Origin of the sequence: Shewanella sp. 5_MG-2023, from assembly GCF_030547465.1 — a bacterium.
Classification (GTDB): Bacteria; Pseudomonadota; Gammaproteobacteria; order Enterobacterales; family Shewanellaceae; genus Shewanella.
On sequence record NZ_JAUORC010000030.1, the window covers coordinates 1 to 57,671 of the forward strand.

A 57,671-nucleotide genomic window follows, 5' to 3' on the forward strand; every position below is an offset into this window, starting at 1 on the left:
GTTACTTGAATTAGTTACTTGAATTAGTTACTTGAATTAGTTACTTGAATTAGTTACTTGAATTAGTTACTTGAATTAGTTACTTGAATTGGCTAAATGAATTGCTTGAATAAAAGCAGCAGTTGGTTACTTTGTATTAGTAAGCTGAGCCTGTCACGCCGGGGGCGCAGGTTCGAGTCCCGTCCGCTGCGCCAAACAGATTAGCCCTTGTCATAAGACAAGGGCTTTTTTGTGCCTGTAATTTATGCTGTTGGGCTTATTTTAATGAATTAGTTAATTGGATTAATTACTTGAATTAGTTACTTGAATTAGTTACTTCAATTGGCTAAATGAATTGCTTGAATAAAAGCAGCAGTTGGTTACTTTGTATTAGTAAGCTGAGCCTGTCACGCCGGGGGCGCAGGTTCGAGTCTCGTCCGCTGCGCCGAACAGATTAGCCCTTGTCATAAGACAAGGGCTTTTTTGTGCCTGTAATTTATGACATTGAATGTATTTATCTTAAGCTGAGTCTATTGTTCTGCGGCTTTAACGTGAAAATTATTAAGCTTTAGATACTTCCAATCAGCAGGTTAAAAGGTTGATGTTAAGTTAAAAAATTACGGTAGATGTTTTAATTAAGCCTTGCTCTGATGTGTAATTTAGTATTTTATTAAAGATACAAACTCGCGAGCTATATCGCAGAAAATATAAAAAAGGAATTGTCCATGGTAGAACACATAACTGGCATGCTCGCGCTGATTGGCGTGCTGTCTTTATTGTGTCAATGGTTAGGTTGGAAGTTTCGTCTTCCTGCAATATTACCGTTATTGTTATGCGGTTTGTTACTTGGTCCGGGGCTTGGCATTTTAGACCCTGATGCTATCTTTGGCGATTTGCTGTTTCCCATTATTTCATTGGGGGTCGCGGTTATTCTTTTTGAAGGCGCGTTAACCCTCAATTTTAAAGAAATCAAAGATCACGGCCGCATGGTGACAAACTTAGTGACCTTTGGTGCCTTTATAACTTGGGCTTGTATCGCCCCAGCCGCTCATTGGCTATTAGGCTTTGAATGGCCCATGGCGCTACTTTTTGGTGCATTAGTGGTAGTGACAGGTCCAACAGTAATAGTGCCTATGCTGCGCACAGTAAGGCCAAAATCAAACCTTGCCAGCATCTTACGCTGGGAAGGAATAGTCATAGACCCTATCGGGGCAATTTTGGCAGTATTAGTTTATGAATATATTGCTGTGGCGACCGCTGCAGATCCCACCACCCATATATTATTCGCTTTAGGCATGACATTACTGTTAGGTTTTGGACTTGGGGCGCTTGCTGGCTATCTCATTGGCATTGCACTTCGTAGTAATGTGTTTCCTCATTATCTTAAAAATACTGCGGTATTAACTATTATGCTGGGCGTCTTTGTTGGTTCTAATTTGATCCAAGAAGAGTCTGGGCTGTTAACCGTGACTGTGATGGGCATTTGGTTAGCGAATATGCGTGGGGTTGATATTGCGGATATTTTAGAGTTTAAAGAGACTCTTACCGTATTACTGATCTCCGCCTTGTTTATTTTATTAGCGGCAAGACTTAACTCGACCGCGATGCTTGATTTAGGTTGGGGCGGTGTCGGTGTCTTACTGGTCGTGTTGTTGGTTGCAAGGCCTCTGAGTATCTGGATTTCTGGTATTGGTACTAGTTTATCTAGAGCTGATAAATGGTTTTTAAGTTGGGTCGCACCAAGAGGGATAGTTGCAGCGGCAATTTCTTCGTTATTTGCCATTAAGCTTGAAGCTATTGGGGTTAATGGTGCCAGCTCGATAGTGCCATTAGTGTTTTTAATTATTATTGGCACTGTTGTAATACAAAGCTTAACGGCAGGCCCATGGGCTAAGTTTTTAGGTGTAAAGGCCGATTCATCACAAGGCTTACTGTTATTTGGTGCCTCTAAGTTTTCACGTGAGTTAGCTAAGGTGTTAACGGCTAAGCAAGTGAAAGTGGTATTAGCCGATAATAACTGGGACAACATTCGTCAAGCGAGAATGGCGAATATCCCGGTTTATTTTGGTAATCCGGCCTCTGAACACGCCGAAAACTTTATGGATTTAAGTGGTATAGGTCGAGTGCTAGTGTTATCTCCCTATCGTCAATTAAACCCTTTAGTGAGTTTTCATTTTCAAGACTTATTCGGTACCAATAAAGTGTATGGCTTAAATAATGCCGAAGGGGGAAGTGCCAGACATCAATTGTCAGAGTCTTATTTAAAGCGTTTGTGTTTATTTGGTGAGTCAATTTCTTATGCCAAAATAGCCAGTTACATGGCGAAAGGTGCTGTTATTAAAGTTACTAATATTACGGATAATTTTACATTTGAACACTTTAAACAGCGTTATGGTGAAACGGCGATGCCGTTAATTTACCTGACTAAAGATCAGAAAGTAAAAATTATTTCAGGTACTGAAATTAATGAATTACCAGTCGGTATCGAGTTAATTAGCCTATTGCCGAAAGAGGCGCAAGAGCAAGATATAATCCAACGTAATTTAGCTGAAGTAACAGAAAATGAAGACGCTAATGAGCAAGATGACTCTGGTGAAACTTTCGGCAATACATCAGCTTGAATTTGAATTTGACTAAAAATCAGCAATAAAAAAGCTTCGTATTAACGAAGCTTTTTTTATGGAATTTTTACTTAAAGCTTAAGTTAAAGCGTTTCTAACACCGATAACACCACTTCATGGTGGTTTTTGGTTTTAAATTTATCGAACACATGTACTATTTTGCCATCTTGACCAATGAGGAAGCTCAATCTATGGATACCGTCAGAGATTTTGCCCATGAATTGCTTCTCGCCCCACACGCCAAAGGCATCAGCAACGGCATGATCTTCATCACTGAGTAAGGCAAAGTTTAACTCTTGCTTGTCATTGAACTTAAGCAGTTTAGCAACTGGGTCAGGGCTTAAACCCAATACTGTGACATTATGATTTGCTAACTGGTCTTTGCTATCACGCAAGCCTTGAGCTTGCACTGTGCAACCAGGTGTTGATGCTTTAGGGTAAAAATAAACTAACACAGGGCCGGTTTTTAAAGCTTCAGTGAGAGAGACTGATTGGTCAAATTGATTTTGTAGGGTAAATTGTGGTGCTAAATCACCAAGGGTTAAGGTATTCATTTTATGTCCTTATTTTATATTCTATTTGTCACTGTTTTGCATATGATTGATAGAGCACTCAAGTGATAGTTCTTTTGCCAGTTCATGGATACTTTTTTCAAGCTTTATAAGATCAATTTTTTCCGGCACATTGATAGTAAATAAAATATGCTGCGTTAAATTATCGTCGTCAGCGTGAGAGCGCACCGCAGCAAGATCAAGGGAACGATCCGCTAAGAATTCGGTTATTCGCTTCATGGTGCCACGTTGATCTTGACCGTTAACATTGACCTCGATACGCGACACGTAATTTTGTGGTGTATGCTTGGAAGTACGTTTCATTACCATGAGTAATTCAAGCTGTACACTTAAGCTGGGTAACTGGGTTTCTATCTTTGTTATTGCTGCCCAAGAGCCTGAAATCATCATAATTAAGGTAAATTCATTACCAAAAAGTGCCATACGGCTATCGACGATGTCACAGTCACATTCACTTGCTAAACGGGCTAGACGACTTACTAAACCAGGGCGATCAGCACCCATAGCAGTAACGACCAGATAGTTGGTCATGGATTTTCCTCACTTTTTCGATATCATGGAGCGTAAACTAGCGAGCTAACGCAAAGTTTTTTTGCGGGCACTAATGCTACCATAACTAATGTAAAACCACATAAGTATGTCACTATGAAAGTTAATTCATATTAAAAATTTACTTCTTGGCATAACAACTTAGGTGTAAGATTGATTTCAATGAAATAAAGTACCTAACGTCATGATATAAAAAATATGCTTAGCCATTAAACAATCATCTGACGATGTAAATTTGTGCTTTAGTAAAAATGCATTTGAGAGCCCCCGTTAATGCTTGTCATTAGTTGTAGGCATCAGTAACATAGCGAATCCTGAAACCTTGGGGAATTTAGATGATAAACGGAAGCATCGTTGCCTTAATCACTCCTATGAATAGTGATGGCACAGTAGATTATAAAAGTCTTGAAAGACTGGTAGAGTTTCATATAGAGCAGGGGACTGATGCGATCGTTGCAGTCGGTACAACAGGTGAGTCTGCTACTTTACCCATTAAAGAACATGCACAAGTTGTGTCGCAAACTGTTAAATTTGCCGCAGGTCGTATACCCGTCATTGGTGGTAATGGCGCTAACGCCACTGCCGAAGCGATAGAACTTACCCAATCAATGGCTGATTCTGGCATTGTTGCCATGCTTGGGGTCACGCCTTATTACAATAAGCCTTCACCTAAGGGCTTAATTGCACATTATAAAGCTGTTGCAGCAAGTACTGATATCCCTCAAATTCTTTATAACGTCCCTGGACGTACTTCAGTGGATATGTTGCCTGAAACCGTGGCTGAATTAGTAGCGGTGGAAAATATTATCGGTGTTAAAGAAGCCACTGGCGATTTAACCCGTGTTGCTCGATTACGCGAGCTTTGCGGTCAGGATTTCAAACTTTATAGCGGCGATGATGCCACTGCGAGAGACTTTTTATTACTTGGCGGTGATGGTGTTATTTCGGTTGCTAATAATATTGTTCCAAAAGCATTTAAACAACTGTGTGATGCAGCATTAGCAGGTGACCATGCTTTATCCGAAAAACTGAACCTACCACTGAAAGGTTTATATGAGCATTTATTCTGCGAAGCTAACCCAATCCCTGTTAAATGGGCTGCGCATCAAATAGGTTTAATTAGCCAAGGACATATTCGTTTACCTTTAACTGAACTTTCTGAGCAGTTTCATGGTCAGTTGTTAGAAGCGATGAAACAAGCCCAGATAGAGGTAACACAATAAATGTTGAAGCAAGTCACTCCAATTTTACTTATAGCAGCAGTTTCTGCTTGTAGTTCACCGACAGATCGTCGCGTTGCCAATGGCAATGATGAATATGTTAACGCCAAAGAAGTCCCACTATTAGTTATTCCAGAAGGCTTGACTGAGCCAACTTATGGCCGTGAATACGACATTCCTAAAGTGGGTAACAAAGTTGATAAAGACTTAGTTGGAAAACGTCTGGATATTCGTCCTCCTTTACTGGTCTTGCCTATGTCTGAAGGTACGCGTATTGAAGAAGGCAGTGACAATATTAAAATTATTGTCGAATCAATTACGACCACAAAAGATCTAAAACAAGAAGTTTTTGATAATTTACATGGTTTCTTAGCAAAACATGAAGTACCTATCGAAAACGAAAATTATGACGAAGGTTTTATCGAAACAGGTTGGATAGACACGCAAGACGTCATAGAAACAAGCTGGTTCGGTGAGGACAAAGTGTATTTACTGCGTCAACGTTACCGTTATGAGGTCGATGTGAGTCCTCATGGTCGCTCAGGCAGCATGGGTATTGATCTCATTGAGCATGAAGAAAGCTACAATGGTGATGATCAGCAAGTGCTATTAACGGCAGAAGATAAACGCCGTTACACCGTTGATATGCTCAATAACACTATTGCTTACATCAGCTTAAAACGTGACAAGCAAATTAAAGCTGACCGTATTCAACAAAGTAAAGGTATTAACGTTGATCTAGTGGCTGAAACAGAAACCACTGGCGCTTATTACATTTCAGAAGTTGATTTCAATAAAACCTGGGATCGATTACGTATTGTATTGCCTGAGCTAGGTTTCGATATTGTTGATATGAACAGCGCCAAAGGTTTGTATTATATTGTCTTGGAAGAAACTGGCGGGTTCTGGAGTTCATTATGGGGCGAAGATAAGTTATCACTTGAAAAAGGTAACTATCGAATTGAGCTTGTTGAAACTGATGATAAAGATCAAACTGAAATCTTTATTAAAGATGCCGCAGGTGAGCCATTAGAAAATGAAACGATTACTGAAATCTATCGCGTAGTCAGCGAAGCAATGAAAGAAGATCGTAAAGTACGATAATGCGTTAAATTAACATTACCTAATTGTTCGTATTTTAGGCTATCAAAAAAAAGAGACAGTATTTACTGTCTCTTTTTTTATGCTTTAAAAACAGTAAAAATAGTCATTTAACCTTCTATATCGATTGTTTACCAATTAAAAAGCTAAGATTGATCTTAGTTAACCCCGATCCCGTATATTCCGCAAATGTTTCCTAAGTATGTTAATTGTAAGAAAAGGTAAAACACCTTGATACCAGTATGATGCTGAGTACACTAGCGGTTGGCTAAATCCCATAACATATCGTTTTTGAGTTTGATGAATGGAATCCCGATGAAAAAAATAATAATTCTCCTCGTTGCGTTACTGATAGGCTGGTTTACATACCAATCTATGAAGCCTACTGAAGAGGCCAAGGTGCGTGCTAAACCTATCCCAAACGTTGTTGTTGCTAAAGTGGCGATGTTGCCAGTAAGGGATGAGGTTGAGGCAATAGGAACCAACAAAGCGTTTGAGTCTATTACTATTACACCAAAAATCACTGAGAAAATCGCAGACATTAAATTTAACGATGGAGATGTGGTTAAAAAAGGCGATTTGCTGGTTCAATTACGTAACCGCGAGCAGCTAGCCAAAGTTAAAGCCGCTGAGTTTAAAGTCAGCGATAATTTACGTGAACTCGACAGAATTCGTAGTTTGGTTACCAGTAAAACGGTAGCAGAACTTGAGCGAGATAGATTACAAACCTTAATCGATACGACCCGCGCTGAGCTTGAGCAAGCTAAAGCTGCTTTGGGTGATCGCGCCATTCATGCACCATTTAGTGGTCGCTTGGGACTAAAGCTTGTCAGTGTCGGCAGTTTAGTGTCTCCAGGTACCCAAATATCGACCTTAGATGATGTCAGTAAAATTAAACTTGATTTCTCAGTGCCAGAGCGTTTTATCCAACAACTCAAATTAGGTAAAACCGTTGAAGCGAAAGCGATTGCTTATCCAGATCGTATATTTAAAGGTGTGGTCACATCTATTGATACAAGGGTAAACCCAACAACACGTGCTGTGGTAGTTCGCGCTATTATTGCCAATGACGATGCAGCGTTATTACCCGGCATGTTGATGAAAGTTAAACTGATTAAACAAAATCGTGAAACCTTATTATTACCAGAATCTGCCATCATTCCTATTCAATCAAAACACTATGTATACACAGTTAACGAAGAGAATATTGTCGAGCGAAAAGAAGTCACAATAGGCATTCGTAATCGAGGTTGGGTTGAAATTCTTGATGGTGTCGGAATTGGACAATCGGTCATTATCCGCGGGTTATTAAAAGTAAGACCGGGAGATGAAGTCACCACTCAGGCTGCAGAAGCGTTTAACTTTGCCAATGTCGCTGATGTGGAGAATGCGGCATGATCCTCACTGACATTTCCGTAAAGAGGCCGGTATTTGCTTCTGTTATTAGTATTTTAATTATTATTCTTGGCATGGTGTCATTTGATAAGTTACCTCTTAGAGAATACCCCAACATTGATCCACCGGTAGTATCGATTGATACCAATTATCGCGGCGCGAGTGCTTCAGTGGTTGAAAGTCGCATTACCCAATTAATTGAAGACAGAATTAGCGGCGTTGAAGGGATCAAACAAATTACCTCAAGTAGCCGTGATGGACGCTCTTCTATTACCTTAGAGTTTAATATCAACCGTGATATTGAAGCGGCGACCAATGATGTTCGAGACAGAATTTCAGGGTTACTGGATAACTTACCTGAAGAGGCAGATCCACCAGAAGTAGAGAAGTCTAATGGTGGTGATGAAGTGATCATGTGGCTCAATTTAGTGTCTGATCAAATGAACACCTTACAGTTAACTGATTATGCTAGACGCTATTTGGTTGATCGTTTTTCAGTCGTCGATGGCGTTGCCAATATTCGTTTAGGTGGCGGTAAAGTTTACGCCATGCGAGTGTGGATTGACCGCCAAGCTTTAGCTGCACGTAAACTTACCGTAGCGGATGTAGAATCTGCGCTGCGCTCAGAAAACGTCGAGCTTCCAGCGGGTTCTATTGAGTCAAAAGAGCGCCATTTTACTGTCAGGGTTGATAGAAGCTTTAGAACCGCTGAAGACTTTGCCAGCCTGGTTATTACCCAAGGTGATGATGGCTATTTAGTGAAGCTTGGTGATGTGGCTAAAGTGCAAATTGGCTCAGAAGAAGAGCGGATAATGTTCCGCGGTAATACTGAATCAATGATTGGCTTAGGGGTATCTAAACAATCAACCTCAAACACCTTAGAAGTCGCCCGTGCTGCCAATGCGTTAGTCGATGTTATTAATCCGACATTACCAGCAGGAATGGAGATTAAGCGCTCATACGACAGCTCAGTATTCATTGAAGCGTCAATTAAAGAGGTGTACCAAACCTTATTTATTGCGATGTTATTAGTGGTCGTGGTGATTTATCTGTTCCTAGGCAGTGTACGCGCTATGTTAATCCCCGCCTTAACGGTTCCAGTATCGTTAATGGGCACTTTTATTGTCTTATATTCATTAGGTTATACCATCAACTTATTGACCCTACTGGCGATGATCCTTGCCATTGGTATGGTGGTTGATGATGCCATTGTGATGCTAGAAAATATTCACCGCCGGATTGAGCAAGGTGACTCGCCATTAAAAGCGGCCTACTTAGGTGGTCGTGAAGTTGCTTTTGCTGTCGTCGCTACCACATTGGTGCTAATAGCCGTGTTTATGCCTATTACGTTCTTAGAAGGGGATTTAGGTAAGCTATTTAAAGAGTTTGCGGTCACCATGAGCGCCGCAGTTATATTCTCAAGCTTAGTAGCCTTAACGCTAAGTCCAATGATGTGCTCTAAGTTGCTTAAACCCGCCGGTGAAAGCACTTGGTTAGTACGTAAAGTCGATGACGTGATGGATAAGTTATCTGCTATTTATCAATCGCATTTGGTGAGTGCGATTAAAAAGCCCTATCTTATCGGCGTAATTGTCGTGGTGGCTTTTGCGTTAAGTGGCTACTTGCTTAAACAAGTACCTCAGGAATTTGCCCCTCGCGAAGATAGAGGCTCAATGTTTTTGGTGGTTAATGGCCCTGAAGGAGCAAGCTTTGAGTACATTGAAAAGTACATGGATGAAATTGAAGGCCGTTTAATGCCATTAGTTGAATCGGGTGATGTGAAACGCTTATTGATCCGCGCTCCTCGTGGTTTTGGTCGCTCAGCAAACTTTTCAAACGGCATGGCGATTATCGTTTTAGAAGATTGGGCCGAGCGACGTCCTGCCAGTGAAATTATTACTGATATTCGCGCTCGAATTTCGGACTTAGCAGGGGTCAGGGCATTTCCCATTATGCGTCAAGCCTTTGGCCGTGGTGTCGGTAAGCCTGTGCAGTTTGTATTAGGTGGTCCAAGTTATGAAGAGTTAGCTTTATGGCGAGACATCATCATGGAAAAAGCTAAAGAAAATCCGATGTTAACCGGGCTTGATCATGATTATAAAGAAACCAAACCTCAACTTAGAGTGTCAATTGATAAAGACAGGGCTGCTGATTTAGGGGTGTCAATATCACATGTGGGCAGAACCTTAGAATCGATGCTGGGCTCACGTTTAGTGACGACCTTCATGCGAGAAGGGGAAGAATATGATGTGATCATTGAAGGTAATCGTGAAAATCAAAATACTGCTACGGATTTAGAAAATATCTACGTGAGATCTGATCGAACCGGCGAGTTAGTGCCACTATCGAATATTGTCACTGTAGAAGAGTATGCTGATGCCAGCTCTTTAAATCGCTATAACCGCATGCGGGCGATCACTATCGAAGCAAACTTGGCTGATGGCTATAGTCTAGGTGAAGCGTTAGATTATCTTAATGATTTATCCTATACCTATTTGCCTGCTGAAGCGGTGATTAGTTATAAAGGGCAATCGCTGGATTATCAAAGTTCAGGCAACTCCATGTACTTTGTGTTTATCCTAGCGTTAGGTATTGTGTTCTTAGTATTGGCGGCGCAATTTGAAAGTTATGTGCATCCTATGGTGATTATGCTTACAGTACCTCTGGCTACGCTAGGCGCATTAATTGGCCTATGGTTTACCGGACAAAGTATCAATATTTACAGTCAAATTGGTATTATTATGCTGGTGGGGCTAGCGGCTAAAAATGGTATTTTGATTGTTGAATTTGCCAACCAATTGCGTGACAAAGGCATTGAGTTTGAACAAGCAGTCATTCAAGCCTCATCCCAACGTTTAAGACCGATCCTCATGACCGGTATTACCACTGCAGCTGGTGCTATTCCATTGGTGCTATCAAGTGGTGCGGGCTCTGAAACACGTTTTGTGATTGGCGTGGTAGTGTTATCAGGTATTTTGTTAGCAACCTTCTTCACCTTGTTAGTGATCCCGGTGGCTTACAGTATCTTTGCCCGAAACAGTAGCTCGCCTGAAGCGATTGCCAAGCAACTAAAACAAGAGTTAACGACTTAGTGACAATCTGCTTAAGTGAATTAGCTGTTATAAACGCTATGTTGACTTAAGCACTTCAAAAAGCCAGTTGTGAATAGTCACAACTGGCTTTTTTATGTCTGTATAGTGACAACTCAGTGACAACCCTATAATTCACAGCTAATCGAAGGTTAACGATGAAAAAATCCGACAAGAAACGTGATAACCAAATTCGTCAGCAGTTAACACTGGTGTGTGATTTATTAATGTCAGAGTGTGAGGGCTTTCAATGGCTCACGCATTCGGTAAACTACACCGCTTTTCCTAAATCGTTAAAAGTGATTTGTGTATTTAGTAATGAGGCGCAAATAACCAAGGTCAAATTAGCCAAGCAAGATGCGTTTATTGTGCAGATGATAAGCCATTATTTACAGGCTGTTTCTGTGGAGATAACTGCTGGGCAGATTGTATTAGACAGTGAAGCGGCATGTGATAGTCAACATGAGGGTAATTGGGCAAAGCGTTTAACTTAAGTCATTATTATTTTGCTTAACACTAGGGTAATTAGCGCAGCTTAACTTGGGTTTACAGCAAATAAAAAAGGGAAAGCAATGCTTTCCCTTTTGGTATTTTTAGTTAGCTTTAAAAAGTGAGTTAAGCCGCTTTAACTTGCTTGGCTTCACTAACAACCTTTGCTTCAAGCTCTTCAGGGTCAAAGTCATCAACATTGATTGACTTCATACGACCAATTTCAGCTCTTTCAAGTAAGGCCACTTCAGTATCACTTAACACACCTAAGGCTTTACCTTGTGCAGCGACTTTATCTAACCACATAAATGGTAGGCGTTTACCGGCAGCTTTACAGACTTTGTCGTATAAAGGCTCTGAAGCTAAAATATCTAATAAAGTTTGCTCTTGAATACCTACCGCATTGTGCTCTGAAGCTGTCCAGAATTGGCCTTGGCCTAAACGGTCACGACTGGCACATGGCGTTTGCATAATTTTAGACACTTTATGGTCTAATACATCGCTAGGACGTTTTAGTGGGCGACCAAATGGGAAGATAACAGCGCGAAGTGCAATGCCAAGACCCATAGGGAAGTTATCCAGTAAGTCATCTAAAGATGTTTGTAGTTTATGTAGTGAATCTTCTACAGCCCATTGAACTAACGGTAAATCTTCAGTTAAACGACCATCATCTTCATAACGCTTAAGCGTTGCAGACGCTAAATATAGCTGACTTAATAAATCACCTAAGCGTGCTGAAATACGTTCTTTACGCTTAAGGTTACCGCCAAGTGTTGCCATCGCTAAATCCGAAAGCAGGGCTAAGTTAGCACTGAAACGATTCATCTGCTGATAATAACGTTTCGTTTTATCATTATAAGGTGATTTGGTGAAGCGGCTAGAAGTAACGCCCATCCAGAAACTTCTTACAAAATTAGACATCGCAAAGCCAATATGACCGAAGATGGCAGCATCGAAGTTACTTAAGCCTTGACCCGATGTGGTATCAAAAGCAGATTCCATTTCAGCTAATACATATGGATGACAGCGAATAGCGCCTTGTCCATAAATAATCATAGAACGGGTTAAAATGTTGGCACCTTCAACGGTAATTGCAATCGGCGCTGCTTGATAACCACGACCCAAATAGTTATTTGGACCTAGACATACACCTTTACCGCCGTGAATATCCATGGCGTCGATAACACACTTTTGCATTCTATCGGTTAAATGGAATTTAACGATGGCAGAGATAACTGATGGCTTTTCACCTAGACCAATCCCCACAGTAGTTAATGAACTTACAGCATCCATCAAGTAAGCATTACCGCCAATACGTGCCATTGGCTCTTCAATACCTTCTAATTTACCGATAGGTAGTTTGAACTGACGACGAATTCGAGCGTAAGCACCTGTAGCTAATGCAGCTGTTTTAACGCCACCAGCAGAGTTTGACGGCAGGGTAATACCACGGCCTACAGAGAGACATTCAACTAGCATGCGCCAGCCTTGACCGGCCATTTCAGGGCCACCAATGATAAAGCTCAGTGGCACGAATACTTCGTTGCCACGAGTTGGACCATTTTGGAACATACAGTTCAATGGGAAGTGACGACGACCGGTTTCAACCCCTTGAATATCAGTAGGGATAAGGGCACAAGTAATACCTAAATCTTCGGTATCACCTAATAAGCTGTCAGGGTCGCGTAATTTAAATGCCAAACCTAATACTGTCGCCACTGGTGCTAAGGTAATGTAGCGTTTGTTCCATGTTAGTTTCATACCTAACACTTCTTCGCCTTCCCATTCACCTTTACAGACGATACCAAAATCAGGGATCGCGCCAGCATCACTACCAGCTTCTGGGCTAGTAAGTGCAAAACAAGGCACTTCAAGACCTTTAGCTAAACGCGGTAAATAATGATCTTGTTGTTCAGTCGTACCATAGTGTTGCAGTAACTCACCAGGGCCTAGAGAGTTTGGTACCCCAACCGTTGATGCAAGTTCACTACTCACGCCAGCTAATTTTTGCAATACACGTGACTGAGCATAAGCTGAGTATTCAAGACCACCGTATTTCTTTTTGATGATCATGGCGAAGAAGCCTTCGTCTTTTAAGTATTGCCAAACTTCTTGTGGAAGGTCAGCTAGCTCATGTGAAACCTGATGTTGGTTAACCATTTTACACACAGTTTCAACTGGGCCATCTAAAAACGCTTGCTCTTCAGCAGTTAAACGCGCTTTAGGGTAGTTATGTAATTTATTCCAGTTAGGGTTACCAGCGAATAAGTCAGCTTCCCACCAGGTTGTACCTGCTTCAATGGCTTCTTTTTCAGTGGTAGACATTTCAGGCATGATGCCTTGATATACTTTAAGCAGTGGACGTGAGATGAAATTCTGACGAAATGATTTAACATTTAAAGGTAATGCTAAAACTATATAGACAACCCAAGCTAGACTGCCAACAATATCTAATACACTACCAATTAACATTACAACTGCTGCTGCAATTGTTGCTGTTAATAACGACACCCGCAAGTAAGTTGCTGCGCCGAGTACCGCGATCATGGCGATGATCCAAATAAGTGTCTCCACTGTCTTTCTCCTTAAAAGTGTTTAATATTTAAACACCTACAAATTAATGATCCTATTCACAGAACTGACCGTGGTCTGACCTGTATCACATAAAATTAAACCTAACTGGCGCTGATTACAAGTTATTTCAAACAATTGTTTAAAATATTTTGTTTAATAAAAATGCCAATTTTTTTCTGCACTAGGTACAATATAAATTACGTAATATTTTGAGTTAATTATATTTTTAAGGCGTGTTTCATGTGTGAGTTACTAGCGATGAGCGCTAATGTCCCAACGGATATTGTATTTAGTTTCACAGGCTTAGCTGAAAGAGGTGGTGTTACTGGGCCACATGTTGATGGTTGGGGGATCACTTTTTATGAAGGCAAGGGCAGCCGCACCTTTAAAGATGCTCGTCCTAGCAGTGAATCCCATGTCGCTCAGCTCATTAAATCTTATCCAATCAAAAGTGAGATTGTCGTCAGTCATATTCGTCAAGCAAACCGTGGCTGTGTTGCGCTGGAAAATACCCATCCTTTCACCCGCGAGTTATGGGGCCGATATTGGACTTATGCCCATAATGGACAGTTATCAGACTACCAAAATAAGTTTCAAGTAAATCATTTTCAGCCTGTTGGGGACACCGACAGTGAGCTGGCATTTTGCTGGATTATGGAACAGGTGTTAGGTGAGTTTGGTCATACGCCACCCGATGACATGAAACAGGTGTTTGAATTTGTAGCAACGCTGGCTGATGACATTCGAGCTTTAGGTGTTTTTAATATGATCCTAAGTGATGGTGTCGATTTAATGAGTTATTGCACTAATAATTTGTGCTTCATTACCCGCCGTGCGCCTTTTGGCAAAGCCAAATTAATCGATACTGATGTGGTTATTGATTTTAATAAAGAAACGACACCCAATGATGTCGTTACAGTGATTGCTACTCGTCCGCTGACAAAAAACGAACAGTGGCATATTTTACAGCCTGGCGAATGGAAGTTATTTAGGCAAGGCGAATTACTGATTAACAGTTAATCCAGCGTTTGCTTTAGTAACAGCTGTATCGGATTCTATTGCTTGCTGAATTTGATAATTATCTAACTGAATATCAAGCTGCTTACTACCTTTAGAAAAATGACTTAAACGCACGGGTAAGTAGTTTAATTCTGGCGCCATCCAAAAAAAGGTTTGGCGCTTTTTACTTTTTCGTACCACTTCTATTTTTACGGTTTGATAAGTGCCACTGTCTAATATCACTTGTTCTTTGCCGACAATTTTAAATTCATAATCATCAAACTCTTTTTCTTTGACCATTTTGTATTTAAGCAATTCGGGTTGGCGGTACATATCCATTCTAAATATTAATTGAGATACCAAGGGATCGTAGATATCCTCGGCAAAGGGTAATTTCTCTCTTTCGTCTTTATATATGGTGTGGATAACGCCTTGTCCAGCAGCAAAGGCGGTTTGCTCTGTGTAGTCAGATCCGGTGCCGCTACGTTTACTCATATAGCGGATGGGCTTAACCTTGCCATCTTCGAGTTTGAACTCACTATTAAGATTACGCACATCCGATAGCATTAATAAGCTGATATCGCTATCAAAGCGATAGTTATAGTAGCCATTATCACTTTCAGGCAACTGGTAGCGAGCTTTACCGAGTTCGATACTGCCATAGAACACCCGATATTCAGCAGAGTGAGGGGTTAATGCTTTGAGGTACTCGAGGTTTTCCTTGTCATCAGAAGCGACAGCATTAGGGGCCTGAGACAATGTAATGACAATAATATTGGCTAATAAAGCGGTGAATTTTCTAATCAAAGTAATACCTACCCATGCAATATTTAAAAAGGTAACGACATGACAAGGGTTGCAATGTCAGGGCGCCATTCATATTTTGACAATGAAACCTTGCCTTGGTTCACTTCTACTCCATCTGATCTTAGTCGCTGTTGCTGATTTTGGAAATGAATAGAATTGACTTTAAAAGAAATTTTTCCTTGGCTGTTAATCACTCTATACCAAGGTAAGTTTAGGTTATCGGGGGCGTCTTTGAGTGCTTTAGACACATACCTGGCTCTACCTGGTAGCCCAGCTAAGTCAGCCACTTTACCATAAGCTAAAACATGACCTGTGGGGATCATATTTACAATAAACCAAATTCTTTGCTTTGGGCTAAGGTTTTCCATTGATGGCTTTTGATCAGGTATGGGATGATAATTTATTGTAACCCGCTTTGGTGTTGCGAGTTAAGTAGACAATAGTAAGTATTCAATAGCCAGCTTATGAGTGTTGGTTATCGCTCATGGTTGATGAGCGATACTTTTTGAGTGAGTTTATAACATTGAGACGAAATACTGACAGGGTTAATACTGTGGATATAAAGCAGGTTTATATGACTGTTAAATAAATACACAAGAAATGAGACAAGGCGCCTGCAAGTACAAATAAATGCCAAATAGCATGATTATAAGGAATACGCTTATTGACATAAAAAATAACCCCGATGCTATAAAAAGCCCCACCTGCAAGTAATAGGTTAAAGCCTAAATCTGACATGCCTTTGATTAAATCTCCCATGATGGTGACACAAAGCCAGCCCATAACAAGATACAAAATAACACTTAGCCCTTTGAAGCGGCCAATAAATAAGGTTTTAAAAATAATACCGCCTAAGGCTAATAACCATATTGCAGTTAGTATTAGCGTAGCACTATCATTTTGAAGGCTAATTGACATTAAAGGTGTGTATGTACCAGCAATAAGCAAATAGATTGCACAGTGATCAGCCATTTTAAAGCGTTTACGCCATAAGGGGCTTTTACTGGAATGGTATAAGGTTGAGGCCAGAAAAAGCATAATAATACTTAATCCATACACAGTGATCCCGATAGTGTCAGCGATATTAAGTTGGCCATTCGCTTTTATTAGCATTGCAATTAGCGCGGCGATACCCGCAAGTACCCCTATACCATGGGTGATACTGTTAGCTAATTCCTCAATCACACCATAGTCTGACTTTGATGTAGGTGTTGGTGCTAATGTTTGATTAGCATCTAACTCAAGTGACATAGTTGCATACAACCTTGTTAAGCAATTTACATTGAGTCTACCAGCAATATTCATAATAGGCCATGACTTTAGCGTACACGTGTAAGCTTAAGTTTGACGCTATGATAACTGTCTGATTTTGTGGGGAGTCGTGTGTCATCGACATAAATTAAATGAACTTAATGGCTTTTTTATCATCTAGTTTATGGTCAGCTTGTGGTTGAAGTCTGATCTAGCACGATTTATATCCAGTGATTCAAAAGCGACAGGAGGCGCAAGTAATGAACCAAGGTGGTGATAAACATTTAACACAAGGATTGGCAGCAAACACTAATTTTGAACCGGGTGCTAGTGGAAATTCGACAGGCTTAAATGGCACACAAGTTTCACATGGACAGCTTTACATAAATGCAAGCCGCCAAGAATCTGCGGTTGAAGTGATAGATTTCTGTGATCATGTTGTGAAGTTACAAACGGCGAATGCAACTAGCACTGAAGTAACTAGCACTGAAATAATGAGCACTGATGTAATTAAAGCCCAAACATTACCGCTGATCTGTGGGCTGATCGACAATCAAAATAATCACGGTCGCTTTTTAAAACAAAATTCTGATAACGAGTTTAAAAAGATACTGACATCACCATCGAGCATTATTGTTGCAGGGCTACATGTTGTGCTGGTGTTTATGTTATTTTCCTTAGCTGATAACACCATTAGCCATTTTGTCGAGATCAGCCGTGAACAAGCCGTTAAAGCTGCGACATCTGAAAGTAACAACCAAGAAATAAAAGCCTACTTTTTAACGGCTGAGCAAATTACCCAGCTAGCTAAGACCCTGCCAAGTGAACAAGCCTTGATTGAAGAGGTCGTCAGTGAAGTCATTACCAATGAAGAAATAATCGATCAAACTATATCGAACAAACAAAGTACTAATAAGGTTGTCGATACAAGCTCAATAGCCCCTGCAGTTGCAACTAGCCCAAAAGATACTGTTAATCACAAGGCAATTTCCCCAAAGCCTATTGACCAAAAAGATATTAACCAAAAAGCTGTTAACCAAAAGCCCATTGACTACAAGCCCATAATTGAAAAATTGCCAATAGCAGAAGCAGTGCAAGCCGAAACGCACCAGTTCGATTGGTCTTCAGTTGATAGCATGTATCTGCAGCAGCAAAAAGATAGCAGTAACGAACATCTATTTAAGCCACAATTGTTTAATGAAACCATCTCAGAGGCCAATACCATAACAAGCGACAATTTATCGGCCATCAATCAAGCTAGCCATTTCTTTATAAATAAACTCAATCAACAACAAGTTAATCAGCAAATAAGTCAGCAAGCCCATTTAGCGACTTCTGTTAGTGGTGCCAGCACCAGTGAGTTAACCCCTGAAATGGATGATATAGAATTAATAGTAATAGAAGATAAGCGCCAACCAACTACCCTCAATCATCGTTTAGATCCAAATAGAATTGTTAAGATTGGTGAAACTTGCCATCGATTGGTGGCATTACCAACCCAAATTAACCCTTATGCCGAAGGCTTAGATTTAGGACACCCATGTGAAGGAGGCAAAACAAAAAAAGCACTAAATAACGCCATTCAACAACGCTTATCGAAACTTAAATTACCTTGAACTGTTCAGACTTTCACAGAAGATTTATTTCAACAACATCAAAAATGAATAATATTTATCAAATTTATTTATCAAATTATTTCTGTATTAACTGGGTCTTAATCGCTTGGTTGTAAATTAAATTCATATATAACAGTATTTTAATTAGTGAAATAATTTAACTCATATTCCAATTCGAAAATTGTCAAAGACTTGTATTTTATTAAATAAGCTGACTATACTGCAGCCATCTTGTCGGAGTGCCTTTATGGCTGAGACCGTTTATTCGGGATCCGTTGAACCTGATCAGGCTAGAACCTGCGAAGGAAACAAGCAGTTAATTTGCTTATTTTTACCCTACAGTCAGCAGCAATTTTATAGTGAATGGCTGCGTGGCTAGATCATAAATATTAGTGCAAAATAAAAGATAGAATTAATTAAAGCAGAGTTATTGCTGAAGTTAATTTAACCCGCCATTTGCCGATATTTAAGGTCCAAAGTTAAGGTGTAAATTCAAGTCAATTACAGAGTTAATGTTAACTCGCTCGTCATCAACAATTCTCCAGGCAAGCAACTCTATTTTTTTATTTTGAGGTTGCTTATGTCAAATCGTCGTGAAACACGCGCTCAAGCGCAAAATTTTATTGAAACCCTAAAACCTTTACAGCACCCAAATTCTGAAAAGATCTATCTGAGCGGATCCCGCCCCGATCTGTTAGTGGGCATGCGTCAAATTCATCAAAGCGATACTATCCTTGGCGGTAGTAAAGATGCGCCCGTGACTGAAGCCAACCCAGCCATTAAAGTTTATGATTGCGCCGGTGCCTATTCAGATCCTGATGCTGAAATTAATGTCCGTTTAGGCTTAAACAAGTTTCGCCAAGCTTGGATTGAAGAGCGCGAAGATACAGAGCAACTTGATGGAGTTAGCTCTGACTTTACCCAACAGCGTTTGGTTGACGACGGTTTAGATCATTTGCGTTTTGAAGCCCTTGTTCGCCCTAAAAAAGCCAAGTCAGGCCGCCGCGTTACTCAAATGCATTACGCTCGTAAAGGCATTATCACACCTGAGATGGAATATATTGCCATTCGCGAGAATATGGCTAGAGAGCAAGTCACTGATGAGATTTTGACTCAAAAAGCCCCCGGTGAAGCTTTTGGCGCTCACATTGGCCAGCCTATTACCGCTGAATTTGTCCGTGATGAAGTTGCCCGCGGCCGCGCCATTATCCCGTTAAACATTAATCATCCAGAAGCTGAGCCAATGATCATTGGGCGTAACTTTTTAGTCAAAGTTAATGCCAATATTGGTAATTCTGCTGTGACGTCTTCAATTGAAGAAGAAGTTGAAAAGCTGGTCTGGTCAACGAGGTGGGGCGCTGACACTGTAATGGATTTGTCTACGGGGCGCTATATCCATGAAACCCGTGAATGGGTCATTCGAAACTCTCCTGTCCCCATTGGTACAGTGCCCATCTATCAAGCGTTAGAAAAAGTAAATGGTGTCGCTGAAGACCTAAATTGGGACATTTTCAAAGATACCTTGATTGAACAGGCAGAGCAGGGCGTCGATTACTTTACCATCCATGCTGGGGTACTGCTGCGTTATGTACCAATGACGGCAAAACGTCTTACTGGCATCGTTTCTCGTGGTGGTTCCATCATGGCAAAGTGGTGTTTAAGTCACCATAAAGAAAGTTTTTTGTATGAGCACTTTAGAGAGATTTGCGAAATCTGCGCTGCCTACGATGTGTCATTGTCATTAGGCGATGGTATGCGGCCCGGCAGTATTGCCGATGCCAATGATGAAGCGCAATTTGCTGAATTAGAAACCTTAGGCGAGCTGGTTAACATTGCTTGGGAAAATGATGTGCAAACCATCATTGAAGGCCCAGGCCATGTACCGATGCAGCTCATTAAAGTGAATATGGAAAAGCAGCTTGCCCATTGTGATGAAGCGCCTTTTTACACACTCGGCCCACAAACCACCGATATTGCGCCAGGTTATGATCACTTCACCTCAGGGATTGGGGCGGCAATGATGGCTTGGTATGGCGTGGCCATGCTGTGCTATGTCACTCCTAAAGAGCATTTGGGCTTACCGAATAAAGAAGATGTTAAACAAGGACTTATCGCTTATAAAATTGCAGCTCATGCTGCCGATGTGGCTAAAGGTCACCCTGGTGCGCAAATTCGTGATAATGCCTTATCAAAAGCAAGGTTCGAATTTCGCTGGGAAGATCAATATAACTTAGGCTTAGACCCAGATACCGCTCGTGCTTATCACGATGAATCGCTCCCCCAAGAGTCTGCCAAAGTTGCGCATTTTTGTTCTATGTGTGGGCCAAAGTTTTGCTCAATGAAAATCACTCAAGAAGTGCGTGAATACGCTGCAAAGCAAGCGCGTGATCAGTTACAAAAGGTGAACGTGCTTGACGCTAGCGAATTTAAACACCTGCAGGCACACTCTAATCACAATGTTAATTCCGTAGACGCAAGTGCAGATATAAGCGTTAGTAGCGGTGTAGATATTCAATCAGCCATGGCACAAAAGTCAGCTGAATTTAAAGCCACAGGCTATGCAATTTATCATCCGTTACCTTCTAAGCCAGACACAGCAACAAGCGCAGATTTAGCTGTTAAGACCACTGCTGAATTAGAGGCTTAACCATGAATGTTTCACAACCACATAGCTTAGAAACCATGTCGCCCATCGTCTGGACTATTGCCGGTTCAGATAGTGGTGGCGGCGCCGGCATACAGGCAGATTTAGCAACTATAAATGACTTACAGTGTTTTGGCTGCAGCACAATTACCACTGTTACTGCGCAAAATTCGGTGGCTGTAACACTAGTCGAGGCTGTGTCAGAATCCATCTTATTGGCTCAGCTAAATACACTTGCTAGCGATTTAGCGCCAGCAGCCATAAAAATTGGCTTAATTGCCAATCAACAACAATTGGTACTCATTGCTAATTGGTTAAAGACATTTAAAAGTCAGAGTTTAGCTAACCAGCTGATCCCGATTATTTTAGATCCTGTCATGGTTGCCAGTAGTGGTGATAGCTTAAATGAGCGCGCAAAAAAGCCGTTAGATTTTAGCCCTTTTAAAGGTCTAATTAGCTTAATTACCCCTAATGTTAGGGAGTTACACACGCTGACTGATACTAACAGCGTGGCATTTGAACCTCAGTGCACAATTAAAAGCCAAAGCCTAGACTCAAGTGATGGTTTTTATAGTGCGGCAGCGCAACTGGTTAAACAGCTTCATTGTCATGTGCTCGCCAAAGGCGGTGATGCAGTATGGCAACAAACCAAAGCCAATGATTTGTTCATTTGCCGTAAAGTTCACGGCGTGAGTGACGCCCATCAATATCAAGCTTATTGGCTTAATAGCGAGCGAGTTAATACAAGTAATAACCATGGCACAGGTTGCACCTTATCCACTGCGATAGCATGCTTTTTAGCCCATAACTATGTACTTCATGATGCCGTTGTGATGGCAAAAGCATATGTACTCAAGGGATTAGTGTGCAGTGAATCATTTGGTAAAGGCGCAGGGCCAGTGGTAAAAACCGCTTGGCCTGATGAAATACAATACTACCCTGAAATTACTGCCGTAAGTGGCGCTGAAATTAACAATTTAGGCAAAACACAGCAAGAATTAGCTGCTGGTGGAAAGTTTAGCAATGGATTAATAAATACAGCTCAGGGCTACCTAGATTGCCGCTTTCCTGCGCTGCATAAGGGCATTGGTGTTTATCCGGTTGTGGATGACGTGACTATGCTGCAAAGCGTGTTAGAAGCCAATTGCACCACAGTGCAGCTGCGAATTAAAGCTAATGCTGTCAATGAGGTCTCTAATGATGCTCAGCAAACCAAACTAGTACAAGATATTAGCCGCGCAATAGCTCTGGGTAAGCAATATAACGCCCAAGTGTTTATTAACGATCATTGGCAACTGGCAATACAGCTTGGTGCATTCGGGGTTCATTTAGGTCAAGAAGACCTTGAGTTAGCTGACTTAAATGAAATTTCAGCGGCAGGGCTAGCCCTTGGGTTATCTAGCCACAGCGTATTTGAAATTCTATTAGCTCAGCAATTAAATCCATCCTATATCGCCTTAGGGCATATTTTCCCAACGACCACTAAGGTGATGCCGTCAAAGCCTCAAGGCTTAGCAAAATTAGCACGCTACAGTGCATTACTTAACAACGTATGCCCAACCGTGGCCATCGGTGGTATTGATGCAAGTGTTATAACGGATATCAAAGCCACTGGGGTTGATAGTGTTGCCGTGGTAAGAGCCATTACTGAAGCAGAAAACCCTGCCAAGGCTTATTCATTGTAGAGCAGCAATGGCATCTAGCGGCTGCACAACAACCTCAGCAACAACCTCAGCAACAGCCAAGGCAATCACATGTAAAATCCCACAAGCCATCAGTGAAACAGCTGCAGTGTGAGCCAGTGTCATGACGATTACACAACAGCGTCAAGCTAATAAGAGTGGGCTCACTTCCAAGCAGTTTATCAAGTATGCCAGTCATATTTTACTGACTGATATGGGTGAGCTTGGTCAGCTTAAATTACTTAATAGCCGGCTACTGATCATCGGAATCGGTGGTTTAGGTCACAGTGTTGCCCAGCAATTGGCCGCCGCGGGAGTTGGAGAACTGATATTGATGGATCATGACAAGGTGGAGCTTTCAAATCTGTCGCGGCAATTACTTTTTAACGAACAAGATATTGGTTTAAGCAAAGCGCTACTTGCCAAAGATAAGTTAGCAGCAGCCTATGAAGACGTAAATATCATGGCAATTGAGCAGGCCTTTGGTGCTCATACGGAAGGCGCTGATACAGATGGTGCAAAATTAGTTGAATCTGTCGATCTGGTGTTTGATTGCACTGACAACTTTACTAGCCGCTTAATGATTAATGAAGTTTGTGTTCGTCACGCTACAGGGCTAATTAGCGCAGCGATTTCCGCTAATGATGGGCAATTATTTTGCAGCTCAACTGACTATCCGCAAAGGGGCTGTTATCAATGCCTGTACCCACAAGATACTCATGTTTCACAAACATGTGTATCAATGGGGGTTAACACTGCTGCTGTTCAAACGGTTGCATCAATGCAAAGTTTATTGGGGCTAAATTGGTTAACAGCCGATGACTTAGGCAAAGGCCAGCTAGCGGGTAAGTTACATGTGTTTAATGCTAAAAGCTTGCAATGGCAGATTATACAAATGAATCAAGACCCTAAATGTAGTTGTTGTAGCGCAGCTATTACAGCGTCAACAAATGACGTCAACTCATGCAGATAACTTTACCGCAAAAGGATTAAACATGATTGAAATTGAATTTAATGGCCAACCAGAGCAGTTGCAACAAGCGCCAAGCTTATTAGCGCTAATAGAGTCTAAACAACTTAATCCCAAAGCACTGGCATTAGTGCTCAATCAACAAGTTGTACCAAGAAGTCGCTGGCAGGCCATTCAATGCCAGCCTAATGATAAAGTAGACGTCTTTTCAGCTGTAGCAGGGGGGTGATTATGTTAACCATAGCCGGACATCAATTTGAGTCTCGTTTATTTACAGGTACAGGAAAGTTTAGCGATGCTAACACTATGCTAGCTGCCATTGAGGCCTCTAACTCACAATTAGTGACCCTCGCAATGAAGCGTATTGATCATAGTAAAGACTATGATGACTTGTTGACGCCATTACAGCAAATGGGAGTTAAGTTATTACCCAATACTGCAGGGGCAAGAACCGCTAAAGAAGCTATTTTTGCAGCAGAACTTGCCAGTGAAATGCTTGGCACAAAGTGGATCAAACTTGAAATCCATCCAGATCCGAAATACTTGATGCCAGATGCTATTGAAACCCTTAAAGCTGCCGAAGTCTTGTGTAAAAAAGGCTTTATTGTGTTGCCTTATGTTCACGCAGATCCTGTGCTGTGTTACCGGCTAGAGGAAGTGGGCTGCGCCGCTGTGATGCCGTTAGGCAGTCCTATCGGCAGTAATCAAGGTTTAGCCACTGAGCCTTTTTTAGAGATGATCATTGAGCAAGCTAATGTGCCGGTGGTTGTTGATGCTGGGATTGGCGCACCTTCGCAAGCTAGCCGAGCAATGGAGCTGGGCGCAGATGCCGTGCTAGTCAATACTGCGATTGCCAGTAGTCAATCTCCCATAGTGATGGCGCGGTGTTTTGATTTTGCGGTTAGAACCGGTCGTGATGCCTATACCGCCGGACTTGGCAGTGTTACCAAACAGGCAGAACATACTAGCCCGCTGACGCAATTTTTACATCTGTAAGCCAGATTATTCCCTTACAGGTGAATGATTTGGTTTGAGTAATTTAACTTTGAATGCGGTTGGTTCAACAAATTAAGTTAATAGAGTGGCGCACCATGAGTTTTGTCGAGCAATTTAAACAGCTAGATTTAATCGATTTATCAATGCGGATTAATAGCAGCACTGAAGCTGATGTGCAACAAGCATTACAGCGCCCCCAAGGTCATATTGACAGTTTAATCGCGCTTTTATCGCCTGCTGCATTACCTTTTTTAGAAACGATGGCGCAGCGGGCATATCAGATAACCCGGCAACGCTTTGGGGCTAATATTGGTTTATACCTGCCATTGTATTTATCTAACTTGTGCGCAAATGAGTGTGACTATTGCGGTTTTTCTATGAGTAATAAACTCAAACGAAAAACCTTAACAGAGACCGAATTATTAGCTGAAATTCAAATCATTAAACAGCGAGGTTTTGATTCAATATTACTGGTTTCTGGAGAACATGAAACCAAAGTAGGCATTGAATACTTTAAAACCATCTTGCCACTGGTAAAACAGCATTTCAGTTATGTAGCAATCGAAGTACAGCCTTTGGCGCAAGATGAATACGCCCAGCTGGTGGGGTTAGGGCTCGATGCTGTGATGGTATATCAAGAAACTTATCATCGCCAAACCTATGCCAAGCATCATACCAGAGGTAAAAAACAAGACTTTACTTATCGGCTCACTACACCAGAAAGGGTCGCGGCGGCTGGGGTTGATAAAGTGGGATTAGGGGTATTGCTCGGATTAGACAGTTGGCGCGTAGATGCGTTATTAATGGGCTATCATTTGGCCTATTTAGAAAAACATCACTGGCGCAGTCGTTACAGTATTTCTTTACCGAGATTAAGACCGTGTACCGGTGGAATTAGTCCTAAAGTCGAATTAACTGATGTGGGCTTAGTGCAATTGATCTGTGCGTTTCGATTGTTTAACCCCCAGCTTGAAATTAGTTTATCTACCAGAGAAACCCAGCAGTTACGTAACAACTTATTGCCTTTAGGGGTGACTCATATCAGCGCTGGCAGCTCAACCCAACCTGGTGGTTATCAAAATCCCAACACCCAGTTGGATCAATTTGAAATCTCAGATGAGCGCAGCGCGGTGCAAATAGTGCAGCAAATACAAAAGTCAGGGCTTAACCCAGTATGGAAAGATTGGGAGACAAACTGGTATTAGTTTTTAAATTGGTATGCATTTTATCAAGACTATTCAATGTGATATAACTTGCTATTAGGTTGTTTCAAAAGGAGTTGTATCATGGAAATAGCATCAAGTTTTACCCTCGGTGTTCAAGGACTGCAACAGGCGCACAATGATTTAGCGCAGGCGACCACGGCGGTAGCCATCCCAGAAACGCTAAGTTCTGCCTCAGTACAAATAACTGCAGATAGCGTCACGCTTAGCTCGCAAACAGCGGCCCTGATTGATGCTCAGAAAGCTATTTCTCACGCCGAGGTTGCAGTAGATGTGATAAATGTCTGGTCTGAAAACATTGGCACCATAATCGATGTCTCAGTGTAGAACTCAATGTAACTTGAGCTGGCATTAATGACTTTGAGTATCATTAAAGCTAAATAAATCAGATATCTATCAAGGCTTGTTTTGGTCAATATCGTGCTGTAATAAAATTAAAGATTCTAACAATTTACTGGCAGGCCCCTGATTATCTCGGTTAGGGATAACCAAAGTTAATGCAATTTTACGACTTTTACTGCCTTTAAGAATAAGCCTGGCGAGCTTACCTTGGCGAATATCATCCTCGACCAAATAAGCGGGCGCCCAACAAAAGCCAATGCCACTTTGTAACACGTTTTTTGCTTCGTGAAAGTTTGATACTGTCCAGCGCTGCTCTGACTTTAACCAACCAGTATCTACTGATTTTTCAGTTGCAGTGTCTTTAATGACCACTTGTAAGTGCTGCGCCAGCTCTGTTTCATCGGCAACAATACCGCACTGGGTTAATGGATGAGTCGGACTGCATACAAGGTATAAGTCTGACTCACACAGGAACTCGGCAATATGGCCTTTTGCAGGAATACCGCAAATAGCGATATCGGCGATGTTATTGTCAATTAATTCTTGTGTGCCTGTGATCACCGAGTCAATGACAGTCACTCGGGTCCCACGGCTATCGGGCCAAAAGGCTTTTAAGGCGTCCACAAGAAATTGCATTGGATAGATGATTTCGCGGGCAATGGTCAAGTTGGGCTCCCAGCCTTGTCCTAAATTGCTCGCAAGTTGCTCAAGTTCATCAACGGTTTGGGTTAAGTGACGTGAGCGCCTGAGTAGTACTTCACCTTGCTGCGTTAGGTAAGCTTTGCGTCCCTTTACTTCAAGTAATTGAATCCCAAGTTGGTTTTGTAGTTTAGCCACAGCGTGATTGAGCGAAGATTGGCTTTATTCAGCTTTTCTGCTGCTTGGGCGTAACCACCAAAGTCCACTACAGATTGAATAATTCGCCATTGCTCAAGTGTGGATTTTGCTCTATTCATACAAAACTCATTAGTTTACAGGTCAATATTAAAAAGAGCGTATCACACAGTGATACGCTCTTGAAGGCAATCGAGAACGCGCTTAATTACTTAGCGCTAGGTTTCTCTTTTGTATTGCTGTTAGTTTTAGTGAGATCTTTAGGCGTCACTTGCACCGGCAAATACTTTTTCGTCGCTTTTATTTCAGCAAGGTAAGGGCCTTTATGCAGCTTCTCTGGCCAATCAAGAAGCATCATCGCCAATACATTGCGGTGTTCGCCTGACACCATATTGGGATTACCACGAGGTGACGGGATCAGTTGATACTCAGGGATAAATGACGCCGCAATATGGTTTTGAGTCTTTTTAACCACAGGATGGTTTGGCTGACCCGCTAATAAAAAGCTAATGCCGACTTCTGAAATAATGTCATCGGTTGCATCAGTTAAGATCCTATCAATGTTGTTATTAAAGAAATCTAAAATCCATTGATAATCTTTGGCGTTAACTTGCTCTTGGTAATAACCACTAGAGGCAAAAATAAAGTGTGTCATACCATATAGCTTGTTTCGGTACTGCTTTTTATCAAGATTGTTGTCTTTATCGTCAGGATAAGTCTCGATGAACGCTTGTTTATATACCTCGACATAATCCCCCACATTTAGCTGTTTAGCCCAGTAAACATAATTCACTAACTGCGCGGCCCATGATGTGATCATTTTAGGATCAGTCAAAGCTGGGGTTAAATCATAGGCTTTTAAGCCTTTAATCATTTGCTCATGACATGGCCCCATGAAACCCAGTTCATCGGTGCGACTGGCATAGCGCAATAAAATATCGCTATAGAAAATAAACTCTGGAAACGGCTTAAGGGCTTTTTTACGCGCTTTAGCACGAGGACCTTTACCTAACACACTAATAGCTTGTTCGGCTTCATCTTCAATAAAATTAGGTTTATCCATATTACAGGCAAAGTAGTTTTGTCTTTCTGTAATGGTGATCAAATCAATTAAAGCGGCATTAGCGTACTTTTCATCACCAGTCATGCGATACATACGTAAACCATAATGCCCTTGAATTCGAGGTGGCAAGGAATACATATTTTGTTCAAGGTTAAGCTGAATTGCGCTTCGAACTTGCTGGTGAGTTAATTGATGGTTATCTCTGGTTTCAGCAAAGCTGCTGGCACAAGTAAGTAGCAACGAAAAGCTGATTAAACTGGTTAAGGATTTAAATTTTCGAATTGCCAACATTAAAGGCTCTCCTGATGATTGATAATGGATCAGTCGGTGGATTAAGTATAATGCTCATTTGTTGGATTAGGGATAAATTATCTTCATTAACTACCAAAATATCAAAAACTTGGCGATTTGTTATTGAAGCGTTAGTGTCTGTATTAATCAAATTAACTAAATTTTGTTGCCAAAGTGGGTGATAGTAATCGAGCCCTTCATTAGCTATGCCGTTAAAGCTATAGGCCATATTTTTTGCATCCGGCCATTGTTGATTAAAACTCGCCTGAAAAGCCTGATTGATGGCGCTATTTAGTTGTTGATTATTTATATCATCCCCTTGCTGCTCAGAGTTTAAATAATACCAAGCGACTTTGCTGCGAAATACCCTAAGTTGCTGTCGATAAGACTCAGCAAATTGCTCTCTCGCTGAAGGGGTTAAATAGGCTAATTGGTGTTGTAGATGACTGCTTAACCAATAATAACCTAATAAATAATTATCTGTTGATACTCCAAGCTTATTTACCAAATAGAATTGGCTGCCTCGAGTCATAGCAGTAATGGCCTCGCTGAGGCTTTTCACCAGTTGCATTGCTTGGCGCCGATTAGATAAATATTTTGGAAAAACCACGCTCGCTTGGGCAAATTGCTGACCGATCACCGGATACCTAATGATATTCGCCATCGAATGCTTACTTGTATGGATATAGAGTTCACCAACTAAACGCTGCTGATGCCACAAGCGATAAGTTGTAATTGGTTCTGATGGTTCATTGACCGTTGCAGTGCCATTGCCAGTACTCGCGGTGGTATTGGTTTCATTAGTGGACGACATATCAGCTTGCACTTGGAGGGGAATCGCTTCGAATTCAAGCCCCAGAGGCGTTAATACATCGACAACTTGCTGAAATAAATCACTACTGTTTTTGGGGCCAAGATAAGGGGTATTTTTTATCTGACTAAGGGTTTTACCGATATTCCAAGGCGCTGTATTAATATTATTGGTTTGGCTTTCTAAGAAGGATAATAACAGCTGATTTGTTAATAACGGCTTTGTTGATAATGATTGGGTTGCCTGTAATGGCGCGCTTTGGGCTTCAGCTGAAGCAATGCTGGGCTCAGGCGCTGAAACTTGCTGCTTAATGGTTTTAATTGTCGCTAATAACTGCTGATTTTTACTTTTTGCCCGTGCTTGATAGGCCTGCCAAGTGGTTTTTCGGCATTGCTCATCTGGTTGTAAAAGTAAGTATTTGGCTAAACTGATCTCAAAAGCAGAGTTTGTATCATCGCGGTTGGTATCTAACTGGCATTGTGCGTTATTAAATACCAATTTCAAATTACTATTACTAAGGTTTCGTCTTATCGTTGCCTGTGCATTGTGTAACTGTGATTTGGTATCGATATCAAGTTGGGCTAGTGTAATCGCGTTAATTTTATTGGCTAATAAAGAGTAGGGCATGTGGCTATCTTCAAGCTCAGCGATAAAACTGGATAATTGAGGCGCTGTTAACAATGCTGATAATTCATCAGCTAAATGTAATTGGCACATTAATAGCCCTTCACGCTGGTTATGAGTGGCTAAGTGGCGGTAGTAATTTAAACGGTCGTTAAAATTGTTAAAGCCTAAGGTTAATTGCTCAAACTGTAATGTTTGGTAAGGGGTTGTTTGCTTTAAATCTAGGGATGCTAAAGACGGTTTGTATTGCAAACATTGTTGCACAAACAGCTGAAGAGGATTGGCAACTGCTTGCGCAGTTGCCAATAAACTAAAAGTTAGGATTACTACAGAAATGCTTTTTGGCATAAGCCACACGTTCTTCCACTGAAACGGCAGGGCCTTTGATAGACTCAACATGTTGCAAGCGTTGTAAAATCCCTCTACCGTTTGCGGTTTGAATTGCAAGTCCTGGTCGAGCATTTAGCTCCAGTAGTAATGGACCTCGCTGCTTATCCAAAACCATATCGGTTCCTAAATAACCCAGTTCACACATTTCATAGGCACTGGATGCGGTATGAAGCAGGGTGTCCCAGTTTGGGACTTGAATTTGTGACAATTCAAATTGAGTATCAGGATGCTTTAAAACAGGTTCATCAAATTGAACAGCAAACAAACTTTTGCCTGTAGCAATATCTAAACCGACACCGACAGCGCCTTGGTGCAAATTAGCTTTGCCATCAGAAGCAGCTGTTGAGCAGCGTAGCATGCCCATTACTGGATAGCCTTTAAACACGATTAAGCGGATATCAGGCACGCCTTCGTAACTAAAACCATCAAAAACCGGATCGAACTCAATCAAGCCTTCAACAATGGCGACATCAGGGGTGCCGCCTAAAGAAAACAACCCACTTAAGATGTTGGAGACATGGCGATAAACTTCAGTCGGCGTCACTTCATCGCCATTAGGTTTATAATAGCGACCGCCTTCCACTTTAGTGATCACCAAAATCCCTTTACCGCCAGAACCTTTTGCTGGCTTTATCACAAAGCCAGTACGGTCGATGACCATTTGCGGAATATCATTGATTTTGTGCTGCTCTTCAACAACACCAATCAAGTCAGGTACGGCAATACCATTGGCTAAAGCTAATTGCTTGGTAATCAGCTTGTCATCCACGCGTTTGTAATATTTACGAGGATTATATTTTCCAATGTAATCGATATTACGCTTATTCATATTTAATACGCCTTTGCGGCGCAGCTCCCAAGGCCAGGCAAAGTTCATTACTGATCTCCAGCCAAAGGTTTAAAGCGTTTAAGCTCTGTGAGACGGTAGCCAGTGTATTGGCCCATCACTAACACCATTGCTAAAATCACTAAGTGAATACCTAAGAAGTTAAATACCCAATATTGGATCCAACTGTTACTCATAGCAAGGTAGGCTAAGGTGGCGACAAACAAGCTACCACCGCCGGCCATCACTACCGCTTTAGGGCCTTCTTCTTCCCATAAAATTGACATACGTTCAATGGTCCATGCCAAAATGATCATCGGGAAGAAGGTAATGGTTAAGCCTTCACTTAATCCCACTTTATAGGAAATAAGCGTAAACAAGCCAATAATAAATATCACTACAATAATGACCGCGGATATTCGGGATATGAGCAATAAGTTAAGTTGCGATAAATAGGAGCGGATCATCAAACCAAAGGCGACAATTAACAAGAAGCCAATTAAACCGGTCAATAATGTGGTTTGAATAAAGGCTAATGCAATCAGTACCGGCATAAAGGTACCTGATGTCTTGATACCGATAATCACTCTTAAGAACACCACTACAAGCACGCCAATTGGGATCAATAAAATCCCTTTGAAGGTACTTTGTTCTTCTAGTGGTAATTGGTACAAAGAAAAATCCAGTGCATCTGAGTTTTTCATCATATCGATAGAGGTTGCCAGTGCTGAGCGTGTTTCTTGCAACATTGAAAAGTTAACTTGCGAGTTACTGCCACCAACAACATCTAACACCGATTGGTTATTGTGTTGCCATAAAACCAAGTTATCAGGACGGCCTTGTTTGTTGCCTTCAACATCAAATAAAACCCATTCACCATTATGATAAACCTGCACATAAGGATTGAGTTGCTGACGACGACGTTGGTCTTCTAGCATTAGACCACTCACTTGTTTTGCAGGAACGCCTTTAGAGTGCAGCATTTGCAAAAACAACTGGGTACGAGTGTTAACTGATAATAACAGTGCTAAATTCTGCGATTGATTAGTGTCGTTAATCACTGACATTAACTGCTGTGCGTAAGAAAGGTTATTAGCACTGCGCTGCCATACATCGTTCATGATTTGGTCAGCGGCGCCTTTTTCAGTGACTTGCCATAAAAAGGGTTCTGGTGTTTCAGGTACTTCATCTTGGGTGACGTCAAGTTGACCTGTCGGTACCAGTGTTACACGGTAATATAAGGATTGACGTCCAGAGGATTCACGAATTGACCAAACTGCTCTTCTGTCAGCCCCTTCTGAGATATTTAGACCATATCCCGGTGAGGTAGCATTTTCTGAAAGTACATCAAATGCAGGATCTTGTGGCAAAGAGAGTGATACTTCGGTTGGGTTATTATTACCATTAAACATCACTTTTGCTTCCACTGACCAGCTTTGAACCTGCTGACCAGGAAGGAAAGGGACGTTGTGTTCAACGCTGCGATAAATACTGGCTGCAGTACCGAATATAAATAATAACGCGACGAAGATAAAAAACGGTTTACGTGAATGCATTAGAAGTCCTATTTAACTTTTGTCGTTATTTGTTTGTCTTTTTTTCCATGAATATAGCTCTGGCCGACATCGACTACAGCAATATCTTTCATAAATTTACGACCAAGTAGTAAGGGATAATCTAAATGGCTACGATCGGTTAAGTTTAAGTCAGTTTCAGCGGCGTATTTACCAATTTGCAGGTGGGCATGAATAACGGGGCGGCGATCATCAGGTTGTTCTGCATCTTGTTTAATGCGCACAAAACGTTCAACTTTATGTTCAAAAGTATCCCCAGGTTGATCCTCTCCATTGATCATTACATCGAAGCGAACCCATTGAACGCCATTACGTTCAAATAACACAATATTGCGGGCATCTAATGATGACGATTCAGCGCCAGTATCAATACGCGTTGCAAAAGCGGCTTTTAATTCGTCAATAAAAACACTTTCTACTTCACCCAGAACAAACTTATCGGTTATTGCTGACTCAGGACACTGAGGTGGTTCATTTAATTGCGCTAATGCAACGGCATCAGCATCCATTTTTTCAGATTGTTTGGTAAGAGTATCGGTGATTTGTAACCTTAATTGTTGTACTTCTTCGTTTAAGGCAACAATTTCAGGTGTGGCGCTAATACATTGGCTATTAATCGCTTCAATAATAGCGGCCTGAGAACTGGCTAAATTTGAAGTAAACTCTTCACTACCAACCGGAGTTACTTTTTCTGTTGAAGCACAGCCGGTGATTAACGCGGCTGTACAAGATAAAATAAATACCTGCTTTAACATGATAATTCCTGTTATTTTAATAATCTAGGTTAAATTAAGTCGTGATTAGGTTGGTTCTTTATTGCAATAATCGTTGCACGTTTGGGTGCAGGGTAACCTTCTACCGTTAAACTAACATCATTTGGATCAAGATAATCCACTAACGACTCGTTTTTCATCCATTTAGTTGAGCGCTGTTCTGCCATAGAGGTGACATCAACATCGACACAACGGATATCGGTAAAATCGCATTTTTTAAGCCATAACATTAACGCATCAACGGAGGGTAAAAACCATACGTTGTTCATTTTGCCGTATCTGTCTTCTGGCACTAAAACCGCATTTTCATCACCATCGATAACTAAAGTTTCTAATACCAATTCGCCGCCCATACGCAGTTGATCACGTAACTGCATTAGATGGTCGATAGGTGAGCGGCGGTGATATAACACTCCCATAGAAAACACTGTATCAAACGCATCAAGTGCTGGCAGTTCTTCAATTCCTAATGGCAATAAATGAACAGGATGCTGATTACCCGCTAAACGCTTAACGGCTTCAAATTGGCATAAAAATAACGGCGAAGGGTCAATACCCACGACACGTTTTGCGCCAGCCCCTAGCATGCGCCACATATGGTAGCCGCTACCACAACCTACATCTAGCACGGTGCGATTCTCTAACGGTGAAATATGTGGTTTTACTCGATCCCATTTCCAGTCACTGCGCCATTCGGTATCGATATCAATACCATGAATATTAAAAGGACCTTTACGCCAAGGTTGAAACAAGCCTAAAAGGTTTTCAAGTTTTTCAGTTTGACCTGCAGTTAATTGGCTGCCATCGCCAATTTTGACACCATTGAATAAATCGATGCTTGTTGGAGTAGGGTAATTAAGTTTGTTAAGGACTTTTTCCCATTTAGGTAAATTGCCGTGTTTATGTTCACGTTGCCACTTTCCTAAAATAGCCGGTAATTCTTCCAACCAGTGTTGTAACGATGAGTCGGCAATTTGTTGATAAAAAGAGCTGAAACTAATCACTTGATAGCCACCATAGATGCGAAATTAAAACATTGGAACCATACAGTTGAATGACTAAAGCCATTATCAGTAAAGCGTTGTTGGTGGATTGTTAAACTGTCTGGGCGCATCACATTTTCAAGTGCGCTGCGTTTTTGGCTGATTTCTAACTCACTGTAGCCATTAGCACGTTTAAAATCGAGGTGTTGTTCATACAGCAATGATTGAATCACATCATCTTCAAAGCAGATCTTTTCTGAGATCACTAAAATGCCGCCAGGCAATAAGCCTTGAAATATTTTTTTGATCAGGCTATCTCTATCTTGCACCGGTAAAAACTGTAAGGTGAAATTTAACACCACCATCGATGCATTGGTGATTTCTACATCTCTAATGTCACCACAAATTAACTCAACCTCAGTATCACTGACATAAGCCGCGAGATTTTCCTGACATCGAGAAACCATAGACTCGCTATTATCTACTGCGATAATACGGCATTGGCGTTGTTCAATTTGACGACGAATACTTAAGGTAGCAGAGCCTAAGGAGCTGCCTAAATCATAAATATTAGAATTTGGCGTTACATACCTATCAGCAAAATCACCTATCGTATTAATGATTTGTGCATAACCAGGTACAGAACGTCTGATCATATCGTTGAACACACCAGCGACGCGATTATCAAATTGAAAATCTGATATTTTGTCAGTTGCTGTGGCGTAAATTGTGTCTTGTTGAGAGTTCATCTGCAGTAACTTAGGAGTATTATATTGTCATTCTAGCTAATCCTAACAAATAGCAGCAAGTATCCCATTGGAATTTTTGTAAATTATTTTGTTTATTGGCTATTTTCTCGGTAAATTATTCATCTTGTTAGACAATTAGTCGATATAAAACGGTATGATGTACAGTAATTAAAAATAACCAACAAACACATAACCTTTTTCTTCAGAGAAAATACATCTTGCACAAGGGATAGCGCTTGAAGTTCACTCAATTTATATTTGTCATCATAGTCAGTTTAGTGCTCACCACTGCTACTTGGGCTAATACCTCCTCAGATGAGATACTAGTAAGCTCACTACCGAAAACAATATCTATTTCAATGAGTGAAGACGCTTACCCTTATCAATTTGTTGATCAAAATGGTAACCCTTCGGGTTTGATGGTCGATTTATGGCACGAATGGTCAGTTAAGAGTGGCATTAAAGTGATTTTTAAGCCCATGCCATGGAAGGAGTCACTCTCTGCTATTGAAGAAGGTAAGGTCGATGCCCATATAGGAATGGTAGTAAACGCGAAAAGAAAGACAAAATTTGCTTATGCCAATCAAATAACAACATTAAATAATTACGTTTACCTTCATAATGATATCGCCACTAAGAAAAGCATCACAGATTTAAAACCTTTTAAAATAGGGGTTATCGAAGGCACATCTCATCTCGATGATTTATTAGCCATTGAACCTAGTCTCACATTTAAAACCTTCAAAACTAAACGTGAACTCGTGGACGCGGTAATTGATGGCGAGCTATATGCTTTTGCTGCTATTCAAGGTTATTATCAAGGGATTCCGGTTAATTTTGATTTGGCCAATAAGTATCAAACTTCCGCTAGGATCTCAGTTAATACAGTTAATTTAGCGCCAGCGGTTGCCAAACGGCACAGTTATTGGGTTGCTGAAATTAACCAAGGTTTTGCGCAAATATCAGCGAAGGTGGTTGATGATATTGAGAAACGCTGGTTTGGCCTGAGACGTGAATCAGGCGGCTTAATGATCGCTATGCAAGTTGAAATTGAGCCGTTTGTTGATATAAACCCTGAAGGTCAACCCCATGGTTTATTTGTTGATATTTGGCAGCTATGGTCAGAAAAAACGGGCATCAATATTAATTTCATTTCTAGCGATATGAACGGTAGCATTAACATGGTTAAGAAAGGGCTTGCCGATGTTCATATTGGTTATCCTGAAAGTGACACGATGAACACTGGGTTAAATCGAGCAAATCATTTATACACGGTTAAAAGTCGTTTTTTTAGTTACCAAAAAGAATTAACCAATATTAGTCAAGTTGATGGTAAACGCATTGGTATTTTTGCCACATCTCCTTATATTGTTGAACTGAGAACATTATTGCCTAATGCGCAGCTGCGGTATTACGATTCTATGGCTCAAATGGTCAAAGCGAGCCAAGACGGCGATATTGTCGGCTTTGTTGCATCGAGTGCGACTACGTCACATTACTTACTTAATAATAAAAAATGGGCAGATTTCAATCAGCTCACTTCAACTGAATTTAGCACCCAGATTTATAACCTCACCAATGTTGAAAACACAGAGCTTGCTGAGCGTATCACCAATGGTTTCAAGCTGATTAGTTTGCATGAACTAAATAAAATAGAGCGTAAATGGCTGGTTAATAATGACGACCGCACTTTTATTAGCCGTGATAAGCAAATATTTTTAAGTCATAACGAGCAAAAATATTTGGACTCCTTAGGTGCATTAAAATTGGGCTATTTAGACGACTGGGCACCAATGGAATATCAAAATGAACAGGGTGAGTTTTCTGGCGTTAACAGCGACGTCACTGACATTATCTCTAATCAATTAGGAATCGATATTATTCCAGTTGCTTATCAAGATTGGGATAGCCTTAACAATGATATTAAATCAGGAACCATACACATGGTCGCTAGTATGGCCAAGAGTAAATTGCAGCAGCCTACGCTCGAATTTACCGATGGTTACTGGCCATCTCCTTGGGCCATTGCCACCTCACTCACTGAGCAACCACTATTTAATTTAAGTCAATACACAAGTAAACGGATTGCTGTGGTCAAAGGGTACAGCATCAATAATCAATTAAGGCAACAATTTCCAGGCTTAAAGATCATGCCTGTGGCAGATGTCAAAAGTGGTTTAAAAGCCGTATCTACAGGTCAAGCTGATTTATTTATTGAGCAAGTGGTTACCTTGGCTTATGCACTTAATGAAGGTGGTTTCCCTGATTTAAAAATAGCACTGGTAGCGGATTTAGCAGAGCAAAAAAGTCATATTGGCGTCTATTCAGAACTTAAAAAGCTCATCCCACTAATTAATCGTGCCTTAGAAACTATTGATGAAACAAAGCAGCAGCAAATGTATCAGCAATGGGTGGCCATTGACTTAAGTAGCGAAGCGGATAAATATCAACATTGGTTTAAGATGCTGTTGATAGGGTTAGTTATTGTTAGCGCTATTACATTGTTGGTTATTTGGGGTAACAGGCGGCTGAAGGCAGAAGTGGAGCTTCGTAAACAAGCACAATTAGAAAGTAAATTTGCAGCTGAGCATGATCCTGTGACTCATTTACCTAATCGGTGTTTACTTGATGATAGATTAGCTTGCGCCGTCACCGCTCATCTAAGAGAACAACATAAATTTGCCATTTTATTTATTGATATCGATAAGTTTAAAGCAGTTAATGACACCTATGGCCATCATGTTGGTGATCAAGCATTAGTTGCTATAGCAAATAGCTTGAAAAAAGCGGTTAGAAAATCAGATACAGTTTCTCGATTTGGTGGTGATGAATTTGTCATACTACTGAATAATATCGATAACGCAGAAAGTGCAATTAAGGTGGCTGAAACCATTACTGCTAACCTAACAGAGCCTTTGAGGATTGATGGTATCAGTCTAACGCTTACTGCCAGTATCGGTATGGCGATTTATCCTGATGATGGTGATAACGCCATTGCATTGTTAAAGTGTGCTGATAAAAATATGTACCGCAACAAGAAAAGCGCTAACAACTTAGGTTACCAATAAGCTGAATAGTCTTGATTAATTTCTAACAAATAAACTTAAGGCTTGGCAGCGGTTAACCAAAAATGCAGCAGATCCACAAAAAAAGCATTGGATGATGCTTTTTTGCACGTTTATTGTGCTAACTTTTTCCTAAAGCCGCGTTAATTGCAGTAAACTATTTCAAAGCTTGTAGTAAAATAATGTTCGGATTTATTTATCACGTCATTGACGTTGTTTAAGTACTATAGTTGCTAGCATTATTTATCTAATGTTTAACAGAATTATTTTTTAGAACCTATTACCGAATTAAGGGTAGAGTTAAATGCGCAGTCAATATTGTGGAGACGTCAATAAGTCTCATCTTGGTCAAGAAGTCACCTTAGTAGGTTGGGTAAACCGTAGCCGTGATTTAGGTGGCGTGATTTTTTTAGATCTTCGTGACAGAGAAGGGATTGTACAAGTTGTTTATGATCCGGATTTAGAAGATGTTTTCAAGGTTGCCAGTAGTTTACGTGGTGAATTTTGTGTACAAGTAAAAGGCGTGGTGCGTGCAAGACCAGAAAGCCAAATTAATGCACAAATGAAAACCGGTGAAATTGAAGTATTAGGTAAAGACTTAGTTATTATCAATGCTTCTGCGCCGTTACCACTAAGCATGGATAACTACCAAAACAATAGTGAAGAGCAGCGTTTAAAATACCGCTACTTAGATTTACGTCGCCCAGAAATGGCTGACAGAATCGTATTTCGCTCTAAAGTGACTAGTGCTGTGCGTCGTTTCCTTGATGACAGCGGTTTTTTAGATATTGAAACGCCAATTTTAACCAAAGCTACACCAGAAGGCGCTCGTGATTATCTAGTTCCAAGCCGGACCTATAAAGGTCAATTCTTTGCCTTACCTCAGTCACCACAGTTGTTTAAGCAATTGTTAATGATGTCTGGTTTTGACCGTTATTACCAGATCGTAAAGTGTTTCCGTGATGAAGATTTACGTGCAGATCGCCAACCAGAATTTACTCAAATAGATATCGAAACTTCTTTCATGTCGTCAGATCAAGTGATGGCGAAGACTGAAGAAATGGTTCGTGGTTTATTTAACGACTTATTAAATGTCGATTTAGGTGAATTTCCACGTATGCCATATGCAGAAGCTATGGCACGTTTTGGTTCAGACAAGCCTGATTTACGTAACCCACTAGAGTTAGTGGACATCGCTGATTTGGTTAAAGACGTAGAATTTGCAGTATTCAGTGGTCCAGCTAACGATGTCGAAGGTCGTGTTGCGGCATTACGCATTCCAGCAGGCGCATCTTTGTCTCGCAAACAAATTGACAACTACACTAAGTACGCTGGCATCTATGGTGCTAAAGGCCTAGCGTGGATGAAGATTAACGACTTATCTGCTGGCATTGAAGGTATTCAATCACCAGTACTTAAATTCTTAAACGAAGAAATCGTTAACGAAATTATCAGTCGCACAGGTGCGCAAACAGGTGACATCGTGTTATTTGGCGCTGATAAAGCCAATGTTGTTGCTGAAGCAATGGGAGCACTACGTCTTAAAGCCGGTGAAGATTTTGACCTACTTGAAGGTGAATGGCGTCCATTGTGGGTTGTTGACTTCCCAATGTTTGAGAAAATTAATGGTGGTTTCCACGCTGTTCACCATCCGTTTACCGCAGCATGTGATGTTACCCCGGAGCAATTAGAAGCGGATCCAGCCGCTGCGATTTCAGATGCATACGATATGGTATTAAATGGCTGTGAATTAGGCGGTGGTTCAGTGCGTATTTATAATGCAGAGATGCAAAGCGCGGTATTCCGTATCTTAGGTATTTCAGATGAAGAAGCCAACGAGAAGTTTGGCTTCTTACTTGAAGCATTACGTTATGGTACACCACCTCATGCAGGTTTAGCCTTTGGTTTAGATCGCATTATCATGTTAATGACAGGTGCAAGCTCAATACGTGATGTAATGGCATTCCCTAAAACAACCACTGCGGCATGTCCGTTAACTAATGCCCCTGGTTTTGCTAACCCGCAGCAGTTAGTTGAATTAGGTATCAATGTTATTCCGCAAGAGAAGCCCGCTACTGAAGAGTAATCTAAAGTTTGGCTACATTGATAAAATAACAAACCGAGGCATATGCCTCGGTCTGTTTTTATAATACCTAAGTGTGTAATCTAACAGGTATTGAGACCGGAAATTTAAAGGACTTACCATGGCTGGACACAGTAAATGGGACAATATTAAGCATCGTAAAGCGGCCCAAGATGCCAAGCGTGGCAAATTATTCAGTAAATTTATTCGTGAGTTAACCGTTTCAGCACGAGAAGGCGGATCAGATCCAGATGCTAACCCGCGTCTACGCGCCGCAATAGACAAAGCTTTATCAAATAATATGACCCGAGACACGGTAGAGCGCGCAGTAAAACGTGGTGCCGGCGAGCTTGATGGTCAGCAGCTTGATACCATTATTTATGAAGGGTACGGCCCAGGTGGCACCGCAGTGATGGTTGAAACCATGACCGACAACAAAAACCGAACTGTCTCTGGCGTACGCAATGCATTCAGTAAGTCAGGTGGTAACCTAGGCACCGATGGTTCTGTCGCTTATATGTTTACAAAATCTGGGGTCATTTCATATCCAAATACTGTCGATGAAGATCTACTGATGGACGCTGCCTTAGAAGCGGGTGCAGATGATGTGGTTTCCCATGATAATGGTGCATTTGATGTACTCACCACGCCTGATGCATTTGGCAGTGTTAAAGATGCCCTAGATGCTGCTGGTTTTGAAGCAGTAAATGCCGAAGTCACCATGATTGCCGGTACTAAAGCCGATTTAGATGCTGATACCGCAGCTAAATTTATGCGCTTGATCGATAATTTAGAAGATCATGATGATGTTCAAGAGGTTTATCATAACGCTGAAATATCAGACGAAGTAATGGAAAGTCTAGGTTAAGGAAACCTTAAAACCGTGACAACAATATTAGGCATTGATCCTGGTTCACGAATTACCGGATACGGCGTCATCAAGTGCCAAGGCAGACAACAACTGTATTTAGGCAGTGGCTGTATTCGAACCTCAGCAGATGATTTGCCGACTCGATTAAAACAAGTTTTTGATGGCATTACAGAAATCATCAAGCAATACCAGCCGGATCAATTTGCCATTGAACGGGTTTTTATGGCAAAAAATGCCGATTCGGCTCTAAAGCTTGGGCAAGCACGCGGCGCCGCCATTGTGGCGGCCATGAATGCTAATTTGCCGGTTGCTGAATACAGTGCAACCCAAATTAAAAGTGCTGTTGTGGGGACGGGGCGCGCGCAAAAAGCGCAAGTTCAGCATATGATCCAGCAAATTTTTAAATTGCCTGCTGCGCCTCAAGCTGATGCTGCTGATGCACTTGGCGTTGCTATTTGTCACTACCACACTTATCAAAGTTTAATTGCGCTGGGTGGAAAAGCTCAAAGCCGCACATATGGAAGATACAAATGATTGGAAGATTATGCGGATTGGTGGTTGAGAAACAGGCCCCAGAAATTGTACTTGATGTTAATGGCGTTGGTTACGAGTTACAGGTACCAATGACCAGTTTTTACGAGTTACCGGAATTAAACCATACCGCAATGCTATACACCCACTTTGTGGTACGTGAGGATGCGCAATTACTTTATGGTTTTATTACTAAGCAAGAGCGGGCGTTATTTCGCTTATTAATAAAAACCAATGGTGTCGGCCCTAAACTGGCGCTTACCATTTTGTCAGGTATGACCGCTGGCGAGTTTGTTAATTGTGTTGAGCGTGATGATATCGTGACCTTAGTAAAACTTCCCGGTGTCGGTAAAAAAACTGCAGAACGCTTAGTTATTGAAATGCGCGATAAACTGAAAAGTTTACTCGAAGCTTCCGTTGGCTCCGAGCGTGAGTTTGCATTGCAAACTAACTATCAACCTGCAGTGGTTGAAAACAATGCCGAAGAAGATGCTATTGCCGCACTAGTATCATTAGGCTACAAACCCGCGCAAGCGAGTAAAGCGGTTATAACAGCTTATTCAGACGGCATGACCAGCGAAGTATTAATTAAAGCCGCGCTAAAATCGATGCTTTAACTCCGGTATTTAATTGCTTAATTAAAGAGATATAAATGATAGAAGCAGATCGCTTAATACAACCACAAGAATTTGAGCAAGAAGTACATATTGATAGGGCGATGCGCCCTAAAATGCTTGAAGACTATACAGGTCAAGATGATACTCGCGCCCAGCTTAAAGTGTTTATAGAGGCAGCGCTTAAACGTGAAGAGGCCTTAGATCATATATTGATTTTTGGCCCTCCAGGTTTAGGTAAAACTACGCTGGCGATGATTGTTGCCAATGAAATGGGTGTAAATATTAAGTCTACTTCAGGACCTGTACTTGAAAAAGCGGGCGATCTCGCTGCACTACTGACAAACCTTGAACATGGTGATGTGCTATTTATCGATGAAATACACCGCTTAAGCCCAGTAGTGGAAGAAATTCTCTATCCTGCAATGGAAGATTATCAATTAGATATTATGATTGGTGAAGGACCTGCAGCACGTTCCATTAAACTGGATTTACCACCCTTTACTCTAATTGGCGCCACCACCCGAGCAGGGGCGTTAACGTCGCCTTTGCGCGCCCGTTTTGGTATTCCACTGCGTCTTGAGTTTTATAACGTAAAAGATCTTTGTACCATTGTGACTCGCTCAGCCAAAGTCATGGAATTACCCATCGATGAGCAGGGCGCCTTTGAAATTGCAAAACGCTCAAGGGGAACACCTCGTATCGCTAATCGTTTGTTAAGACGTGTTCGCGATTACGCTGAAGTAAAGCATGATGGCTTTGTAACTGCAGAGGTCGCACAAAAAGCGCTGGATTTACTTGATGTTGATTTAGAAGGCTTTGATTATCTAGACAGAAAATTATTATTAGCCATCATTGATAAGTTCATGGGCGGGCCAGTGGGTTTAGATAACCTTGCCGCAGCTATTGGTGAGGACAGAGAAACCATTGAGGATGTATTAGAGCCATTTTTAATCCAACAAGGCTTTATACAAAGAACACCACGTGGTCGAATTGCAACAGATAGAGCATATCTGCACTTTGATATCATAAAACCAGCAGTTTAATTTGTTGTAATAAAAAATGGAAAGCTAAGGCTTTCCTTTTTTTTTACTTATAAATAATGGTGCAGTATTGAATAAATATTCATTATTAACTTATCGACGAATTGTAACATTTATAAATGATTAAAAATAAAACATACCGGATGGCATAATACTCAATTGTTAAATTGTAATAACCTAACACCTGCTTGTGTTGTACTTGTTAAAACCTAATGCTATTTAATTGAGCCATACAAACAATCCTACAGATAAAATTACCTTTCATTGTTATAAATATACTTGTTTAAATAATAACCACAGTTAATAATTCTATAAAGACCCAGTACTGGTGCGGGTTACAGTGTTTTAGATCCTAAACAGATCTTAAACTGAATAAAAACTGACTAAATAAATTTTATATGGCGCAAGCTTCAATAATATTGTGTGATCACTGTCACATATATTCGTTTTGATAAGTATTAAAAATGTTATTTTTGCACTAGATGATAACACTTTATTTGATGGTTATTGGCAGTGTTATTCACTGCTAAGTAAAATAAATTCTATTTTAGCGCGATAGCTACTTATTAGTGTTAACACTTGCACTTGTAAGTTATTAACAAGATAACGGTCAAAAGTTAAAGGTTAGTGGTTTGACGAAATATCTCTGGTTATACAGTATCTAGTTCAACGCAAATTTAAATACTTATTTAATTGCGTACATAGAATAAGAAAAGATATCACCAGGGAGCTACAAATGCTTAAAAGATCTAAATTATCAAACAGCGTAAACGTCGCGTTATTAGCGTCAGTTTCAGCTGCTTCAGCCGTTTCGGTAAGTGCTTACGCAGCAGAAGAATCTGCTAACGTAGAAAGAATTGCAGTAACGGGCTCCCGTATTCAACGTCAAGATATGGAAACAGCATCGCCTGTCACCACGATTGACGCCAGTGCTATCAAAGCGGAAGGTTATAACTCTGTAGATGAAATTCTACAATCTCAACCTGCTATGGCCGGTATGGCTGCAGGTGCGACCACCAACAACGGATCTGATGGTGTAGCGCAAGTTGATTTACGTGGTATGGGTTCAAACAGAACATTAGTACTGTTAAATGGTCGTCGTATGGTGAACTCAGGATCTGGCGCAGACAGTGCAGTCGATTTGAACACTATTCCAGTTGCAATGATTGCTCGTGTTGAAATCTTAAAAGATGGCGCATCAGCAGTATATGGTTCAGATGCTATTGCTGGTGTTGTTAACATCATTACTAAAAAAGACTTTGAAGGTTTCCAGTTTGATATCAATGGCGGTGCAACTGACAAAGGTGATGGCGAGAACCTAGAGCTAAGTGCATTATATGGTTTTGATACCGGCAAAGGTAACGTGACTTTTGGTTTAGCTTACTCAGAGCGTAAAGGTGTAATGCAGGGCGATCGTGATTGGGTTGCTAAGGGTGATAGCTCTTTTATTCCTGAAGGCACTTTAGGTGGCAAACAAATTAACCCTGAGACTGGCGAATGGGGCGATCGTGAATACGGATACGATTTCACCCAAGATAGCTGGTTACAAACGCCAAATAAACGTTACAGTTTTTTTGCTAATGGTAATCACGAATTCTCAAATGACATGATTTTAAGCGGTGATATCCTCTACACTAAACGTAAATCTAATCAAATGATGGCAGCTCAACCAGCTAACTTAGATTTAAAAGTTTGTGAAGGCAATATTAAGCAAGATGACTGTATTACATTAGACGATGCAATGATTGCTGGTGGCGTTGCTGCTGATGAAGACGGCATGATCAACTACCGTAAACGTATGAATGATGTTGGTAATCGTGTTTATGAACAAGAAACAGATACCCTACGTGTATCTGCTGGTCTAGCCGGTTATTTAGATATTAATACCGGTATGGACTGGGATGTGTCTTATACCTACGGCAGTAACAAAGCTGATACTTGGGTACATAATTCAATTCACCAAGGCAACATGATAAAATCAATCAATGCGAATCAAGATGCATGGTTTGGTGGCGATCCTATGAGCCAAGAGATGATTGATGCCGTTAGCTACACAGAGCAAACTGATGGCGGTAACGATCAACATGTTATTGCTGGTGTGATCAGCGGTGAAGCATTTGATTTAGATGCTGGTGCAGTGGCTTTCGCAATCGGTGTAGAGTACCGTCATGAAAGTGGTTATTACAATCCAGATCCAGTAATTATTGCTGGTGAAGGTACTGCAGCGCAGCAAGATCCAACTGATGGCAGCTTTGATGTATTCTCTGTTTACCAAGAAGTCAGTGTCCCTTTCACTGAAAAATTAACTGGTGAGTTTGCACTTCGTTATGATGATTACTCTACTTTTGGTAGTGCTGCAACTTGGAAAATGGGCTTAACTTATGAGGCGACCGATGATTTAATGCTTCGTACAGTAGCTGCTACTGGTTTCCGTGCGCCAAGTGTCAGCGAATTATTTGGTGGTAACTCAGGTTCATTCGACTACCTAGATGATCCTTGGGGTAATGAGTTAGATGACCAAATTTTAGTTAACTACACCTCAGATGAAAACTTAGATGCTGAGTCGTCAGAATCCTATACTGCTGGTTTAGTTTACTCACCAAGCTATGTTGATGGTCTATCTATCACACTTGACTGGTGGAGATTTAAGATTGATAACGCGATTTCTCGTTTAGACGTTCAAGCAGGTCTAAATAACTGTTTTGCTGGTGATGTAAGTGCTTGTGAAACTTTTAATATTGGCGCTAATGGTGATTTATCTGACCTAAGTAACCCACTAACGAACGTTGGTTATCAAGATACATCAGGTATTGATTTTAACTTAGCATACAGCTTTGAAGCATTTGGTTTGGATTGGAAAATCAATAACGATCTGACTCACTTGATTAAGTTTGAGCAAGATGGCCAAAATTACACTGGTACAATTGGTGGTATGTTCGGTGGTTACGCTGAATACAAAAACAACTTCAACATAAGTGCAAGACAAGGTGATTGGAGTGTAATGTATTCGAACCGTTATATTGGCGAAATGAATGACATCAACACGGATGCTCCGATTGATTCAATTCTTTACCACAATGTTTCGGCAACGTATTTCTTCAGCGACGCAGTCTCAGCTAACATTGGTGTGAAAAACTTAACCGATGAAGAGCCACTGATGATCCCAAGTGAAAACGATGCAGGTACAGTTCCTGAAGTGTATGACACCATTGGTCGTCAAATCTACGCAGGTGTATCATTTAAGTTCTAAGCAATTAAAACTTATATGAATCCAATAAAAAGCCAGCTAACGCTGGCTTTTTTGTATTGTCACCAAGTGACAATCTTAGTTAGATAGTTATTCTAACCATTAAGCTAATTTTTTGCTGATTTTTAACCTAAGCCCTGAGTCGCTGACTTCATTTGGATGAGTTCTATTTTGTAACCATCTGGGTCTTCTACAAAGGCAATTTCGGTGCTTCCACCTGCAACAGGGCCTGGTGCGCGAGTGATATTGGCGCCAGCAGCTGCAATGGCTTCACAGCGGGCGTATATGTCTTCTTCGCCAATAGCTAAATGCCCAAAACCTGTACCCAAATCGTAGCTCTCAGTACCCCAGTTATAAGTTAATTCAACTACAGCTTGTCCAGTTGACTCATCCCCATAACCGACAAAGGCGAGGGTATATTGATATTGCTTGTTTTCTGATTTTCGTAATAATTTCATCCCCATAACTTGGGTATAAAACTCAATGCTACGGTCAAGGTTGCCGACACGGATCATGGTATGAAGAAGTTGTGACATAATATTCTCTATAATTGAATGTATGTAAGTAACTGTTCAAGCATAACAAATTTTCATCTGAGATATAAAATTGATTTCAGGTTAAAATTTACGTTTTAGTTCACAGTTTTGTTGTTAAACAATAGGAAAATAATTATTAAAAGCTAAAATTAACTTATATTCATTTGGAGACAAGATAATGACAACAGAACTAAAAATGGCTCTTGGTACCTCAGTAGTAATCGCAGTATGTTTCAGCGCATTTTTTGTATCAATGTTTTAAAACTTGCTGAAAATATTCACAAAAAACCGCTTATAGCGGTTTTTTTGTGCCTTAAATTTGACTTGGTCAAACTAAGTACCTGTTTGCTTCTTTTTATGGGTAAGTTTTGCAGCTTTAGCAAATATGTTAGCTAAGCAAGAACACAATGGTGCTGAAAACATATAAGGTATTTTTAGTTTATTAATCAGCACTAAAACAGCCAGCGGTGCTAACAGGGCAAAGATAAAACCGATAACAAGCTGTTCGATAAAAGAGTGTATGCCTAGTTGACTTAGTAGTGCTCTAGCGGCTCCGCCCGCAACAACATGCATCAGATATATTGCCATTGAACAGCGACCTAAATAAGCAAAAAAACTTAGGTTAAATTTTGCCAGATGAATAGATAAAGAAACGATAAAACCAATTGAAATTATAGCCAGTAACAAAGACTGTATACCTCTATCACGATATTCTAATGACAGATAACCGTGAAATATCCATTGCCCTAATATGAAAGCCAAAAATAATCCGACAAGGGCTAATTTGCTATCAAGCCACTGCGTTTTTATATGCAGTGAAAAAATAATTCCTAGCGCGAAAAAAGCTGTGTTTTCAGTAATATAATTGATTATTTTATCATCTGAAATCATCGAGCTAGTTAAGTACATTATAATGCTGAAAATGCCAAATACAGCGCTGAAGCGTTGTGGTAATAAACGATATGCTAGCGTCGATAATGCAAAGATTAACAATAAAGCATATAAGAACCAAAAATGTGCTCTAGGGGCCCACAACAGTGAAAGGACGTCAGTAAAAGAGGGACTTCCATTGGTGTAGCTAGGTAAAAGTAATTCTAATGAACCTTGTAACATTGACCACAATAAGTAGGGGTAAAAGATAGTATCAATTTTACTGAAAACTAATTTTTTCGGTCCTCTTTTTTGTAATGATGTAACAAAGAATAACCCTGATAAAAAGAAAAAAAGCGGCATGTGAAAACTATAAACTAGGCTATCAGCAAGTTTGTAAAAAGGAACGGGTAAGTCTATGCCCGAATGATAAATGCCACGGGCTACATGTCCATACACCACTAACATAATGCCTATTGCTTTAGCGTATTCAACCCAAGCTGTGTCTTTCTGTGTCACGAAATGTCCTTTTCTAAATGTTGTGCTTTAAACCACAAATAATTCTTGCTACGCATTGAGTATTTAGATGAATTAGCTGTAAAGGTTATGACGGATAGCTGCAAGTATCATTAGCTTATAATGATAGCAAAATAGATCATAGTATTAACATTTTATTAATACAAAAGTATTAACATTTTATTAATACAAAAGTATTAACTGATTTGGGCGCGGGATTGTATTTACAGGATGGTATTTAACAGTTTAACCATTGCCAATTGGAAGGCAATGGTTCGTAGAGATGCTCTAATAAAAAGTACTAAAAAGATAACATTAAATGATTAATCTTCTGGGTAAACCTTATCTTTGTATTTCTTTTATATTTACCAAAAATAAATTCAACTCAGTGGGTGAGTGAGTGAAATTGACCGCGCGCCGTGGTTTACAACGGTTTATCTTCCAAATTTTGCTTTACGAAAATAGTAAGATTTGTAAACTTAGTGCTTTGTTAGCTGAAATTCATACAAATTCACACCAGTTATTCTTTACAAAATAATATCAAATTTAAAATGACTGCTATATCAAATTTCTTTTTTGTAGGCTTGGTAAGGCGATGGCCTCAATGCGTGAAACCATCACTTTGCCAAAGTATCCTGAGTAATGATGGTAAGGTAAAAGTACCTTCGTAACTCGTTTTTGGACAATTCCGTTTTAGCGAAATTGCTAATTCAGCAACACATGGATCATTAAAAGTATGGCAACGTCACTTAACTAACCCACTCAATCTTTATTAATGGAGCAGGCCAGTTCATCTTATGCGGGATGCACATTAGTTCAAATCAGTTAGCTCAAACTCACTAAATTCAGCAAAGTTGGGCACAGTGATTCTGCCGCTAAAGGTGTAAAGCATAACGCCTTGCTCGTGCCCTGATAGTGCGGCAGTGCTTATAATTGACTGCCATGTGTCGTTATCTTGCGTTCGATAATAAGCGCGAACTTTAGTGTCGCTTCTTTCAAGCTTTACCGATACTGTCGACTCACCGAATAATAAGCGATGTTTAATATCAGGCTGACCATTTTGTTCTACAACAAACACCAGCGATCGCGCACCCATAAACATCTCTTTACTGATTTTTATATAGTTATCATTGTCCCAGTAAATCCCTAGTCCAGCCTGCTCGAAACTGAGGTTCGGATCTAGATTAATCGTCACCTCCGCGCTGTATTCTGGCTTGTCTACCGGATAAATAAAGATGTTTTTTACATCATTAGCGCCAGCACCAAAGATATTGCCCTCTTGAACTTGCATTGTAAGCACTTCATTTTTAAACGACCAGTGCTCTGGGTTTTCATTTTGAATCGTCCAATTATCTAGATTGTTTATCATTGCGCTGTTCCTTACTATTAGATCATACGTTGGCGGAGTTGATAGAAAATATCGTCAAGATTGCCAAGATTTTGCAGCTTAATTCGGTCTAGTTCTTTTTGTACGCTGTCATACATAAGCTGATTTCGCATATCACTCAGTGTGGCGTAATAGTGCATGCGGCGACCTAAAACAAAGTTATTCTGGTCGTTTTCACTCATCATCATAAAGTGCTCAATGGTGCGCAAAAATGTCTCTTTATCTTGTGGTAATTGTCCATTAAGTTCCGTCAATACATTGATGCCATGGAAGTTGCCATAATTACCCGTTATGCCGTCTAGCTTGCTGATAAGCTGATATTGTTCTTCAAGCATCTCTCGCTCTGTTAGTGGTGTAAATTGGCCGTTTTGTACTAACTCATCCAATTCAGTTCCCGATTTAACCGCCAGCGAGAGTATGCGAATTTCGTCTGGGTTGATTTGATTCAGTAGCTCGGCCGTTGCTGCGATATGTTGCTCTGACAGTTCTTTTCCACCTAAGCCAAGGATAATGAAGGTCATCATTTTCATACCCGCTTGCTTGGCATATTCGGCTGACTTCAAGATTGATTTCGGGGTGATCCCCTTTTTCATCAGTTTTAGAACCTCGATAGATCCCGACTCCATACCGCAGTAAAGCATGTTTAGCCCAGCATCGCAGATTGCTTTCATCTCCGCTGGCGATTTTTTAGTCATGGTCTGCGCCCGGCCATAAGAGCTGATCTGTTTAAGCTCCGGAAAAGCCTCTTTCAGTGTATTGAGCACGTCAAGTAAGTCTTGGGTCTCCATGGCGAATGAGTCGCCATCTTGCAAAAAACAGCTATCAAAGGTTCTGTTTTTATAAAACGCCCTCGCCGCCCAGATATCACGCTTAATATCTTCAACCGGACGAATAGAGAACTCCATGCCTTCAAAAAGGGTGCAGAACTTACATTTATTCCACGGGCACCCTTGTGTGGTTCTGATAAGCAAACTGTCTGCTTCTGATGGTGGGCGTATTGGGCCCTGTTGAAAATGTATCTGTGACATGGCTATTTATCCAATGAATTGAAATTGATTTGGCCATCCTACGGCAAATTTTACACGGTAAAAACGCGGTATTATTTGAATTATTATCAAAAACAAATAGATAAATACCGTACACATCACCACACAACGCGATCTAATTCCCTCTTTATGGTCAGACTTAAAAATCAATTCTCAAACTAAATTTGATAATAAATCAATTTTTAGACTGTTTTTACTTTGCAATAATCACCGTAATATACACCCAAACCAACAACGCAGCACACCATCAGCTGCTTCAACTCCATACAAAGGAACACACTATGACTAAGCTAACTATCGTTGCAAACATCGTGGCCAATGAAGACAAAATCGAACTGGTAAAAGCAGAGCTGTTGAAATTAATCGACGTCACTCGTGCCGAAGACGGTTGCATCAACTATGACCTCCACCAAGACAACGAAAACCCAGCACACTTCACTTTCTACGAAAACTGGGTATCACGTGAACTTTGGCAAGCACATATGGGTAATCAACACCTTGCCGATTATATGGCAGCAACTGAAGGCTGTGTGGCTAGCTTCGTTGTAAACGAAATGACCCAAATCGCTTAAGCCAACTTTGTATTCCCCCATATTTGAGTCAATGGCTTTAAAAGTTTTTTGCTCAAATACACTTGTTTTCATCTACGTATTTTCTTGGTTTACATATCATGATCACAGACCTTTGGTTTTATGTTGCAGCGATACCTGCCGTTTTTTTCTATGGCATGGGCAAGGGAGGGGTCGGCGGTATTTTGGGGATGCTATCGGTACCTTTGATGGCGATGAGCGTATCGCCAGTTCAAGCCGCTGCGATTTTATTACCATTATTGTGTGGTATGGATTTAATGGCGCTGTTTTACCACCGCAAGAACTGCAATTACGTCGAGCTAAAAAGTATGATGCCCTTCGCTATTTTGGGGGTGATGAGTGCTGCTTATTTTATGGGTAGTCTGTCAACATCTGTAGTTGAACTTATCATTGGGGGGCTGGCTTTGGTCTTTTTAACACAAAAGTTTCTGCTAAAGCAGGTTCAATTTAGCCACCCGATAAAGGGCTATGCCTTAAGTATGTTGTCTGGGTTTTCCAGTACAATTGCCCATGCCGGTGGCCCGCCTGCAAGCATGCATCTACTGCCAAAAAATCTGCCGAAAGAACAATTAATCGGCACCAGCGTAGTATTTTTCACGGTGCTTAATTTTATTAAGTTGATCCCATACAGCTATATGGGGCTGCTCGATATGCAAAACTTGATGACCTCGTTAGTTTTGGTGCCGATTGCGTTTTTAGGGGTTAGAGCCGGTGTGTGGATGGTGAATATCATCTCTCAAGAGTTGATTTACAAGATAAGTTATAGCGTTCTGTTTCTTACGGGAACAAAGATGCTCTATTCCGGCCTCACGGCACTTTAAATGCGATTTTAAAACCTCTTTTTCTTTTATCATAAGGTCACGTTATGTCTAACATTATCAATCTCGGGGTTACCGATTTATCTTTTCATCGCGTTACTGCATCGATAGTTAGCCATGTCTTAACTGATATGGGTTTTCAGGTGGAACGTGTCTACGCACCACATCAAGAAAATTTCCAAAATCTAAAAGCGGGCCGTATCGACATGCTCTCTTCGGCCTGGTTACCTTCAAGCCACGGTATCTATAAATCCGATGTTGAAACGGTAGAGCCTTTGTTAGAGTTAGGTTTGCACTATAAACCGTACGCTCTATGGGGGGTGCCCGATTATGTACCTGAAGAGGTTGTTTCACAAATCAGTGACCTATTAAAACCAGAAGTCGTTAAGCGCACCAACAAACACATTCAAGGTATTAACCCAGGTGCTGGCATTACCCGATTCTCTATTGAAATGATGGACCAATATGGATTAAGCGATGTGGGTTATCATTTTCACTCTGGTTCAGAAGAGGATTGCTTTGGTGCCTACGAACGTGCGGTTGAAAATAATGAGTGGGTTATTGTGCCATTGTGGAAACCACAGTTCTTGCACCACCTATTTACTATCCGTGAATTAAAAGAGCCCAAAGGATTATTGGGTAGCGTTGATCGCGCCATATTATTACTTCGACAAGAAAGATCAATCGTATTTACCCCAGCACAGTTGGCACAGCTAGATCAATTGCGCTTTTCAAATGAAATCATCGCAGAATTGGATTACAAGGTTTGCCGTGCGGGATTAGCGGTTGATGATGTGACTCGTGAGTGGTTGGACAACCATCAGTAGTTAAGACCATCACCGCTTTACTGAGGGCTGGCAATTTCCACGCCCTCACAACCTCAACAGTTAACCCAATAGAATCTCTTTGTCCTTCATTTGGATTAGAATCTGTTCGGTCTTTTCTCTAAGCATATCCCTTAATAGGCGGACGGTTGGGGTAATAGATTGTCGGCTTGGGCATATTAACCAAAGCTCAGTGGAAGTCGGTTTATAGTCTGCCATTACATTGACCACTTTCCCTGTTAGCAAGTCATCGGCCATATCGAGGCAAGACTTGATTGCTACCCCTTTCCCCGCCACACACCAGCGCCGAACAAGATCGCCATCATTAGATGCTCTGTTACCTTTCAGTTTTACCTTAATGTCCTCTTTTCCATCATTAAACAACCACTCATTTTGCAAAATATCATGTAACTGGTAAAACAGGGCATTATGTTCAAGCAGATCATCTGGCTCGGATGGAGTACCGTATTTTGCTAAATACTCCGGGCTGGCGCACAACAGCCTTGGCACATCACAAATTTTAAAACCGTACATACTCGCATCGGTTGGTGAGCCATAGCGCAGCGCCATATCAACAGAATCTCGATAAAAATCGATGTTGCTGTCACTGATACTGGAGCGAAGTGAAACGTCTGGGTAGTCCAACAAAAATTCATCAAGCCAAGGTGTGACCACATTTCGGCCCAAATCAGACGAAAGGGCGATGCGGATCTCTCCATCAATAATCCCTAGCTCTTCACGCATGTTCATTTTGGCTTTTTCAAGCATCTGCAACGCCTCTTCACACTGAGGCAAATAACGCTCGCCGGCAGAAGATAAGCGTAAATGACGAGTCGTTCGTACAAATAATTCAGCCCCTAATGATGCCTCAACACGTTTCACCGCCGCACTTGCCGTTGCCGTGCGCATATCCAGATTTGTCGCAGCAGCAGTGATGCTGCGAAACTCTGCGACTTTTAAAATGACCTGAAAATCCTCTAAGAGCATAACCGTTACCTTTTAATCAGTGTGTTAACAAAATCTGAAAATGACTATCCCTTTATATCGCACCACATGAAATATTAAAAGATTATTATCAAATTTTAATTGGCAATTATTCAATTGACGGGCTGTTTTTCATTGGCAATGTTCGCACTATTATACCTCCATACCAACAACGCAGTGCGCTAAGCACGACACTAACTCAGAACGAAGGAAACTCCTATGACTACATTAACGATTGTTGCAAACATCAAAGCCAATGACGACAAAATTGAACTTGTGAAAGCTGAGCTACTAAAACTTATCGAGATAACTCGTGCTGAAGAAGGTTGCATCAACTATGACCTTCATCAAGACAACGACAACCCAGCGCATTTTACTTTTTATGAAAACTGGGTATCACGTGAACTTTGGCAAGCTCATATGGGCAACCAGCACCTTGCTGACTACATGACAGCAACCGAAGGCTCTGTCGCAAGTTTCACTGTCAACGAAATGACCAAGATCGCTTAGTTAAAAATTAACGTATTTAAACATTCAATTATCAAAATAGATTTGAAAGTATTTACAATATAAGTCAGTAATTGAGTGTAGTACCTGTACTACATTTAGTGAGTAACTCAATATGACATGACGAGTTGCCCTATCACTAAAACATTAAAGACATCAAAATTACCGACGATTTCGGTATCAAATTTAAAAGGAACATCCCATGACTACATTAACGATTGTTGCAAACATCAAAGCTAATGACGACAAAATTGAACTGGTGAAAGCCGAGCTACTAAAGCTTATCGACATTACTCGCGCTGAAGAAGGTTGCATCAACTATGACCTTCATCAAGACAACGAAAACCCAGCGCATTTTACTTTTTATGAAAACTGGGTATCACGTGAACTTTGGCAGGCTCATATGGGCAACCAGCACCTTGCGGACTACATGACAGCAACGGAAGGCTCTGTCGCAAGCTTCACAGTCAACGAAATGACTAAGATCGCGTAACGACAACATAAAACAAGCTTGTTATAGCACTATGCCCTGACTAAAACGGTTAGGGCATCAAAGAACACCAATGAGGCTCGACATGAAAAATATCAAAATCTTACTAACACTTGCGACTGCGATGATAGTTAACACAGCGCAAGCGGCTGATATCGAAGTGGTTGCCAAGCTTGATGGCACACGACCAGGGAACATTACAGTAACGAAGCAGGGGCGTACTTTCCTTTCTATGCAACCCCTTGATGCACCTGAACTTCGTGTTGTTGAATTGATGAAGGATGGCTCAACCAAAGCATTTCCAACCCAAGACTGGGCAGATGGTCCAGATAAAGGTGAGGTTGGTTTGGCTTCAGTAATCGGTATTGATAGTACCGATGATGGTGTTGTGTGGGTGTTAGATATGGGCAGTGAAACTTCGCCTTCGCAAATTGTTGCATGGGATACCGTCAACGATAAGCTATTTAAACGCATTGAAATTGGAAAAGACGTACAGGTCGGTAACTCTTTTTTACAGGATTTTGCATTAGATACACTGCGTAACCAGATATACATTGCCGATACGAGTTTAGGTAATCTGTATGGCGAAGCTGCGCCTGCCTTTGTTGTTGTAGATTTAAATACAGGTAAATCTCGCCGCGTTTTGCAATCAAATAAAGCACTGCTTTCACCTGAGCATGAAGTTGTGATTGATAGTTCTCGTATGGCGACAAAGCGTGAAGATGGTAGCGTTGATGCGCTTTATCTTGGTGTGAATCCAATCACTATTGATGCAAATAATGAATGGCTATATTTTGGTACAGTCAATGGTAGTGCTATCTACCGTATTCCTGCCGCTGCTCTTGCTAACACAGCGCTTAGTGAAGATGCATTGGCCGAGCAGATTGAATTTTTCAGTGAAAAACGTCCAAGTGATGGCATGATTATCGCAGATAACGGTGATATCTATGTCGGTGATATTGAGAAAAATGCTGTTGGTGTGGTGAATAAAGACGGCTACAAAATCTTTGCACAAGATGACAAGTTATTGTCATGGGCAGATGGTTTCTCTATCCAGGGTGATTACTTGTACGTCACTCAAAACTCTCTTCACTTCCACCCTGCTTTCAACGAAGGCGAAGAAGGTTCAACCAAGCCATACCATGTGCTTCGAATCAAACTTAACTAATTGATGGTCTTTATGGCGGGAGTCATTCTCTCCTGTCCTTATTTTTCAATTCAATAGCGAGCCCATCATGAAAAATTCACGATAAAACCGAGTCGAGACCTTATCCAGATGTCTGAATTTGCCTCATCTGCTGTTGGCGGAGGTGATGTGATTGCTGACGGTAGCAAGGTTACACATCTTCAGGTTGGAACCGCGTGGTTGGTCTGTTTTTTCCGACTTGGGACACTGTCGCGATCAATCAAGGTAGCAACGATGTGGCCAGAGGCGGAGGCAGTACTGATGGTATGTTAGCTCAGGAAGTGGTTGGTCATGAAGATCGCTTTATAACTTTTCCAGATCACCTTTCTTACGAAGAAGCATCAACTGTAGTGGATCAGTAAATTTGGCCACATAGTCAGAACTCTAGACATAAGGAAAAGTAAGTCTAATCGCGTGTCTTGAAATTAGCCTCAATCCTGCTCTAGCTTGTTTTGGGGCAATTCCGAGTTACGATGAACAAGTGCTGCTGAACCTTCTGATAACTTATTCTATGCCAAACACATCAATTGACTACAAAGTAGTGGCCAGTTTTGCTAAACCACCACAATCCGATTCTTAAGTTTCTAGACCGTCCGTATAATCACCGCAATTCACTTAGCCCCAAAGCTATAGCTTCTTGCCGAAATCGCCCTAAAATATTAACGGTTTTGTCATACGAGCTTGTTAAAAAATGTTCTTCAACGGTTTCACTCTTTCCGTTAAAGGTTGAATGATCAATGAATTTATCATTCTCACAGAATTTGAGTTCTAATGAAGGGCTAGCCTTGCTTTCCTTAGCAAATGTTACCTCTGAAGAAGCTTCATTATTAGCATCTTTTTCATCACAATCTTTCATCTTTTCAAACTGAACGACATCAGCTTCAATAGGTACATCTTGCTTAACTCTATAAGCATATTCCAACAGCTTTGGTTCAGCAGGCATATACATAATAGCCTCTTGATTCGGTGAACTTGTCATTCTAAGTATTCGACCTAAAATTTGTCTATAATGCATTTCTGTTTTGATATTTGTTAGGTGGCAGCAAACCTGTAATCGAGGGATATTAGTTCCTTCACTAATCATGCCTACCGAAATAATCCATTTAGTTTTTGCATGTCTAAATTGTTGAATAATATTACTAGGATCATTTTCTTTGTACGTAACAACAACGGCATCTATGTTAAAATAGCCTTTCATTAATCTTGAAATCTGTTTTGCATGCTCAATGGATGAAGCGACGATTAATCCTGCTGCATCGGAGTTTTTCGCTCTTATTGATGTTAGTTTTTTTTGTGCTGAAGATACGATGTACTTAATGACCTTTTCGTTTTCAATAACTTCCTGATACGAAATGATTGACTCAGACAGTAAAGACTTAAAGCTCGTAAAGGTTTTAGTTTCATCGTCATCAATAACTGAAATGTT

General features: G+C 40.9%; 49 protein-coding genes, 1 pseudogene and 1 riboswitch (1 of these 51 running past the window's edge). Of the genes and pseudogenes, 29 read left to right on the forward strand and 21 right to left on the reverse strand.

Translation table 11 applies throughout. The annotated features are described in order from the left end of the window. The first annotated feature begins 704 nt into the window (after positions 1 to 704). On the forward strand, positions 705 to 2,600 hold the full coding sequence (locus tag Q4557_RS16415) for a sodium:proton antiporter (RefSeq protein WP_102437787.1): 1,896 nt from the start codon (positions 705 to 707) through the stop codon (positions 2,598 to 2,600). An 83-nt stretch (positions 2,601 to 2,683) separates the two neighbouring features. Here the strand turns inward: Q4557_RS16415 and bcp are convergent, their stop codons facing one another. Together bcp and Q4557_RS16425 are read right to left on the reverse strand one after the other, a co-directional pair. Beyond that, positions 2,684 to 3,154: a thioredoxin-dependent thiol peroxidase gene (gene bcp, locus Q4557_RS16420; RefSeq protein WP_303414008.1), complete on the reverse strand. Its 471-nt coding sequence runs from the start codon at positions 3,152 to 3,154 to the stop codon at positions 2,684 to 2,686. A gap of 21 nt (positions 3,155 to 3,175) precedes the next feature. After that, on the reverse strand, positions 3,176 to 3,703 hold the full coding sequence (locus Q4557_RS16425) for a glycine cleavage system protein R (RefSeq protein WP_102437160.1): 528 nt from the start codon (positions 3,701 to 3,703) through the stop codon (positions 3,176 to 3,178). 353 nt (positions 3,704 to 4,056) lie between these two features. Between Q4557_RS16425 and dapA the strand changes: the two genes are divergently transcribed. From dapA to Q4557_RS16450, 5 genes are all read left to right on the forward strand, one after another. Next, positions 4,057 to 4,944: a 4-hydroxy-tetrahydrodipicolinate synthase gene (gene dapA, locus Q4557_RS16430; protein WP_102475506.1), complete on the forward strand. Its 888-nt coding sequence runs from the start codon at positions 4,057 to 4,059 to the stop codon at positions 4,942 to 4,944. After that, on the forward strand, positions 4,945 to 6,045 hold the full coding sequence (bamC, locus tag Q4557_RS16435; protein WP_102437164.1) for an outer membrane protein assembly factor BamC: 1,101 nt from the start codon (positions 4,945 to 4,947) through the stop codon (positions 6,043 to 6,045). Positions 6,046 to 6,357: 312 nt separating this feature from the next. Beyond that, positions 6,358 to 7,440, forward strand: coding sequence for an efflux RND transporter periplasmic adaptor subunit (locus Q4557_RS16440; RefSeq protein ID WP_102475507.1), 1,083 nt, complete (start codon positions 6,358 to 6,360; stop codon positions 7,438 to 7,440). Next, on the forward strand, positions 7,437 to 10,529 hold the full coding sequence (locus Q4557_RS16445; protein ID WP_303414012.1) for an efflux RND transporter permease subunit: 3,093 nt from the start codon (positions 7,437 to 7,439) through the stop codon (positions 10,527 to 10,529). The genes Q4557_RS16440 and Q4557_RS16445 overlap by 4 nt, the downstream gene beginning before the upstream one ends. A 155-nt stretch (positions 10,530 to 10,684) precedes the next feature. Then, a complete protein-coding gene (locus Q4557_RS16450; RefSeq protein ID WP_102437170.1) occupies positions 10,685 to 11,020 on the forward strand; it encodes a Fis family transcriptional regulator in 336 nt (111 codons plus the stop codon). Between the two features lie 121 nt (positions 11,021 to 11,141). Here the strand turns inward: Q4557_RS16450 and fadE are convergent, their stop codons facing one another. Beyond that, a complete protein-coding gene (fadE, locus tag Q4557_RS16455; protein ID WP_102437172.1) occupies positions 11,142 to 13,589 on the reverse strand; it encodes an acyl-CoA dehydrogenase FadE in 2,448 nt (815 codons plus the stop codon). A gap of 240 nt (positions 13,590 to 13,829) precedes the next feature. Between fadE and Q4557_RS16460 the strand changes: the two genes are divergently transcribed. Then, entirely contained in the window at positions 13,830 to 14,609 is a 780-nt protein-coding gene (locus Q4557_RS16460; protein ID WP_102437174.1) for a class II glutamine amidotransferase, read from the forward strand. Here the strand turns inward: Q4557_RS16460 and Q4557_RS16465 are convergent. The 3 genes from Q4557_RS16465 to Q4557_RS16475 all read right to left on the reverse strand — a co-directional run bounded on the left by Q4557_RS16465 (position 14,592) and on the right by Q4557_RS16475 (position 16,646). Next, on the reverse strand, positions 14,592 to 15,395 hold the full coding sequence (locus Q4557_RS16465) for a DUF3108 domain-containing protein (RefSeq protein WP_241901099.1): 804 nt from the start codon (positions 15,393 to 15,395) through the stop codon (positions 14,592 to 14,594). The two genes, Q4557_RS16460 and Q4557_RS16465, sit on opposite strands and share 18 nt — an antisense overlap. Positions 15,396 to 15,418: 23 nt before the next feature. Continuing rightward, positions 15,419 to 15,763: an MGMT family protein gene (locus tag Q4557_RS16470; RefSeq protein ID WP_102437176.1), complete on the reverse strand. Its 345-nt coding sequence runs from the start codon at positions 15,761 to 15,763 to the stop codon at positions 15,419 to 15,421. Positions 15,764 to 15,965: 202 nt separating this feature from the next. Continuing rightward, on the reverse strand, positions 15,966 to 16,646 hold the full coding sequence (locus tag Q4557_RS16475) for a hemolysin III family protein (protein ID WP_102475510.1): 681 nt from the start codon (positions 16,644 to 16,646) through the stop codon (positions 15,966 to 15,968). Positions 16,647 to 16,906: 260 nt separating this feature from the next. Here Q4557_RS16475 and Q4557_RS16480 point away from each other — a divergent pair, with 260 nt between their 5' ends. The 3 genes from Q4557_RS16480 to thiE all read left to right on the forward strand — a co-directional run bounded on the left by Q4557_RS16480 (position 16,907) and on the right by thiE (position 22,591). Continuing rightward, positions 16,907 to 18,262, forward strand: a complete 1,356-nt coding sequence (locus Q4557_RS16480; RefSeq protein ID WP_303414018.1) for a hypothetical protein — start codon at positions 16,907 to 16,909, stop codon at positions 18,260 to 18,262. Positions 18,263 to 18,487: 225 nt separating this feature from the next. Next, positions 18,488 to 18,587, forward strand: a riboswitch (TPP riboswitch). 255 nt (positions 18,588 to 18,842) lie between these two features. Beyond that, on the forward strand, positions 18,843 to 20,909 hold the full coding sequence (gene thiC / locus Q4557_RS16485; RefSeq protein WP_303414020.1) for a phosphomethylpyrimidine synthase ThiC: 2,067 nt from the start codon (positions 18,843 to 18,845) through the stop codon (positions 20,907 to 20,909). 2 nt (positions 20,910 to 20,911) lie between these two features. Continuing rightward, positions 20,912 to 22,591 carry a thiamine phosphate synthase gene (gene thiE / locus Q4557_RS16490; protein ID WP_303414022.1) on the forward strand — a complete coding sequence of 560 codons (1,680 nt, stop codon included), beginning with the start codon at positions 20,912 to 20,914 and terminating at the stop codon, positions 22,589 to 22,591. Here the strand turns inward: thiE and Q4557_RS16495 are convergent. Further along, positions 22,583 to 22,714 (reverse strand): hypothetical protein, encoded by a 132-nt coding sequence (locus Q4557_RS16495; protein ID WP_303414024.1) that lies wholly within the window; start codon positions 22,712 to 22,714, stop codon positions 22,583 to 22,585. The two genes, thiE and Q4557_RS16495, sit on opposite strands and share 9 nt — an antisense overlap. On the opposite strand from Q4557_RS16495, the gene Q4557_RS16500 reads away from it, so the two are divergent. The 5 genes from Q4557_RS16500 (at position 22,713) to Q4557_RS16520 (ending at position 26,104) form a co-directional block, all read left to right on the forward strand. Then, positions 22,713 to 23,561 carry a HesA/MoeB/ThiF family protein gene (locus Q4557_RS16500; RefSeq protein WP_303414026.1) on the forward strand — a complete coding sequence of 283 codons (849 nt, stop codon included), beginning with the start codon at positions 22,713 to 22,715 and terminating at the stop codon, positions 23,559 to 23,561. The genes Q4557_RS16495 and Q4557_RS16500 overlap by 2 nt on opposite strands. Before the next feature lie 22 nt (positions 23,562 to 23,583). Then, positions 23,584 to 23,787: a sulfur carrier protein ThiS gene (gene thiS, locus Q4557_RS16505; protein WP_102437188.1), complete on the forward strand. Its 204-nt coding sequence runs from the start codon at positions 23,584 to 23,586 to the stop codon at positions 23,785 to 23,787. 2 nt (positions 23,788 to 23,789) lie between these two features. Beyond that, positions 23,790 to 24,554, forward strand: a complete 765-nt coding sequence (locus tag Q4557_RS16510) for a thiazole synthase (protein WP_102437190.1) — start codon at positions 23,790 to 23,792, stop codon at positions 24,552 to 24,554. Positions 24,555 to 24,649: 95 nt separating this feature from the next. Next, on the forward strand, positions 24,650 to 25,759 hold the full coding sequence (gene thiH / locus Q4557_RS16515) for a 2-iminoacetate synthase ThiH (protein WP_303414029.1): 1,110 nt from the start codon (positions 24,650 to 24,652) through the stop codon (positions 25,757 to 25,759). 81 nt (positions 25,760 to 25,840) lie between these two features. Further along, positions 25,841 to 26,104 (forward strand): chemotaxis protein, encoded by a 264-nt coding sequence (locus Q4557_RS16520; protein WP_303414031.1) that lies wholly within the window; start codon positions 25,841 to 25,843, stop codon positions 26,102 to 26,104. 69 nt (positions 26,105 to 26,173) lie between these two features. On the opposite strand, the pseudogene Q4557_RS16525 reads toward Q4557_RS16520, so the two are convergent. From Q4557_RS16525 to cmoA, 8 genes and pseudogenes are all read right to left on the reverse strand, one after another. Then, a pseudogene (locus Q4557_RS16525) lies at positions 26,174 to 27,075 on the reverse strand (LysR family transcriptional regulator). Positions 27,076 to 27,161: 86 nt separating this feature from the next. After that, entirely contained in the window at positions 27,162 to 28,307 is a 1,146-nt protein-coding gene (locus tag Q4557_RS16530) for a DUF3541 domain-containing protein (RefSeq protein WP_303414032.1), read from the reverse strand. After that, positions 28,285 to 30,090 (reverse strand): hypothetical protein, encoded by a 1,806-nt coding sequence (locus tag Q4557_RS16535; protein WP_303414033.1) that lies wholly within the window; start codon positions 30,088 to 30,090, stop codon positions 28,285 to 28,287. Before Q4557_RS16535 ends, Q4557_RS16530 begins: the two co-directional genes overlap by 23 nt. Continuing rightward, positions 30,053 to 31,009 (reverse strand): alpha-L-glutamate ligase-like protein, encoded by a 957-nt coding sequence (locus Q4557_RS16540; RefSeq protein WP_076536381.1) that lies wholly within the window; start codon positions 31,007 to 31,009, stop codon positions 30,053 to 30,055. The genes Q4557_RS16535 and Q4557_RS16540 overlap by 38 nt, the downstream gene beginning before the upstream one ends. Beyond that, positions 31,009 to 32,514 carry an inactive transglutaminase family protein gene (locus Q4557_RS16545; protein ID WP_102437200.1) on the reverse strand — a complete coding sequence of 502 codons (1,506 nt, stop codon included), beginning with the start codon at positions 32,512 to 32,514 and terminating at the stop codon, positions 31,009 to 31,011. Before Q4557_RS16545 ends, Q4557_RS16540 begins: the two co-directional genes overlap by 1 nt. A gap of 8 nt (positions 32,515 to 32,522) precedes the next feature. Next, positions 32,523 to 33,287: an ATP-dependent zinc protease gene (locus Q4557_RS16550; RefSeq protein ID WP_102437202.1), complete on the reverse strand. Its 765-nt coding sequence runs from the start codon at positions 33,285 to 33,287 to the stop codon at positions 32,523 to 32,525. Positions 33,288 to 33,316: 29 nt separating this feature from the next. Next, positions 33,317 to 34,309: a tRNA 5-methoxyuridine(34)/uridine 5-oxyacetic acid(34) synthase CmoB gene (cmoB, locus tag Q4557_RS16555; RefSeq protein ID WP_102437204.1), complete on the reverse strand. Its 993-nt coding sequence runs from the start codon at positions 34,307 to 34,309 to the stop codon at positions 33,317 to 33,319. Further along, positions 34,306 to 35,037, reverse strand: a complete 732-nt coding sequence (gene cmoA, locus Q4557_RS16560) for a carboxy-S-adenosyl-L-methionine synthase CmoA (protein ID WP_303414034.1) — start codon at positions 35,035 to 35,037, stop codon at positions 34,306 to 34,308. Before cmoA ends, cmoB begins: the two co-directional genes overlap by 4 nt. 236 nt (positions 35,038 to 35,273) lie before the next feature. On the opposite strand from cmoA, the gene Q4557_RS16565 reads away from it, so the two are divergent. From Q4557_RS16565 to Q4557_RS16595, 7 genes are all read left to right on the forward strand, one after another. After that, positions 35,274 to 38,105, forward strand: a complete 2,832-nt coding sequence (locus Q4557_RS16565; RefSeq protein WP_303414036.1) for a transporter substrate-binding domain-containing protein — start codon at positions 35,274 to 35,276, stop codon at positions 38,103 to 38,105. Positions 38,106 to 38,406: 301 nt separating this feature from the next. Continuing rightward, a complete protein-coding gene (gene aspS, locus Q4557_RS16570) occupies positions 38,407 to 40,188 on the forward strand; it encodes an aspartate--tRNA ligase (RefSeq protein ID WP_303414039.1) in 1,782 nt (593 codons plus the stop codon). A gap of 118 nt (positions 40,189 to 40,306) precedes the next feature. After that, positions 40,307 to 41,053, forward strand: a complete 747-nt coding sequence (locus tag Q4557_RS16575; RefSeq protein ID WP_102437211.1) for a YebC/PmpR family DNA-binding transcriptional regulator — start codon at positions 40,307 to 40,309, stop codon at positions 41,051 to 41,053. Between the two features lie 15 nt (positions 41,054 to 41,068). Beyond that, entirely contained in the window at positions 41,069 to 41,590 is a 522-nt protein-coding gene (gene ruvC, locus Q4557_RS16580; RefSeq protein WP_102475520.1) for a crossover junction endodeoxyribonuclease RuvC, read from the forward strand. Then, positions 41,587 to 42,204 (forward strand): Holliday junction branch migration protein RuvA, encoded by a 618-nt coding sequence (gene ruvA / locus Q4557_RS16585; protein WP_102437215.1) that lies wholly within the window; start codon positions 41,587 to 41,589, stop codon positions 42,202 to 42,204. The genes ruvC and ruvA overlap by 4 nt, the downstream gene beginning before the upstream one ends. Before the next feature lie 35 nt (positions 42,205 to 42,239). After that, a complete protein-coding gene (gene ruvB, locus Q4557_RS16590) occupies positions 42,240 to 43,247 on the forward strand; it encodes a Holliday junction branch migration DNA helicase RuvB (protein ID WP_303414043.1) in 1,008 nt (335 codons plus the stop codon). Between the two features lie 733 nt (positions 43,248 to 43,980). Beyond that, positions 43,981 to 46,494 (forward strand): TonB-dependent siderophore receptor, encoded by a 2,514-nt coding sequence (locus tag Q4557_RS16595; RefSeq protein ID WP_303414045.1) that lies wholly within the window; start codon positions 43,981 to 43,983, stop codon positions 46,492 to 46,494. 122 nt (positions 46,495 to 46,616) lie between these two features. Here Q4557_RS16595 and gloA read toward each other — a convergent pair whose 3' ends face one another. From gloA to Q4557_RS16615, 4 genes are all read right to left on the reverse strand, one after another. Then, on the reverse strand, positions 46,617 to 47,027 hold the full coding sequence (gene gloA / locus Q4557_RS16600; RefSeq protein ID WP_102437219.1) for a lactoylglutathione lyase: 411 nt from the start codon (positions 47,025 to 47,027) through the stop codon (positions 46,617 to 46,619). 333 nt (positions 47,028 to 47,360) lie between these two features. After that, positions 47,361 to 48,416, reverse strand: a complete 1,056-nt coding sequence (locus tag Q4557_RS16605; RefSeq protein ID WP_303414046.1) for an acyltransferase family protein — start codon at positions 48,414 to 48,416, stop codon at positions 47,361 to 47,363. 808 nt (positions 48,417 to 49,224) lie between these two features. Beyond that, positions 49,225 to 49,782: a DUF1349 domain-containing protein gene (locus Q4557_RS16610; protein WP_198589518.1), complete on the reverse strand. Its 558-nt coding sequence runs from the start codon at positions 49,780 to 49,782 to the stop codon at positions 49,225 to 49,227. Positions 49,783 to 49,799: 17 nt separating this feature from the next. Continuing rightward, positions 49,800 to 50,828 (reverse strand): radical SAM protein, encoded by a 1,029-nt coding sequence (locus Q4557_RS16615; RefSeq protein ID WP_055023927.1) that lies wholly within the window; start codon positions 50,826 to 50,828, stop codon positions 49,800 to 49,802. A 299-nt stretch (positions 50,829 to 51,127) separates the two neighbouring features. Between Q4557_RS16615 and Q4557_RS16620 the strand changes: the two genes are divergently transcribed. The 3 genes from Q4557_RS16620 (at position 51,128) to Q4557_RS16630 (ending at position 53,081) form a co-directional block, all read left to right on the forward strand. Beyond that, positions 51,128 to 51,418 (forward strand): putative quinol monooxygenase, encoded by a 291-nt coding sequence (locus tag Q4557_RS16620; RefSeq protein ID WP_102475384.1) that lies wholly within the window; start codon positions 51,128 to 51,130, stop codon positions 51,416 to 51,418. A gap of 98 nt (positions 51,419 to 51,516) precedes the next feature. Continuing rightward, entirely contained in the window at positions 51,517 to 52,257 is a 741-nt protein-coding gene (locus Q4557_RS16625; RefSeq protein WP_055026565.1) for a sulfite exporter TauE/SafE family protein, read from the forward strand. Between the two features lie 44 nt (positions 52,258 to 52,301). Continuing rightward, positions 52,302 to 53,081 carry a glycine betaine ABC transporter substrate-binding protein gene (locus Q4557_RS16630; RefSeq protein WP_102475383.1) on the forward strand — a complete coding sequence of 260 codons (780 nt, stop codon included), beginning with the start codon at positions 52,302 to 52,304 and terminating at the stop codon, positions 53,079 to 53,081. A gap of 60 nt (positions 53,082 to 53,141) precedes the next feature. On the opposite strand, the gene Q4557_RS16635 is transcribed toward Q4557_RS16630, so the two are convergent. Then, the gene (locus Q4557_RS16635; RefSeq protein WP_303414067.1) at positions 53,142 to 54,065 is read right to left on the reverse strand and encodes a LysR family transcriptional regulator; all 924 of its coding nucleotides are present in this window, start codon (positions 54,063 to 54,065) and stop codon (positions 53,142 to 53,144) included. Between the two features lie 216 nt (positions 54,066 to 54,281). On the opposite strand from Q4557_RS16635, the gene Q4557_RS16640 reads away from it, so the two are divergent. The 4 genes from Q4557_RS16640 (at position 54,282) to Q4557_RS16655 (ending at position 56,607) form a co-directional block, all read left to right on the forward strand. Then, on the forward strand, positions 54,282 to 54,572 hold the full coding sequence (locus tag Q4557_RS16640; RefSeq protein ID WP_102322248.1) for a putative quinol monooxygenase: 291 nt from the start codon (positions 54,282 to 54,284) through the stop codon (positions 54,570 to 54,572). Positions 54,573 to 54,771: 199 nt separating this feature from the next. Beyond that, positions 54,772 to 55,062: a putative quinol monooxygenase gene (locus tag Q4557_RS16645; protein WP_055026561.1), complete on the forward strand. Its 291-nt coding sequence runs from the start codon at positions 54,772 to 54,774 to the stop codon at positions 55,060 to 55,062. Between the two features lie 82 nt (positions 55,063 to 55,144). Then, positions 55,145 to 56,227, forward strand: coding sequence for an L-dopachrome tautomerase-related protein (locus Q4557_RS16650; RefSeq protein WP_303414071.1), 1,083 nt, complete (start codon positions 55,145 to 55,147; stop codon positions 56,225 to 56,227). A 194-nt stretch (positions 56,228 to 56,421) separates the two neighbouring features. Then, a complete protein-coding gene (locus Q4557_RS16655; protein ID WP_102530869.1) occupies positions 56,422 to 56,607 on the forward strand; it encodes a hypothetical protein in 186 nt (61 codons plus the stop codon). Between the two features lie 239 nt (positions 56,608 to 56,846). Here Q4557_RS16655 and Q4557_RS16660 read toward each other — a convergent pair whose 3' ends face one another. Continuing rightward, positions 56,847 to 57,671, reverse strand: partial view of a DEAD/DEAH box helicase gene (locus tag Q4557_RS16660; protein ID WP_102437144.1) — the 3' portion only. The gene runs 609 nt beyond the window's last position; 825 of the gene's 1,434 nt are visible here — the last part of the coding sequence; its start codon lies off the right edge, out of view; the stop codon is at positions 56,847 to 56,849.

Bases quoted from the DNA above. Each gene is read 5' to 3' on its own strand.
- Q4557_RS16440 (WP_102475507.1), top strand. From the start codon at position 6,358: ATGAAAAAAATAATAATTCTCCTCGTTGCGTTACTGATAGGCTGGTTT.
- Q4557_RS16450 (WP_102437170.1), top strand. From the start codon at position 10,685: ATGAAAAAATCCGACAAGAAACGTGATAACCAAATTCGTCAGCAGTTA.
- Q4557_RS16425 (WP_102437160.1), bottom strand. From the start codon at position 3,703: ATGACCAACTATCTGGTCGTTACTGCTATGGGTGCTGATCGCCCTGGT.
- Q4557_RS16530 (WP_303414032.1), bottom strand. From the start codon at position 28,307: ATGTTGGCAATTCGAAAATTTAAATCCTTAACCAGTTTAATCAGCTTT.
- ruvA (WP_102437215.1), top strand. From the start codon at position 41,587: ATGATTGGAAGATTATGCGGATTGGTGGTTGAGAAACAGGCCCCAGAA.
- Q4557_RS16635 (WP_303414067.1), bottom strand. From the start codon at position 54,065: ATGCTCTTAGAGGATTTTCAGGTCATTTTAAAAGTCGCAGAGTTTCGC.
- Q4557_RS16415 (WP_102437787.1), top strand. From the start codon at position 705: ATGGTAGAACACATAACTGGCATGCTCGCGCTGATTGGCGTGCTGTCT.
- Q4557_RS16615 (WP_055023927.1), bottom strand. From the start codon at position 50,828: ATGTCACAGATACATTTTCAACAGGGCCCAATACGCCCACCATCAGAA.
- gloA (WP_102437219.1), bottom strand. From the start codon at position 47,027: ATGTCACAACTTCTTCATACCATGATCCGTGTCGGCAACCTTGACCGT.
- bamC (WP_102437164.1), top strand. From the start codon at position 4,945: ATGTTGAAGCAAGTCACTCCAATTTTACTTATAGCAGCAGTTTCTGCT.
- Q4557_RS16500 (WP_303414026.1), top strand. From the start codon at position 22,713: ATGACGATTACACAACAGCGTCAAGCTAATAAGAGTGGGCTCACTTCC.
- Q4557_RS16645 (WP_055026561.1), top strand. From the start codon at position 54,772: ATGACTACATTAACGATTGTTGCAAACATCAAAGCTAATGACGACAAA.
- Q4557_RS16545 (WP_102437200.1), bottom strand. From the start codon at position 32,514: ATGCATTCACGTAAACCGTTTTTTATCTTCGTCGCGTTATTATTTATA.
- Q4557_RS16470 (WP_102437176.1), bottom strand. From the start codon at position 15,763: ATGGAAAACCTTAGCCCAAAGCAAAGAATTTGGTTTATTGTAAATATG.
- Q4557_RS16630 (WP_102475383.1), top strand. From the start codon at position 52,302: ATGTCTAACATTATCAATCTCGGGGTTACCGATTTATCTTTTCATCGC.
- Q4557_RS16510 (WP_102437190.1), top strand. From the start codon at position 23,790: ATGTTAACCATAGCCGGACATCAATTTGAGTCTCGTTTATTTACAGGT.
- Q4557_RS16625 (WP_055026565.1), top strand. From the start codon at position 51,517: ATGATCACAGACCTTTGGTTTTATGTTGCAGCGATACCTGCCGTTTTT.
- dapA (WP_102475506.1), top strand. From the start codon at position 4,057: ATGATAAACGGAAGCATCGTTGCCTTAATCACTCCTATGAATAGTGAT.
- Q4557_RS16550 (WP_102437202.1), bottom strand. From the start codon at position 33,287: ATGTTAAAGCAGGTATTTATTTTATCTTGTACAGCCGCGTTAATCACC.
- cmoA (WP_303414034.1), bottom strand. From the start codon at position 35,037: ATGAACTCTCAACAAGACACAATTTACGCCACAGCAACTGACAAAATA.
- thiC (WP_303414020.1), top strand. From the start codon at position 18,843: ATGTCAAATCGTCGTGAAACACGCGCTCAAGCGCAAAATTTTATTGAA.
- Q4557_RS16495 (WP_303414024.1), bottom strand. From the start codon at position 22,714: ATGACACTGGCTCACACTGCAGCTGTTTCACTGATGGCTTGTGGGATT.
- Q4557_RS16650 (WP_303414071.1), top strand. From the start codon at position 55,145: ATGAAAAATATCAAAATCTTACTAACACTTGCGACTGCGATGATAGTT.
- bcp (WP_303414008.1), bottom strand. From the start codon at position 3,154: ATGAATACCTTAACCCTTGGTGATTTAGCACCACAATTTACCCTACAA.
- Q4557_RS16445 (WP_303414012.1), top strand. From the start codon at position 7,437: ATGATCCTCACTGACATTTCCGTAAAGAGGCCGGTATTTGCTTCTGTT.
- Q4557_RS16595 (WP_303414045.1), top strand. From the start codon at position 43,981: ATGCTTAAAAGATCTAAATTATCAAACAGCGTAAACGTCGCGTTATTA.
- Q4557_RS16475 (WP_102475510.1), bottom strand. From the start codon at position 16,646: ATGTCACTTGAGTTAGATGCTAATCAAACATTAGCACCAACACCTACA.
- ruvB (WP_303414043.1), top strand. From the start codon at position 42,240: ATGATAGAAGCAGATCGCTTAATACAACCACAAGAATTTGAGCAAGAA.
- Q4557_RS16640 (WP_102322248.1), top strand. From the start codon at position 54,282: ATGACTACATTAACGATTGTTGCAAACATCAAAGCCAATGACGACAAA.
- Q4557_RS16460 (WP_102437174.1), top strand. From the start codon at position 13,830: ATGTGTGAGTTACTAGCGATGAGCGCTAATGTCCCAACGGATATTGTA.
- Q4557_RS16620 (WP_102475384.1), top strand. From the start codon at position 51,128: ATGACTAAGCTAACTATCGTTGCAAACATCGTGGCCAATGAAGACAAA.
- Q4557_RS16610 (WP_198589518.1), bottom strand. From the start codon at position 49,782: ATGATAAACAATCTAGATAATTGGACGATTCAAAATGAAAACCCAGAG.
- Q4557_RS16520 (WP_303414031.1), top strand. From the start codon at position 25,841: ATGGAAATAGCATCAAGTTTTACCCTCGGTGTTCAAGGACTGCAACAG.
- Q4557_RS16575 (WP_102437211.1), top strand. From the start codon at position 40,307: ATGGCTGGACACAGTAAATGGGACAATATTAAGCATCGTAAAGCGGCC.
- aspS (WP_303414039.1), top strand. From the start codon at position 38,407: ATGCGCAGTCAATATTGTGGAGACGTCAATAAGTCTCATCTTGGTCAA.
- thiE (WP_303414022.1), top strand. From the start codon at position 20,912: ATGAATGTTTCACAACCACATAGCTTAGAAACCATGTCGCCCATCGTC.
- Q4557_RS16540 (WP_076536381.1), bottom strand. From the start codon at position 31,009: ATGAACTTTGCCTGGCCTTGGGAGCTGCGCCGCAAAGGCGTATTAAAT.
- thiS (WP_102437188.1), top strand. From the start codon at position 23,584: ATGATTGAAATTGAATTTAATGGCCAACCAGAGCAGTTGCAACAAGCG.
- thiH (WP_303414029.1), top strand. From the start codon at position 24,650: ATGAGTTTTGTCGAGCAATTTAAACAGCTAGATTTAATCGATTTATCA.
- Q4557_RS16535 (WP_303414033.1), bottom strand. From the start codon at position 30,090: ATGCCAAAAAGCATTTCTGTAGTAATCCTAACTTTTAGTTTATTGGCA.
- Q4557_RS16480 (WP_303414018.1), top strand. From the start codon at position 16,907: ATGAACCAAGGTGGTGATAAACATTTAACACAAGGATTGGCAGCAAAC.